Origin of the sequence: Sphingobacterium sp. UBA6320 (assembly GCF_002440335.1) — a bacterium.
GTDB lineage: Bacteria > Bacteroidota > Bacteroidia > Sphingobacteriales > Sphingobacteriaceae > Sphingobacterium.
In genome coordinates, this window is the sequence record NZ_DJTA01000023.1 from 1 (window position 1) to 57,671 (window position 57,671).

General features: G+C 35.6%; 51 protein-coding genes (1 of these 51 running past the window's edge). 33 read left to right on the forward strand and 18 right to left on the reverse strand.

Annotation, left to right across the window (positions count from 1 at the left end; genetic code table 11):
* Nucleotides 1-35: 35 nt before the first annotated feature.
* Nucleotides 36-2,066, reverse strand: coding sequence for a M3 family metallopeptidase (locus B3P23_RS15355; RefSeq protein WP_293927737.1), 2,031 nt, complete (start codon nt 2,064-2,066; stop codon nt 36-38).
* Between the two features lie 112 nt (nt 2,067-2,178).
* Nucleotides 2,179-3,072, reverse strand: coding sequence for a serine hydrolase (locus B3P23_RS15360; protein ID WP_045753886.1), 894 nt, complete (start codon nt 3,070-3,072; stop codon nt 2,179-2,181).
* A 62-nt stretch (nt 3,073-3,134) separates the two neighbouring features.
* Between B3P23_RS15360 and B3P23_RS15365 the strand changes: the two genes are divergently transcribed.
* From B3P23_RS15365 to B3P23_RS15385, 5 genes are all read left to right on the forward strand, one after another.
* Nucleotides 3,135-3,689 carry a DUF1543 domain-containing protein gene (locus B3P23_RS15365; protein ID WP_045753887.1) on the forward strand — a complete coding sequence of 185 codons (555 nt, stop codon included), beginning with the start codon at nt 3,135-3,137 and terminating at the stop codon, nt 3,687-3,689.
* 75 nt (nt 3,690-3,764) lie between these two features.
* Complete coding sequence (locus B3P23_RS15370; RefSeq protein WP_293927742.1) at nt 3,765-5,096, forward strand: amidohydrolase; 1,332 nt, start codon at nt 3,765-3,767, stop codon at nt 5,094-5,096.
* Nucleotides 5,097-5,214: 118 nt separating this feature from the next.
* On the forward strand, nt 5,215-6,066 hold the full coding sequence (locus B3P23_RS15375) for a helix-turn-helix domain-containing protein (RefSeq protein ID WP_293927745.1): 852 nt from the start codon (nt 5,215-5,217) through the stop codon (nt 6,064-6,066).
* Nucleotides 6,067-6,136: 70 nt separating this feature from the next.
* A complete protein-coding gene (locus B3P23_RS15380) occupies nt 6,137-7,384 on the forward strand; it encodes an amidohydrolase (protein ID WP_293927748.1) in 1,248 nt (415 codons plus the stop codon).
* Between the two features lie 187 nt (nt 7,385-7,571).
* Complete coding sequence (locus B3P23_RS15385) at nt 7,572-8,015, forward strand: KTSC domain-containing protein (RefSeq protein WP_045753889.1); 444 nt, start codon at nt 7,572-7,574, stop codon at nt 8,013-8,015.
* Between the two features lie 70 nt (nt 8,016-8,085).
* On the opposite strand, the gene B3P23_RS15390 is transcribed toward B3P23_RS15385, so the two are convergent.
* The 5 genes from B3P23_RS15390 to B3P23_RS15410 form a co-directional block, all read right to left on the reverse strand.
* The gene (locus tag B3P23_RS15390) at nt 8,086-9,450 is read right to left on the reverse strand and encodes a pyridoxal-phosphate dependent enzyme (protein ID WP_293927751.1); all 1,365 of its coding nucleotides are present in this window, start codon (nt 9,448-9,450) and stop codon (nt 8,086-8,088) included.
* A 46-nt stretch (nt 9,451-9,496) separates the two neighbouring features.
* The gene (locus tag B3P23_RS15395; RefSeq protein WP_045753891.1) at nt 9,497-10,315 is read right to left on the reverse strand and encodes an AMP nucleosidase; all 819 of its coding nucleotides are present in this window, start codon (nt 10,313-10,315) and stop codon (nt 9,497-9,499) included.
* A 98-nt stretch (nt 10,316-10,413) separates the two neighbouring features.
* Nucleotides 10,414-11,664, reverse strand: coding sequence for an ATP-dependent Clp protease ATP-binding subunit ClpX (gene clpX, locus B3P23_RS15400; RefSeq protein ID WP_045753892.1), 1,251 nt, complete (start codon nt 11,662-11,664; stop codon nt 10,414-10,416).
* A gap of 2 nt (nt 11,665-11,666) precedes the next feature.
* A complete protein-coding gene (locus B3P23_RS15405; RefSeq protein ID WP_045753893.1) occupies nt 11,667-12,368 on the reverse strand; it encodes an ATP-dependent Clp protease proteolytic subunit in 702 nt (233 codons plus the stop codon).
* Between the two features lie 85 nt (nt 12,369-12,453).
* Complete coding sequence (locus B3P23_RS15410; protein ID WP_293927757.1) at nt 12,454-12,924, reverse strand: type I restriction enzyme HsdR N-terminal domain-containing protein; 471 nt, start codon at nt 12,922-12,924, stop codon at nt 12,454-12,456.
* Nucleotides 12,925-13,027: 103 nt separating this feature from the next.
* Here B3P23_RS15410 and holA point away from each other — a divergent pair, with 103 nt between their 5' ends.
* The 6 genes from holA (at nt 13,028) to B3P23_RS15440 (ending at nt 19,588) form a co-directional block, all read left to right on the forward strand.
* Nucleotides 13,028-14,029, forward strand: coding sequence for a DNA polymerase III subunit delta (gene holA, locus B3P23_RS15415; protein WP_045753895.1), 1,002 nt, complete (start codon nt 13,028-13,030; stop codon nt 14,027-14,029).
* A 230-nt stretch (nt 14,030-14,259) separates the two neighbouring features.
* A complete protein-coding gene (locus B3P23_RS15420; protein ID WP_045753896.1) occupies nt 14,260-14,877 on the forward strand; it encodes a TetR family transcriptional regulator in 618 nt (205 codons plus the stop codon).
* Complete coding sequence (locus tag B3P23_RS15425; RefSeq protein WP_293927761.1) at nt 14,867-16,171, forward strand: TolC family protein; 1,305 nt, start codon at nt 14,867-14,869, stop codon at nt 16,169-16,171. The genes B3P23_RS15420 and B3P23_RS15425 overlap by 11 nt, the downstream gene beginning before the upstream one ends.
* Before the next feature lie 12 nt (nt 16,172-16,183).
* Complete coding sequence (locus tag B3P23_RS15430; protein ID WP_293927763.1) at nt 16,184-17,275, forward strand: HlyD family secretion protein; 1,092 nt, start codon at nt 16,184-16,186, stop codon at nt 17,273-17,275.
* A 4-nt stretch (nt 17,276-17,279) separates the two neighbouring features.
* Nucleotides 17,280-18,863: a DHA2 family efflux MFS transporter permease subunit gene (locus tag B3P23_RS15435; RefSeq protein WP_293927765.1), complete on the forward strand. Its 1,584-nt coding sequence runs from the start codon at nt 17,280-17,282 to the stop codon at nt 18,861-18,863.
* 266 nt (nt 18,864-19,129) lie between these two features.
* Nucleotides 19,130-19,588 (forward strand): DoxX family protein, encoded by a 459-nt coding sequence (locus B3P23_RS15440; RefSeq protein ID WP_045753900.1) that lies wholly within the window; start codon nt 19,130-19,132, stop codon nt 19,586-19,588.
* 76 nt (nt 19,589-19,664) lie between these two features.
* Here B3P23_RS15440 and B3P23_RS15445 read toward each other — a convergent pair whose 3' ends face one another.
* Nucleotides 19,665-22,553: a TonB-dependent receptor gene (locus B3P23_RS15445; RefSeq protein ID WP_293927771.1), complete on the reverse strand. Its 2,889-nt coding sequence runs from the start codon at nt 22,551-22,553 to the stop codon at nt 19,665-19,667.
* A gap of 621 nt (nt 22,554-23,174) precedes the next feature.
* On the opposite strand from B3P23_RS15445, the gene B3P23_RS15450 reads away from it, so the two are divergent.
* Nucleotides 23,175-24,770 (forward strand): discoidin domain-containing protein, encoded by a 1,596-nt coding sequence (locus B3P23_RS15450; RefSeq protein WP_293927774.1) that lies wholly within the window; start codon nt 23,175-23,177, stop codon nt 24,768-24,770.
* Nucleotides 24,771-24,844: 74 nt separating this feature from the next.
* Here B3P23_RS15450 and B3P23_RS15455 read toward each other — a convergent pair whose 3' ends face one another.
* Complete coding sequence (locus B3P23_RS15455; RefSeq protein WP_045753903.1) at nt 24,845-26,470, reverse strand: ABC-F family ATP-binding cassette domain-containing protein; 1,626 nt, start codon at nt 26,468-26,470, stop codon at nt 24,845-24,847.
* 385 nt (nt 26,471-26,855) lie between these two features.
* On the opposite strand from B3P23_RS15455, the gene B3P23_RS15460 reads away from it, so the two are divergent.
* The 5 genes from B3P23_RS15460 to B3P23_RS15480 all read left to right on the forward strand — a co-directional run bounded on the left by B3P23_RS15460 (nt 26,856) and on the right by B3P23_RS15480 (nt 32,207).
* Complete coding sequence (locus tag B3P23_RS15460) at nt 26,856-27,221, forward strand: PEGA domain-containing protein (protein WP_045752340.1); 366 nt, start codon at nt 26,856-26,858, stop codon at nt 27,219-27,221.
* A 312-nt stretch (nt 27,222-27,533) separates the two neighbouring features.
* Nucleotides 27,534-27,845: a zf-TFIIB domain-containing protein gene (locus tag B3P23_RS15465; RefSeq protein ID WP_248754267.1), complete on the forward strand. Its 312-nt coding sequence runs from the start codon at nt 27,534-27,536 to the stop codon at nt 27,843-27,845.
* 424 nt (nt 27,846-28,269) lie between these two features.
* Complete coding sequence (locus tag B3P23_RS15470; RefSeq protein ID WP_248754266.1) at nt 28,270-29,568, forward strand: TolC family protein; 1,299 nt, start codon at nt 28,270-28,272, stop codon at nt 29,566-29,568.
* A complete protein-coding gene (locus B3P23_RS15475; protein WP_248754265.1) occupies nt 29,569-30,630 on the forward strand; it encodes an HlyD family secretion protein in 1,062 nt (353 codons plus the stop codon). It abuts the gene before it with no gap.
* The gene (locus tag B3P23_RS15480) at nt 30,630-32,207 is read left to right on the forward strand and encodes a hypothetical protein (protein WP_293927783.1); all 1,578 of its coding nucleotides are present in this window, start codon (nt 30,630-30,632) and stop codon (nt 32,205-32,207) included. Before B3P23_RS15475 ends, B3P23_RS15480 begins: the two co-directional genes overlap by 1 nt.
* Nucleotides 32,208-32,255: 48 nt before the next feature.
* On the opposite strand, the gene B3P23_RS15485 is transcribed toward B3P23_RS15480, so the two are convergent.
* Nucleotides 32,256-32,714, reverse strand: a complete 459-nt coding sequence (locus tag B3P23_RS15485) for a MaoC family dehydratase (RefSeq protein WP_045752336.1) — start codon at nt 32,712-32,714, stop codon at nt 32,256-32,258.
* Between the two features lie 237 nt (nt 32,715-32,951).
* On the opposite strand from B3P23_RS15485, the gene B3P23_RS15490 reads away from it, so the two are divergent.
* Entirely contained in the window at nt 32,952-33,476 is a 525-nt protein-coding gene (locus tag B3P23_RS15490; protein ID WP_293927786.1) for a TlpA family protein disulfide reductase, read from the forward strand.
* Nucleotides 33,477-33,655: 179 nt separating this feature from the next.
* Here the strand turns inward: B3P23_RS15490 and B3P23_RS15495 are convergent, their stop codons facing one another.
* Nucleotides 33,656-34,405, reverse strand: a complete 750-nt coding sequence (locus B3P23_RS15495) for an isocitrate lyase/PEP mutase family protein (protein ID WP_293927789.1) — start codon at nt 34,403-34,405, stop codon at nt 33,656-33,658.
* A 71-nt stretch (nt 34,406-34,476) separates the two neighbouring features.
* Nucleotides 34,477-35,391 carry a DUF4377 domain-containing protein gene (locus B3P23_RS15500; RefSeq protein ID WP_045752344.1) on the reverse strand — a complete coding sequence of 305 codons (915 nt, stop codon included), beginning with the start codon at nt 35,389-35,391 and terminating at the stop codon, nt 34,477-34,479.
* A gap of 58 nt (nt 35,392-35,449) precedes the next feature.
* Between B3P23_RS15500 and B3P23_RS15505 the strand changes: the two genes are divergently transcribed.
* From B3P23_RS15505 to B3P23_RS15520, 4 genes are all read left to right on the forward strand, one after another.
* On the forward strand, nt 35,450-36,331 hold the full coding sequence (locus tag B3P23_RS15505; protein ID WP_052627450.1) for a hypothetical protein: 882 nt from the start codon (nt 35,450-35,452) through the stop codon (nt 36,329-36,331).
* Nucleotides 36,332-36,335: 4 nt separating this feature from the next.
* Nucleotides 36,336-37,178, forward strand: a complete 843-nt coding sequence (locus B3P23_RS15510; protein WP_293927793.1) for an alpha/beta hydrolase — start codon at nt 36,336-36,338, stop codon at nt 37,176-37,178.
* Between the two features lie 141 nt (nt 37,179-37,319).
* Nucleotides 37,320-39,656: a TonB-dependent receptor gene (locus B3P23_RS15515; protein ID WP_293927796.1), complete on the forward strand. Its 2,337-nt coding sequence runs from the start codon at nt 37,320-37,322 to the stop codon at nt 39,654-39,656.
* A gap of 100 nt (nt 39,657-39,756) precedes the next feature.
* Nucleotides 39,757-40,557 (forward strand): DUF4249 domain-containing protein, encoded by an 801-nt coding sequence (locus tag B3P23_RS15520; RefSeq protein WP_293927799.1) that lies wholly within the window; start codon nt 39,757-39,759, stop codon nt 40,555-40,557.
* Here the strand turns inward: B3P23_RS15520 and B3P23_RS15525 are convergent.
* On the reverse strand, nt 40,552-41,160 hold the full coding sequence (locus B3P23_RS15525) for a polysaccharide deacetylase family protein (RefSeq protein WP_045753138.1): 609 nt from the start codon (nt 41,158-41,160) through the stop codon (nt 40,552-40,554). The two genes, B3P23_RS15520 and B3P23_RS15525, sit on opposite strands and share 6 nt — an antisense overlap.
* Before the next feature lie 45 nt (nt 41,161-41,205).
* On the opposite strand from B3P23_RS15525, the gene B3P23_RS15530 reads away from it, so the two are divergent.
* The 5 genes from B3P23_RS15530 (at nt 41,206) to B3P23_RS15550 (ending at nt 46,247) form a co-directional block, all read left to right on the forward strand.
* The gene (locus tag B3P23_RS15530; protein WP_293927803.1) at nt 41,206-42,576 is read left to right on the forward strand and encodes a TolC family protein; all 1,371 of its coding nucleotides are present in this window, start codon (nt 41,206-41,208) and stop codon (nt 42,574-42,576) included.
* A gap of 20 nt (nt 42,577-42,596) precedes the next feature.
* The gene (locus B3P23_RS15535) at nt 42,597-43,898 is read left to right on the forward strand and encodes an efflux RND transporter periplasmic adaptor subunit (RefSeq protein WP_293927806.1); all 1,302 of its coding nucleotides are present in this window, start codon (nt 42,597-42,599) and stop codon (nt 43,896-43,898) included.
* An 85-nt stretch (nt 43,899-43,983) separates the two neighbouring features.
* A complete protein-coding gene (locus tag B3P23_RS15540) occupies nt 43,984-44,919 on the forward strand; it encodes a ComEA family DNA-binding protein (protein WP_293927809.1) in 936 nt (311 codons plus the stop codon).
* Nucleotides 44,920-44,921: 2 nt separating this feature from the next.
* Nucleotides 44,922-45,452 carry an adenine phosphoribosyltransferase gene (locus B3P23_RS15545; RefSeq protein WP_293927893.1) on the forward strand — a complete coding sequence of 177 codons (531 nt, stop codon included), beginning with the start codon at nt 44,922-44,924 and terminating at the stop codon, nt 45,450-45,452.
* Between the two features lie 30 nt (nt 45,453-45,482).
* On the forward strand, nt 45,483-46,247 hold the full coding sequence (locus B3P23_RS15550; RefSeq protein WP_045753134.1) for a TerC family protein: 765 nt from the start codon (nt 45,483-45,485) through the stop codon (nt 46,245-46,247).
* Between the two features lie 63 nt (nt 46,248-46,310).
* Here B3P23_RS15550 and B3P23_RS15555 read toward each other — a convergent pair whose 3' ends face one another.
* A complete protein-coding gene (locus B3P23_RS15555) occupies nt 46,311-47,723 on the reverse strand; it encodes an alkaline phosphatase (protein ID WP_293927812.1) in 1,413 nt (470 codons plus the stop codon).
* 296 nt (nt 47,724-48,019) lie between these two features.
* On the opposite strand from B3P23_RS15555, the gene B3P23_RS15560 reads away from it, so the two are divergent.
* Together B3P23_RS15560 and B3P23_RS15565 are read left to right on the forward strand one after the other, a co-directional pair.
* Nucleotides 48,020-49,558 (forward strand): OmpA family protein, encoded by a 1,539-nt coding sequence (locus B3P23_RS15560; RefSeq protein ID WP_293927815.1) that lies wholly within the window; start codon nt 48,020-48,022, stop codon nt 49,556-49,558.
* 84 nt (nt 49,559-49,642) lie between these two features.
* A complete protein-coding gene (locus B3P23_RS15565) occupies nt 49,643-49,948 on the forward strand; it encodes a hypothetical protein (protein ID WP_248754253.1) in 306 nt (101 codons plus the stop codon).
* Here B3P23_RS15565 and B3P23_RS15570 read toward each other — a convergent pair.
* Complete coding sequence (locus B3P23_RS15570) at nt 49,945-50,478, reverse strand: lipocalin family protein (RefSeq protein WP_293927818.1); 534 nt, start codon at nt 50,476-50,478, stop codon at nt 49,945-49,947. The two genes, B3P23_RS15565 and B3P23_RS15570, sit on opposite strands and share 4 nt — an antisense overlap.
* Nucleotides 50,479-50,610: 132 nt before the next feature.
* Here B3P23_RS15570 and B3P23_RS15575 point away from each other — a divergent pair, with 132 nt between their 5' ends.
* From B3P23_RS15575 to B3P23_RS15585, 3 genes are all read left to right on the forward strand, one after another.
* On the forward strand, nt 50,611-51,075 hold the full coding sequence (locus B3P23_RS15575) for a DUF4268 domain-containing protein (protein ID WP_045753127.1): 465 nt from the start codon (nt 50,611-50,613) through the stop codon (nt 51,073-51,075).
* A 67-nt stretch (nt 51,076-51,142) separates the two neighbouring features.
* Complete coding sequence (locus tag B3P23_RS15580) at nt 51,143-51,937, forward strand: S1/P1 nuclease (RefSeq protein WP_045753126.1); 795 nt, start codon at nt 51,143-51,145, stop codon at nt 51,935-51,937.
* 143 nt (nt 51,938-52,080) lie between these two features.
* Nucleotides 52,081-53,862: an ABC transporter ATP-binding protein gene (locus B3P23_RS15585; protein ID WP_045753125.1), complete on the forward strand. Its 1,782-nt coding sequence runs from the start codon at nt 52,081-52,083 to the stop codon at nt 53,860-53,862.
* Here B3P23_RS15585 and B3P23_RS15590 read toward each other — a convergent pair.
* On the reverse strand, nt 53,859-54,782 hold the full coding sequence (locus B3P23_RS15590; protein ID WP_293927822.1) for a multidrug resistance efflux transporter family protein: 924 nt from the start codon (nt 54,780-54,782) through the stop codon (nt 53,859-53,861). The genes B3P23_RS15585 and B3P23_RS15590 overlap by 4 nt on opposite strands.
* 171 nt (nt 54,783-54,953) lie before the next feature.
* On the opposite strand from B3P23_RS15590, the gene fabV reads away from it, so the two are divergent.
* Nucleotides 54,954-56,150: an enoyl-ACP reductase FabV gene (gene fabV, locus B3P23_RS15595; protein ID WP_293927825.1), complete on the forward strand. Its 1,197-nt coding sequence runs from the start codon at nt 54,954-54,956 to the stop codon at nt 56,148-56,150.
* Between the two features lie 46 nt (nt 56,151-56,196).
* On the opposite strand, the gene B3P23_RS15600 is transcribed toward fabV, so the two are convergent.
* Together B3P23_RS15600 and purH are read right to left on the reverse strand one after the other, a co-directional pair.
* Entirely contained in the window at nt 56,197-56,742 is a 546-nt protein-coding gene (locus B3P23_RS15600; protein ID WP_094773606.1) for a DUF1697 domain-containing protein, read from the reverse strand.
* A gap of 179 nt (nt 56,743-56,921) precedes the next feature.
* Nucleotides 56,922-57,671: the 3' portion of a bifunctional phosphoribosylaminoimidazolecarboxamide formyltransferase/IMP cyclohydrolase gene (purH, locus tag B3P23_RS15605; RefSeq protein WP_293927833.1), read on the reverse strand. Its footprint extends 777 nt past the window's final position; 750 of the gene's 1,527 nt are visible here — the last part of the coding sequence; the start codon falls outside the window, past its right edge — the gene reads right to left on this strand; it ends in the stop codon at nt 56,922-56,924.

Here is a 57,671-nt window from a genome sequence, read left to right on the forward strand (position 1 = left end):
AAAACATTCCTTTTTTTTATTGGGGAAATTCCAAATTATTTAAGCAATCCCGCCCGTTTCAGTAAGGCTTCTACAGTTGGTTCTTGACCTCTAAATTGTTTATATAAGTTCATGGGATGAACTGTCCCACCTTTGGATAAAACGGTATCTTTAAATTTTGCTGCTATCTCTTTGTTAAAAATTCCATTTTGTTTAAAGTAGTCAAATGCATCAGCATCCAGTACTTCTGCCCATTTATAACTATAATATCCCGATGAATAACCGCCATCAAAAATATGTGAAAAGGAAGTGCTCATTGCATTTTCAGCAACATCAGGATAAAGCTGTGTTGATTTAAATTGCTCTTTTTCAAATTGCTTTACATCATCTATCGCTGTAGGATCTTGACCATGCCACCCCATATCTAGCATTCCAAAGCTAAGTTGACGAAGTGTAGCCATGCCTTCTAGAAAAGAGGCACTTTCGCGTATTTTTTCCACCATTGACATAGGAATTGGCACTCCAGTGTTGTAATGTTTAGCAAATAGCGTCAATGCTTCTTGCTCGTAACACCAGTTTTCCATGATCTGACTTGGCAATTCGACAAAATCCCAGAATACAGAAGTTCCAGAAAGAGTGGGATATACGGTGTCGGCTAGCATGCCATGTAAAGCGTGACCAAATTCATGAAATAGGGTAGTAACTTCATTAAAGCTCAGTAGCGAAGGCTTGGTTGCTGTAGCTGGTGTAAAATTGCACACAATGGAAACATGCGGGCGTTCGTTTTGTCCTTCTTTTTTATATTGGGGTTTAAAAGAGGTCATCCAGGCTCCATTGCGCTTGCCTTTTCTGGGAAAAAAGTCGGCATAAAAAATAGCAATAAAGTCTCCATCCTTATTCGTTACTTCAAAGGTTTGTACCGAAGGGTGATATTTATCTATGTGTTGCACTTCACTGAAATGCAATCCAAATAGTTTTTCTGCGATTTCGAATCCACCCTGTAGTACGTTTTCAAATTTGAAATAGGGTTTTAATTGCTCATCATCAAGTTGAAATTTCTTTTGTTTTAGTTTCTCAGCATAATAAGCTCCGTCCCATTTCTCCAGTTTGTCAATACTGTCCGTTTCTTTTGCAAAAGCAGCTAATTCATCAAATTCATTTTTTGCCGCTGGTTTTGCTTTAGTCAGTAAATCAGTTAAAAATTCTCTTACTTTAGCTGGATTTTGGGCCATGCGTTCTTCTAATACAAAATGAGCATGTGTTTCATATCCTAAAAGCTGTGCACGCTGGAAGCGTAGCTTACTGATTTTTAAAACAATTTCTTCATTGTTATTCTCATTATTTTGAAAACCCTTTTTTCCTGCTGCAATACTGATCGTTTGACGTAATTCACGGTTATCGGCATAAGTGACAAATGGAATGTAACTCGGATAGTCCAAAGTAAAGATCCAGCCAGATTGGTCTTTAGATTTTGCTAATCCTGCTGCTGCTTCTTTCACTCCATCGGGCAAGCCTGCTAAATCGGCTTCGTCTGTAAGATGTAATTCATAAGCATTTGTATCGGCTAGTATATGTTCGCCATATTTTAATTTGAGTAGCGATAGTTCGCTGTCAATAGCGCGTAACTGATCTTTTTTATTGTCGGCTAGTAGCGCTCCATTTCGAACAAAATCTTTATAATTTTTTTCTAAAAGCGTCATCTGTTCTGCCGTGAGGTCTAATTCTTCTTTTTGATCATAGACTTGTTTAATTCTTTTGAAAAGGTCAAAGTTAAGCGTTATATCATTACCTAACTCCGAAAGCTTAGGCGCAATATCTTGGGCTATTTGTTCCAATTGCTCATTGGTTTCTGCAGAATGCAAATTGAAAAAAATACTGGATAGACGATCCAGTGCCATTCCTGAAAATGCAAATGCTTCAATGGTGTTTTCGAAAGTAGCAGGGTCAGTTGCTTGCGCTATAGCATCGATTTCTGCCCTGGTATTGGTTATGGCGAGATCAAATGCAGGTATAAAGTCTTCGTTTTTTATTTTAGAAAATGGTGCGGTATTGTGAACCGTCTCAAAATGTTGTGTTAAGATACTCATAAAGTAAATTTAACAGAATATTTTTAACATGCGCAGAAAAATGAAAATAACGACAGCAAGATGATATAATAGTTATTTTGTTCAGTTTGACCAAAGGTGATTGGGTATTCTTTTATGGTGTATATGGTCGTTTTGGTTCAAAGTAATTCCATAATAAATGAGATATTTTTCTAGTCAATTCTTCTGCTTCATTATGTTTGGTCCAACTTTGATCCTTAATATTATTGGTCAGTACACAGAAAACATAATCACCGCTAGGTGCATTTACCAGGACAACTTCGCCTCGAGCTTCATCGACAGATCCTGTTTTTGAGGCAGTTTTAACATATGGCGGTATTTGTGATAGCGAGCGTTCGTTGTAAAAAATATTGCCCAAATAGCGATACATCTGATCTGAAGATTTTGAGCTGATAACCTTGCCTTGATAGATCATCTCCACTAAGGTTGCCATTTCTCTTGGAGTGGTTTGTCCCCAACCGTATTTTTTCCAAATGTCGTCACGTCCAACTGTACGGGAATTAACTTTAGTATTGACTAACCCTAATTTATCCATCAGTTCATTGATGACTAAACCTCCGCCTGCAAGTTGTTGATTCCAGATAGAGGTAACATTGTCACTATAACTTATCATCAATCCAACTAGGGTAGATAGATCTGTTTCGGTGCTATCTTTGAAGAATTGCATTAAGCCAGAACCGCCATATTGCTGAGATGAACGATAAGTGAATTTTTGATCGAGATTTAATTCTCCCTTTTCTATTTTGTCAAAAACCCCAACAAGTATCGGAACTTTGACAATACTGGCTGTTGGAAAGATAGAATCTGCTTGTATCAAAACTGATTTTTGCGTTTTTAGGTTTTTTACATAGATACCAATATCTCCTTGAAAGTTTTGCGTGAGTACCCTTAATTTCCGTTCTAGTTTTATGTCAATTTTTTGAGCAAATAGCGTATATGGAACTAAGCATATCGTTGATAATAGGATTAATAAAAATTTTGTTCTCATTAGATTTAAGTTGTATCTTATAAAAGTAATGATAATTAAACTATAATTAATCGAGAAAAAATATGAATCTTTTTATGTTACTACTGGGATGTAAACCATCAGACAGACATATTGAACAGCATGATATTTACTTTGGTATCGCAAAACAATTGGGTGAATTAGTTCCATCGATTGAAAATTATTGGCCAGAGGCTAAAGATGATATTCATGTTGATTCTTGGCGGAGAGTGACGAAAGTTGGGAACTATCAAATTTCCATCTCGACTGAACCTGTAGATAATAAAGAGTTGAAATTATATTTTGTCAATCTAGGGGGGTACAAGCCCAATGATATGGAAGAGTACCATTATAAAGAGCTCGTCGTCGCTCGAGCGTTAGAGGAAGCTAAAGATTTGGCGAAAAAGACGGTTTTTTTTAAGCATCATCTATCTCCACATATTGATGATAAATATGGGATCGATGTCGATGATGTCTATGAAATCGAGGAGCTGCTGCCGTCCTTCTTTAAGGAGCAATACTATGTCAGGATTGAGCAATGTCCTGCCGCTATTTCATATGAAGATGAGATAACCAATGGTTACTTCACGATGGAGATCTTGCGAGATCAATTGGAATAAATCGCACAAGCATTGTTATAAAATGTACCCTTATTTTGATCAAGTTTACTTGTAATTTTATAACAAAAAAAGAACGTGAATAATTTGAGCAATTTATCCCGTAAAAAATTCATTCAAAGTGCTGCTATAGCTGTTGCTGGCGCATCTTTACCGATGGGCACTTTAATCGCTGATCCTATGTATGCTAATCAACCGAATAACGTAAGTTCAAAACTACAATTCAAAAATATTCGTTTGGAGACAGGTTTTAAATTTGATGAGGCTGATGTGATTGCTACGACGACAGATTTATTTTATGTTGAAGTTGAACATGGGAAAATTGTAAAAATAAGTGCTAACCAACCTCATGCAGATGCTATCGATGCTCAGGGATTGTTGATGTTGCCCTCTTTTAAAGATATGCATATTCACTTAGACAAAACTTTTTATGGAGATAAGTGGCAAGCGATCAGACGTGGGGCAGGTGGAGTGAAAGGAATGATTGCTTTGGAACAAAAGATGCTCCCAGACTTATTGAAAAATTCAACATTTAAAGCAGAAAAACTGATTGAACTTTTGCAGTCAAAAGGTACGGCATTTGCACGTAGTCATGTCAATATCGAGCCGACATCTAAATTGCAATCACTTAAAAATCTGCAGATCGCTCTTGAAAATAAGCGTAAAGGCTTTGGAGCAGAATTGGTTGCTTTTCCACAACATGGCGTATACTATACAAATAGTGTTCCTTACTTAAAGGAAGCGGCTCAAATGGATATCGACTTTATAGGTGGTGTGGATCCGTTTTCCATTGATGGGCAGATTGAAAAAACAATGGATTTTACTGTTCAACTTGCCCTGGATCATCATAAAGGAATAGATATTCACTTACATGAGTCCGGAGAGTCGGGATTGAAAACGGTGGAATACTTAATCGATAAGGTCAATGAAAATCCGGTTTTAAAAGGTAAAACATTTTTAAGCCATTGTTTTGTACTGGGAAAGATCGATAAAATAAAGCAAGAAGAAGTTGCGGAAAAATTAGGGGCTGCACAAATCGGTATCGTGTCAACAATCCCATTTGGAGGTTTAATTATGCCGATTCCGACTTTATACAAGTATAACGTGACCGTTATGACTGGTAATGACAGTATTGTGGATCACTGGAATACTTTTGGAACAGGAAGTGTTTTACAGAAAGCGAATTTGATGGCTCAGCTTTATGGTTATTCTTCTGAGTTTTTGTTATCAAGAAGTTTAAAATTGGCTACTGCAGGGCTACTTCCTTTAGATGATAAAGGAATACAGCAATGGCCTAAAATAGGGGATAAAGCTGACTTTGTACTGGTTAACGCAAGTTGTTCTGCTGAAGCCGTTTCGCGTATTTCAGATATCCGCTCTCTTGTTCATAATGGAGAATTGGTTTACTAAGCGTAACAAATTAGGTTATATTGCTATTTTCATATTTTAATTTTTCCAATAAAAATACAATGAACTTTAATTCATTCTCCACCATATTTAGTAAATTGAATTGCTAAATTTGAGGAGAATGGATAACCAACGCGATTATTTTCCTGTTTTGAATATTCAAGAGTTTACTGAAGCACCTTCGGAGCTTAGTAATTTACTATTTCATGAGCTACGTGGCTCACGTCAGATCTTAGAACCTCATAAACATGATTTCTTCATTATTTTGTTATTTGAGCAAGGGAGTGGATCGCATACCATTGACTTTAAAAGTTATACAGTTGAACAGCAACAGGTACATTTACTTTTTCCTGGTCAAGTGCATCAATGGCAATTTCAAGAGGGGACTGTTTGCTATCAATTGATGATCAATCGCGAATGGTTCGAGCTCTTTTTGCCAGATCTTCGTTTTTCTTCTTTATATTATCAACAACATCCTGTTTTTCAGATTTCAGATTCATTGTACAAGGCATTACGATATGAATTTCTTGCGATTGCACAGGAATTGAAAGATAACACTGTTCTTTGGGAAATTATTCAGACACGGAGTAAATTAATAGGCCTATTGCTGCGTAAAACTTTTGAGCTCACGTTCAATGATTTTGAAAAATACCATTCAAATCCTATTATTTCAAAATTTGTACAGCTTATCGACCTGCACTTTAAATCAGATCGGTCTGTTTCTTTTTATGCTGAAAAGCTTCATATCTCGGCTAATTATCTCAACATAGTCTGTAAAAAAGGATTTAATATAGCAGCTTCAACGTTGATACATGATCGTATCTTGTTGGAGGCAAAGCGCTTACTTAAGATTTCTGATCGAAGTGTGAAAGATATTGTTTACGAATTAGGTTTTTATGATCACGCTAGTTTTTCTAAGTTTTTTAAAAATCAGACCGGTATGACTCCTTCTCAATTTAAAGAACAAGGATAATTTGAACAACAGGTAGCATGATCTGTACATAGGTGGTCCAATCCATGATTTTTATATTTGTTATATAATCATGGATCATATGCTATCATCTCATCAATTACTTGCCAAAGGGCATTATACACTCAAAAATGTTCGTTTAGAGACTGGATTCGAATATGAAAATGAAGAAGTTATGGGTACCCTTACTGATTTATTTTGTATTGAAATTGCTAATGGAAAAATAAACGCGATTAGAGCCCACGATCCGAATGAGGACGCTATTGATATGGATGGAAAGCTGATGTTGCCAGCGTTCAAAGATATGCATGTTCATATCGACAAAACCTTATTTGGCCTACCTTGGCAAGCCCTATCTCCGAAAAGAAAAACGGTTGCTGATATGATTGCGTATGAGCAGCAGATCATCCCCGAATTATTGAAAACTTCGACACTACGTGCAGAGCAACTGATTGGTTTGCTGCAAGGCTATGGAACAACCTATGCGAGGACTCATTTCAATGTAGATCCTACATCTGGACTTCAGTCTTTTGAACATCTTTTGAGGGCATTGGAACATAAACAAGAATCATTTGAAGCAGAGCTTGTTGCTTTTCCGCAGCATGGTTTGTATTATACAGATTCGGTTCCTTTGATGAAAGAAGTGGCAAAGTATGATCAGGTTGATTTTATTGGAGGATTGGATCCCTACAGTATTGATGGAAGTGTCGAAAAACCATTAGAATTTACGGTCCAATTGGCTTTAGATCATAATAAAGGAATTGATATCCATTTGCACGAAGCAGGTCCCTCAGGAATACAAGCGATACAATACCTTATTGATAAAGCTATTGAAAATCCACAATTGCAAGGAAAAACATTTATTAGCCATGCTTTCGCATTAGCTCATCTGGATGCAAATGAAGTAGAAGAGATCGCAGAAAAATTGGCTTTTGCGCAAGTTGGTATTGCTTCTTCTGTACCTTTTAAAGGAAGGCCCATGCCTATTCCTGCATTAAGAAAATGTGGTGTTGATGTGTTAATCGGAAATGACAATGTACAAGATTACTGGAGTACATTTGGTACTGGAAATATGTTACAGAAAGCAAATCTTATAGCCCAATTGTATGGCTATGTGACAGAATTTCAGCTTTCTAGGACGTTGCAGTTTGCTACCCAGCAGATATTACCGTTGGATGATGAAGGAAAACAACAATGGCCACGTATCCATGATGATGCCCAGCTTGTCTTTGTAAATGCGACCTGCTCTGCTGAAGCAGTGTCTAGGATGTCTGCTGTACACGCATTTATGCACAATGGAAATCTTTTTGTGACACATTAAAGCTTGTCAAGGTACTATAGGAGCGGGGATGATCTTTATTTATAGGCAGTACTGATCAATTAAATTGATGTAATAGATGAAATTACAAAAAATTAACATGCAATTGTTCATTCTAAAATATAATTGACGTATTTTTGCAAATCCTAAAATCAATATGGTTTGGTTGGAATAGGGAAAAATAAATATTATGAAAAGAATAGGTGAATCCAAAAAGATTTTTGGTATTACAAAAAATGAAGATTTAGCAACGTTAAAAAAGATATATCGTGACTTAATCAAAGCTTGGCATCCGGATAAATTTCAAGATGAAGTGCAAAAAGAGGAGGCTGAGTTAAAGAGTACAGAAATTATTGAGGCTTACCACTTCTTAGTTAGTATTGCTCCTGAAACACACGAAGCCAATTTAGAAGAGTATAACAATACGATCAATAACTTTTTTATTGAGGATTTTGAATTTAAAGGTCAGACCTTAAGAGTTACATTTCAGGATAAAAGTACATATGAGTATTTTGGTGTTCCAAAAACTGTGTACACAAAGTTTCTTAATGCTGAGTCTCGTCCAAGATTTGGTAGAAGACAAATTTTCAACTCATACACATTCCGCAAAAGTGCGAATGCAATGGGAGCATAATTTAATTGCTTATCATAAAAATAGCCTTATTGATAAAACAATAAGGCTATTTTTATGCAGTTTTATTTAATTACGCTTCCGATATTGCATTGATAATATCATATTGCGTGATGATATTGATTTTGCCAAACTCATCCTCTACTAATACAGCTTGTGTATCCTTATTGATCAGTGCTGATATTTTATCAATCGATGTTTTTAAGTCAACAAATGGAAACGGTTTTGTCATAACATCTTGCACGGAAGATGATTTGAGAGCAGGATTTTCCAATAATGCACTTAAAATATCCGACTCTGTTATTTTACCAACAACCATACCTTGTTGCGTGACAGGGATCTGAGAAATATTGAGCGTTTTCATGAAATTGAATGCTTCGAATACGGTTTGTTGAACATCTGCAGTAACAATGGCCTGTTCGCTTCTTCTTTTTAAAATACTTTTTGCATTTAGTTTCTCGTCTTCTAAGAATCCACGTTCTCTCAACCAATCTTCATTATACATTTTGCCCATATATCGAGATCCGTGATCGTGAAAGATGACGACAACGAGATCGTCTTCTTTTAAACTGTCTTTTAGTTGAATAAGTCCTGCTAATGCTGATCCTGCAGAATTACCGGCAAAGATACCTTCCTTACGCGCTAATTCTCTTGTCATCAATGCCGCGTCTTTATCGGTAACTTTTTCAAAAAGATCTATTACACTAAAATCAACATTTTCTGGGAGAAAATCTTCACCTATACCTTCCGTTATATAGGGGTATATTTCATTTTTATCGAAAATACCGGTTTCTTTATATTTTTTGAATACAGAACCATAGGTGTCAATGCCCCATATTTTAATATTTGGGTTTTGTTCTTTTAGGTATCGAGCTGCACCTGAAATAGTGCCGCCAGTACCGACACCAACAACCAAATGAGTGATTTTTCCTTCTGTCTGTTCCCATATTTCGGGACCAGTTTGTTCGTAATGTGCTTGTGCATTAGAAGGATTATCGTATTGATTAGCTTTCCAGCTATTAGGGACTTCGCGTTCTAAGCGGCTTGATACCGAATAATAGGACCGTGGGTCTTCGGGATCGACATTTGTAGGACATACGATCACTTCGGCACCAAAAGCGCGTAAAGCATCGACCTTCTCTTTAGATTGTTTATCTGTAGTGGTAAAAATACATTTATAGCCTTTGACAACTGCTGCCATGGCCAATCCCATACCCGTGTTTCCTGAAGTTCCTTCAATGATTGTTCCTCCTGGTTTCAATAAACCCGCCTGCTCTGCATCTTCAATCATTTTGAGTGCCATCCTATCTTTGATCGAGTTGCCTGGGTTGGTGGTCTCGATCTTGGCTAGAATAGTTCCTTTGAGATCTTTGGTTATTTTGTTTAGTTTAACAAGAGGGGTGTTGCCTATTGTTTCTAAAATGTTATTATACCACATAAATTTACTGTTTGTTTGTACAAAAATACCAAAAATAGTCTGTTTCTTAGAATTTCAAATGTTTCACAGTCAACCCATTATTTTTAAGTTGTTTAAGTGCGTCTATTCCAATACTGATATGCGCATCCACATACTTAGCTGTGACACTCACATCACTATTAGCTGTTTTTACACCTTCAGGAATCATCGGTTGATCGGAAACTAGTAATAATGCACCTGTGGGAATCTTGTTAGCAAATCCGACACTGAAAATAGTTGCCGTTTCCATATCCACAGCCATAGCACGTATTGCCTTTAGATATTTTTTAAAGTCTTTATCGTGTTCCCATACTCTTCTATTGGTCGTGTATACTGTACCTGTCCAATAATCACGGGAATGATCACGAATAGTCGTTGAGATTGCTTTTTGTAAAGCAAAGGATGGCAATGACGGTACTTCTGCGGGGAAATAATCGTTTGATGTACCTTCACCTCTGATGGCTGCAATCGGCAAGATGAGTTCTCCAACACCGATTTTCTTTTTCAATCCGCCAGTTTTTCCTAAAAATAGGACTGCCTTTGGTGAGATCGCTGATAATAGATCCATTACAGTTGCCGCCATGGGGCTTCCCATACCAAAATTTATAATTGTAATACCACCTGCTGTCACACTCTGCATTGGTTTATCTTCTCCATAGATTGGCGCATCGTCATGCATCTCTGAAAAAATAGTGACATATTTTGAAAAATTGGTTAATAAGATATAATCTCCAAATTCTTCCAGTGGTCTTCCAGTGTAGCGTGGCAACCAGTTGTGAACGATTTCTTCTTTAGATTTTAAACCAGGTGTGATAGGGGTATCAACATTTTTTTTACTTTTTGCCATAATTCATCTATTTAATAATTTAACCTCAATTGAAGGAAGAGCGGTCTGAATAATTCATATGGTTAAAAAAAATCCCTCGCGATTAGCGAGGGATTTTTTTAAGCGACTTGCAATTTTTTGATGTCCGACTTTTCAAATTTTTTCATGGCATATTCTAAGGTGATATGCAATTCTTTTTGATTGGTCTTTTCCTTTGAAGTAGGAATTTCAAACATTGCGTCGAGCATAATAGCCTCGCATATACTTCTTAAACCACGAGCTCCAAGTTTAAACTCATCTGCTTTATCTACAATAAAGTTGTAAACTTCAGCATCAAATATTAATTCAATTCCTTCGTATTCAAATAATTTTCTGTACTGTTTGATTAACGCATTTTTAGGTACAGTCAAGATACTCAATAGTGTCTCTTTGTCCAATGGATTTAAATACGTTAATACAGGTAATCTTCCAATTAATTCTGGAATTAATCCAAAACTTTTCAAATCCTGAGGGGTGATGTATTTATATAGATTTTTTAAATCAATCTCTGCATCATCCTCATTCATGCGATAACCCACTGTCTGTGTTCGTAGGCGATTGGCGATTTTCTTTTGAATACCGTCAAATGCACCACCACAAATAAATAAAATATTGCTCGTGTTGACAGCAATCATTTTTTGATCAGGGTGTTTACGTCCACCTTGAGGCGGAACATTAACAACTGTTCCTTCTAAGATTTTCAATAACGCTTGTTGTACACCTTCTCCAGAAACATCTCTAGTGATCGACGGATTATCACTTTTGCGTGCAACTTTATCGATCTCATCAATATAAATGATTCCACGTTCAGCAGCAGCAACATCATAATCAGCAGCTTGGAGTAAACGGGTCAAAATACTTTCCACATCCTCACCTACATAACCAGCTTCTGTCAAAACTGTCGCATCCACGATGCTGAAAGGCACATTTAAAATTTTAGCGACCGTTTTAGCCAATAAAGTTTTACCCGTTCCCGTTTCACCTACAACAATCAAATTTGATTTTTCAATTTCGATTTCATCTTTATCAACTTTTTGATTTAACCGTTTGTAGTGATTGTACACCGCAACAGAGATCACTTTTTTAGCGTCGTCCTGTCCGATCACATACTGATCTAAGTGTTCTTTTATTTCTAACGGACGAATTAACTTTAACGCAGTTTGTAATGTTTTACTCTTGCGCTGTTTCAATTCTTCTGCTAGAATTTCGCCAGCTTGGTTGATACAACGATCACAGATGTGAGCGCCATCTCCGGCGATAAGCATTTGGGCATCATTTTTACTCATCCCGCAGAATGAACAATGAACACCACTGTTATTATTTTTAGCCATTACTATTTAATAATCTCCTTTTTAGGAAGTAAAATCTCATCAATCATTCCAAAGTCTTTTGCTTCAGAAGCTTTCATCCAATAATCGCGGTCAGAAGATCTTTCTACCCATTCATAAGTCTGTCCAGAGTGATCAGCAATGATGGTGTAAAGCTCTTCTTTTAATTTCATCATTTCACGTAGATTGATTTCCATATCTGAAGCAACACCCTGAGCTCCGCCTGAAGGTTGGTGGATCATGACACGTGAGTGTCTCAATGCAGCGCGCTTTCCTTTTGCACCAGCAACTAATAATACAGCACCCATAGAAGCAGCAATTCCTGTACAGATTGTCGCTACATCTGGTGCAATATATTGCATCGTATCATAAATCCCTAAACCAGCGTATACACTACCACCTGGTGAATTGATGTAGATCTGAATATCACGTTGTGCATCTGTTGATTGTAAAAACAACAATTGTGCCTGAATGATATTTGCTACTTGATCGTTAATACCATCACCTAAGAAAATAATACGATCCATCATCAAACGTGAGAACACATCCATTTGAGCTACATTTAATTGACGCTCTTCTACAATGTATGGAGTCAAATTTGTAGGTGTATTTACTTGTGCGCGTGCTATAAAACCATCAACATGTTGACTTCCAATTCTATGATGCTTAATGGCATATTTTCTGAATTCGTTTTTATCTATATTCATATTCTTTGTGATTCAAATTTATAAGACTAATATAAAACTATATTTTAAATAATAAATACTCTGCACGATTTGTTTTACATCTGAGTTACAATTCTATTAAAAGTTGATCGTAACTAGGGAGCTCTTGTATAAATAGGAATGAGCTATTTTGAAAATCAATCTTACAATAGTAATGCTCTAATCCATTGCTTACTAATAGTAACGGAATTTTATGGATAGAATTGTAATTGGCGATCTGTTCGAAGGTCGCTTGTGTAATTTTAATGTGTGGAGCTTTAAATTCCGCTAAAACTATTTTTTCACCTCGATTATTGTAGATCAATAGATCACTCCGTTTTTGAAGATCATTTAATTTTAAACCACCTTCAATTTTCATCAAGGATTTAGGATACTTTTTATTAAGGTGAAGATAATGAATCCAATGTTGACGCACCCATTCCTCAGGTGTTAAAACAAGTTTCTTTTTCCGCAGGTCATCAAAAATGAAAATCGTTTCATTTTCTTTAGTCAACTTCGCTGGATATGGCGGTAAATTTAACGGAATGGGGTTAAACATATGGCAAATATACTAATTTTTGTTTTACACCTAATAACGTTAAAAGCGGATTCCACATGACAAATTTTACTGTTCATCAATTTAGTTGTAATTTAGGGGCATCATGAATATCAGCCCTATTTTAACAGACATTAAAAAACGTAAATTTCAACCTGTGTACCTACTACACGGTGAGGAAAGTTATTTTATTGATGTCATCAGTGATGCTTTGGAGCATACTGTTCTTAATGATGCTCAAAAAGGTTTTGATCAAACCGTATTATATGGAAAAGATACTGATTTTTCAACTATTGTTAGTGCAGCTAAGCGCTATCCCATGATGAGTGACCATCAACTGATCATTATTAAAGAGGCGCAGGATCTGAAATGGAAAGATGACGAACTTTTGCTGAAGTATGTAGAACAGTGTACAGCATCTACTGTATTGGTATTTGATTATAAATATGGGAAGTTTGATAAACGTAAAAAACTGTATAAGGCCATTGAAAAAAAAGGTCTTGTTGTTGAATCTAATAAACTTTATGATGATAAGGTAGCCAGTTGGGTTATTTCCTTTATCAAAGAACAGGGATGGAATATCCACCCCCAAGCTGCCGCATTGCTTTCGGAATATTTAGGTACAGAACTTTCTAAAATTGTCAATGAGTTAAATAAACTGATGCTCAATGTCCCGAAAGAAAGGGAGATCGTTGTTTCTGATATTGAACAAAATATTGGTATTTCTAAAGATTTTAATGTCTTTGAACTGAATACTGCCTTAGCCAAAAGAAACGCATTCAAGGCTTATCAAATTGTTGATTATTTCGCAGCAAACCCTAAAAGCAATCCATTGGTTTTAGTCCTGGGTACTATTGCAGGGTATTTTACTAAGATATTAAAGTATCATTATATTGTTGACAAAAGTACAGCAGCAAAGGAGCTTGGGGTGCATCCATTTTTTCTGAAAGAATATGAACTTGCTGCCCGCAACTATAATCGTAGGAAAACATTTGCCATTATTGCAGCTTTGAAAGATGCTGATCTAAAATCTAAGGGAATGAATATCGGAAGTAATACGAATACTAAGGATATACTGACGGAATTGATATTTACAATACTTAACTAACATAATCACTTCTTTCGAAAGAGAGAAAAATATAAAGATTAACTGTAAAAAAGCCTATCTCAATTATTTTGAGATAGGTTTTTTTTGTTATTATGGCAGTGTTAAGTGTGTTTAGTGTCCTTGTTTTCAGTTATTTGCATCTAATGTTATCTTTTTGTAATATTTAAATTAAACGCTTGTTTAAATTAAACACTTGTTTAAATTTGCACACGGTTTAAAAAAAAGAAAAAATGGATTTTAGTGAGAAACAGTTAGAGATATTGCATGTAGCAGAAAAGCTTTTTTCAATAAATGGTTTTGATGGTACCTCTGTCCGTGATATTGCACATGAAGCTCAGGTTAATGTTGCTATGATCAATTATTACTTTGGATCTAAAGACAAATTGCTAGATGATCTTTTTGATTACCGGGTTGAAAAATTCAAAATGGATGAAAGTATTTTGCAGTTGACGATTCCTGTCATGGAGATATTGGATGAAATGGTGAGCTCATATATTAAATATATGAATTCCAGTTTAGCGATTTATCAGATCATTGCGATAGAAGCGGGCGTAAAGAAAAGACTGATGCTTTCTGATTCTTACAAGAATTTGAAGGTTCATAATTTACATGTTATCTCGAGTATTATTCAAAAAGGCGTGGATACAGGTGAGTTTCGTTCAGGTAATGATCCTATCCTGATACATGCAACGATGATGGGTACTTTTATGAATTTCCAGATGAATCGATCATTTTTAAAATCAGAATTAAATATTACTACAGATGAGGAGTATAGTGAATATATGGAATCTACTTTAGTAACGCATTTACAAAGAACGATTAAAGCTTTATTAACATATGAATACTAAAATAGGAAAGTTTACACTTTTACTTTTCTGTCTACAAGGCGTAGCATTTGCACAGCAAAGTACTCCCCTTACTTTGCAAGAGGTTATTCATCTTGCGCAGACACAAAGTTTAGAAGCAAAAGCTTCAGAAACAAAAATCACAGGTAAAAAATTGGAATTTGAGGCTTCAAAGAATACCTTACTTCCAGACGCTAAGTTAAGTGGACAATACTTAGCGATGACTTCTCCGGATGTCAAATTCCAGATTCCGATGTCGTCGTCTTCAGATCCCATGAGTATTAAGGCAAATCAACTGTTACTTGGTCAAGCTTCGGTCAGTATGCCGATCTATACAGGGGGTAAGATCAAAAATAGTATTGCAGCGGCTAGCAATGCTGTCAAAGCCGAGGAGTTTTCTGCACTAGCCTTGAAGGATCAATTGGCTGAGCAGGGCATCAATTTGTATATCAACTTATATAAGGCGCAGCAAACAGCACTTTTGATGGAAGAAAATATCAAAAGATCTGAACAGCGTGTTGCCGATTTTAAGGCAATGGAAGCAAATGGTATTATTCCGCGCAATGATCTTTTAAAAGCGGAATTGCAATTGTCGAATTACAAAGTTGCTTTGCAGGAAGCGCAAAAGAACGCTACTGTTTTAAATTATCAGTTGGTTAATTTCTTGAAATTGGATGAAGCAACCAAAGTCCCTGCTATCAATTTGGATGAAGCACCAATAATAGCAGATATTTCAGACGCCACTACCGCATTAACCAATAGAAATGAATTGAAAGCGCTTCAAGCACAACATGATATTGCTTTGAATAGAGTAAATATTGAAAAATCGAATGCTTTACCAAAAATTGCTTTGACAGGCGGGTATGCTGCATTGGATGTGCATAATTTGATTACTGTTAAAAATGCTGTGAATGTTGGGGTTGGAATATCTTATGATATCGGATCACTTTATAAAAATAAGAAAAATGTCAACATTGCGCGCAATCAAGTAAATCAAGTGGATGAAAATGTTGTGATGATGAACGATAAAATTAGAGTCCAAGTACAGCAAGCAAATGAAAATTATCACTTAACAATCTCTCAAAATCAGTTATATACAGAAGCCGTCAATCAAGCAAATGAAAACTATCGGATCGTAAAAGATAAATACGATAATGGGGTCGCGGATACCGATGATCTGCTTGAAGCCGATGTACAGCAATTACAATCAAAAATCAATTTAGCCATTTCAAAGGCTAATACGGTTGAAAAGTATTATGATTTGCTTTTAGTAAATGGTCAATTAACAACAAAATAATTATAAATATCAATGGAAAATCAAGAAGAAAAGAAACCATCAAATAAGAAATTTGTCTTCATTCTTATTGCTCTTATCTTAGTTGGAGGAGGGTATGGAGGTTATAAATACATACATAGTCAATCGCATGAGACTACTGATGATGCACAGGTGGATAAGAATATGAATCCGATTATCCCAAAAGTAGGGGGATATATTGCTCAGGTCTATGTGAAAGATAATGATATTGTGAAAAAAGGTGATACTTTATTTACAATAGATACCCAAGATTATTTAATTAAAGTAAAGGAGGCCGAAGCAGCTTTGTTAGGTGCAGAAGGTTCGCTTGAGGTATCAAAAGCAGATGTAAACGCTACTTCTGCAAATGTTGCAATCTCTGATGCCACAGTTCGCTCTAATATGGGTAGTATTGATGTTGCTCAAATTCGTGCAGAACAAGCTCGAAATGATTTCAACCGATATTCAAACTTGTACAACAATCACTCGATCACAAAACAGCAATATGAACAAGCGCTAACAACTAAGTTGGAAGCGGAGAAGCAGGTGGAGATTTTGAAGCAGCAACGTAATGCTTCTAATTCGCAGCGTGAAGCGGTACTTAGTAAAACAAATGTCGCAAGTAAACAAACTGCCGTAGCACAAGCAAATATAGATCGTGCGAGGGCTGCTGTTGATGCCGCTAAGTTGAATCTTTCTTATACGGTCGTAACAGCTTCTGCAGATGGTCAGATTTCCAATGTTAAAATTAGACCAGGACAAATGGTTAATCCGGGTGCTGCTTTATTTTACATCGTCGATAATCATGAAACTTGGGTCGTTGCTAATTTTAAGGAAACACAAATGAATGATATTCGAATTGGGCAAAAAGTATCAGTCATCGTTGATGCCTATCCCAATATTGAATTTGAGGGTGAAGTCAATTCATTTTCACCAGCAACAGGTTCTCGGTTTTCGTTGTTACCTCCAGATAATGCAACGGGCAATTTCGTAAAAACAGTACAACGTTTACCTGTGAAAATATTACTTACAAAAGCTAACACCGCAGATCATATTGCTTTATTGCGTCCAGGGATGAATGCAGATGTTGACGTTCATTTAAAATAAAATTATGACAGCTACACTTGATCAAGATAGCCTCATTGAATATGGGTATCGACGTGTAATCATTACCATTATAGCCGTTTTATGTGCTTTATTGGAGATTGTAGATACTACGATTGTCAATGTTGCTCTCAATGATATGAAAGGAACATTAGGAGCCACATTGACGGATATCGCTTGGGTGATAACGGCATATGCGATCGCAAATGTTATCGTGATTCCCATGACAAGTTGGCTATCGCAACAGTTTGGTCGCAAAAATTATTTTGCTGCTTCCATTATTATTTTTACGGTTGCTTCTTTTTTATGTGGTAACTCGACTAATATTTGGGAACTTGTATTTTTTAGATTTATACAAGGTATGGGTGGAGGAGCTTTGTTAGTCACCGCTCAGACTATTATTACAGAAAGTTATCCGCCGGCTAAAAGGAGTATGGCACAAGCTATTTACGGGATGGGAGTTATCGTGGGACCCACTTTAGGTCCACCGCTAGGTGGTTACATCGTAGATCATTTTTCTTGGCCTTATATTTTCTACATCAATGTACCTTTAGGTATTATTGCTGTTCTTTTAACGCTTTCATTTGTTAAGAGTCCAAAATATGGAGAAAAACAGGCAGCTAAAGATGTTGATTGGTGGGGTATGATTTTCCTTATCATGTTTATCGGTTCGCTACAATATGTGCTTGAACATGGACAGCAGGATGATTGGTTTTCTAATAGGACTATCGTTGTCTTATCCATTACTTCTGTTTTGGGATTGCTCTTTTTCGTGTGGCGGGAGTTGACTTATGACAGGCCTATTGTTAATCTCCAGGTTTTAAAGGATAAAAACTTGCAAGTGGGTGTCGTAATGAGTTTCATTTTGGGCTTTGGCTTATTTGGATCGACGTTTGTGATTCCCATTTACACCCAATCGATTTTAGGTTGGACGGCTACGGATGCAGGATTACTCCTGATCCCAAGCTCCCTCATGACGGGGTTTATGATGCCTTTCATAGGGAAGATGATTCAAAATGGTGTTCCCCAGAAATACATGGTGGCCCTAGGACTTTGTGTTTTCTTTGGTTTTTCATTCGTAATGTACAGTCGCTTGACCAATGATACAGGTGCTGAACATATGTTTTGGCCTTTGATCTTTAGAGGAGTGGGGCTCGGTTTATTATTCGTGCCCGTGATGACTTTATCACTATCGACCCTATCAGGGAAAAGTATTGGTGAAGGTGCTGCTTTTACAGGTATGATGCGCCAGTTGGGTGGTTCATTTGGTATTGCATTGATTACTACTTTTATCTCCAGGTTTACACAAAGTCACCGCGTCAATCTAATTGCACATCTTGATCCAACTAATTTTGAAGTGCAACAAAGAATCAATCAGCTACAGGCCAGTTTTGTGGCAAAAGGATTCACTCCTAATGAAGCTTTGGCAAAGGCATACCAATTACTAGAGGGGTCGGTGATGAAACAAGCAACAGTCTTATCTTATATGGATGTATTTTTGTATATCGGATTATTATTTATAGTCTGTGTGCCCTTTGTATTGATGATCAAACAAGGTAAAAATAAGGTCGATACTTCAAGTTTACACTAAAGTCATTGCAAACTTTTCATATAAGCAGCAGTAATGTAGATTACTGCTGCTTTTTTATGCTTGTTAATGCAGATTAATGGTGATCGCTTACAGAGCGAAATACGAATAAACGTCATCGGAAAACCTTGTTTCGAAAATATTTCACAGTTGTATTTAAAAAAACGGATGTAACAATTCCTGATGTTATTTGTTGTTATTGTAAAACTTGTTATCAACTTTGCCAGGTTTATCAGCAGTTGCTATCAGGACAAACTAATGGAAGATTTATGAAATTATTACTTATTCTTTTTACCGCTTTTTTCACTGCTCTACTAGGCACAAAATTAGTATATGGTGTTTGGGATTTTTTGTTTGCCGGAAACCTGGGTATGGCTGTTTTCATCATTTTTACAGGTCTTTCACATTTCAGATTCCAAAAGGGTATGGTGATGATGATCCCTGAATTTATTCCAGCAAAACTTTTTTTTGTATATCTAACTGGTGTACTCGAAATTGCTGCAGGTGTAGGTTTGATGATACCGTCATTAAGAGCTACAACAGCCATATTGTTAATCATCTTTTTTATTGTAGTTTTTATAGCTAATGTGAACTCTTCAAAAAAAATGATCAATATTTTTAAAGCCGACTACACAGGGCCAGGTATGAATTACCTGTATGCTCAAAGGCTTCCGATGCAACTTATTTTAATTGCATGGACTTGGTATTTCGGACTTTATTTAAAATAATCATCCGACAATAAAAATCCTCCTTCATCGAGAGATGAGGAGGATTAAACCAAATATAATAGAAGGGGAGGGAATATTATTTTGTTAAGATATTATCAAAAGTGATAGCCATGTAGTATAAAGCTCCAAGTGTTGGACCACCTGCATATTGAATGTAATGATTATTCAGTATATTACTTCCGCCAAGTTTTATTGTTGATTTTGACATTTTGTAACTCACCTGAGCATCAATATTATGATATGCAGACACACGTGCATTGACAAGTGGACTTTCCCAATTAAACGCATCTTGCCATTTCCAGACGACATTAAATCCAAAGTTTGGCAGTATCTGTCTATTTCCAAACGAAAGGTTTGTCGCCCACTTTGGCGTATTAAATCCGGTAACAAAAAGATCAGAATCTTTATTTTTTGTGATGTCACTATAGTTGATATTCCCAGCTACTGTATAATTTCCGCTGAAATTGTACGTAATCCCTAAAGAACTACCGTAATTGTTATAACTATTTTTTGCATTCGTATAGACGCGGTAACGCGTTTGTTTGGATCTATTGCTAGCTAGCATATCCAATACAGATGCATCTGTGTTTATTTTATCGGTAGCAGGAACAGCAACTTCTACTTGTCCCAAAAATCCATTGTACACATTGCTATAGAGATCCCAATCTATTGCTAATTTATTTTGAAGAAGGACTGCTTTATAACCAATTTCAAAAGATTTAATACTTTCTGGCTCTGTCGCTTTCAGGTTTGTGACCGTCAGTAGGCCTCGGTTCTTGAGCGCTGCATCATTGGATGTTAATCCAGTTGCAACATCTTTATTGACTGCTGCATTAAATGCGTTGACAGACTGTAATGTGTACGAATTGTCTAAATATCCAAGACCCTCATTAATATAGGAAAGTCCTCCTACGCGACGTACATTCCCATTATTGACAAATGATAATGCTTCGAAGAGTGCGGGGAAGCGATATCCATTTTGGAATGATGCTCGAAGATTATGTTTTTCTTTTAGGGTATATACTGCTGCGATCCTAGGATTTATTTTAGCTGTGAATTCGGGATTATAATCGACGCGAAGTGATCCAAAAAGTTTTAATTTTTCATCTAATAATGATTTGGTGATCTGACCAAAGCCGCCAAATTTTTTATAATAAACCTGATCACCGAAAGAGCCATTCGCTAACGGTTGGCTACGTTCGGCAATTGGTCTTTTAAAGTCAACAAAGTTATTTCCATCTGGAATGACTTCGTAAATAGTTGCATCTCCACCGACAAGCAAATTGAAGATATTGATGTGCTTGCTTAAATCCCACTGAGCATTAGCATGATAAGTTCTACTCATTTGCTTCAGTTGAGCGCCACCAGTTGCCGTTCCAGTGGCAACTCCAGCGTTTAGATGATCCCAATTGTTGATTTGTGTAATGGTATTTTTTAAATCCGCAAAATCTTTTGTTCCTGGTTCTACACGGCCGTTGTCAGCAATTTTTCTCGCATTTTGTAGTGCCTCGGTCAGTGAAGTACCCGAATTTAATTGTGTCTGTAATGAGTTTTTAAACAAGTCACGCCATGCATTGTTCGAAAGATGTGTTAGATCGAGATTATCAGCCAATGGTTTGATGTTATAGGAGTCACCTGTATTTTCTGTAGAAATATAAGTTTTGATGGAGTAGTCATTTCCTTTCAATTCTAATTTATGATTTTGGACCTTCACATTGTCGAGTTGAATTTTGTTTCCCCGTTGAAATACACCATCCATTTGACCAAATCGATAACTGTATGATAATTCGGCATTTTCGTTTAAACGGTAATGTAGTGCAGCGTCAAATTTTAAATTTTCAACTGTAGGCTTTGAAAGATCTTCCTCTTTATAACCTGTACGTCTTACAATCAGAGATTGGTTTGCTTTACCATTAATGTTCAAACCAGAAAGGGTGACAGCATTATTATTTTCATCACCATAAATATTCCAGCCATCGTAGGCGGGATTATTACTTCCTGAAAGTTCTGGGAAGCTAGGATTTGCTGTGTTTAGTGTGTTTGGATTTTGATCCTGATAAGAATTAGAAAGCCAGTCAGTTCCTCTTAAGTAGCTAAGATTGACCTTAAATGCAAATTTATTATTGAAAGATTTAGCAAAACGGACGGCATTTTCGGTTAGATTACTCAATTCGCGGCCAGTACCACCGGTATGATTTAGTCCATTTTTCGAGTATACACTTAATCCTTCGTACAAAAACGGATTTTTTGTCAATAGATTAGCCATTCCATTAATGGCATTCATACCATATAGAGCAGAAGAAGCACCAGGAGTTATTTCAATACTCGCAATATCCAATTCAGTTGGGCCAATAGCATTTCCAAGAGGCACGCCTAGGGTAGCGGCTTGCATATCCACACCATCGGCGAGCTGCACAAACCTAAAGTTGTTGGGAATATTGAAACCTCTGGTATTAGGGATTTTGAAGGTAATACTTGATGTGGTCATTTGAACCCCTTTAACATTTTCAAGGGCATCGTAAAAACTAGGAGCTGGTGATTCTCGGATAGCTCTAATATCCAGTTTTTCAATCGATACAGGAGACTTTAAGATACTTTCCTGAGTTCTTGAAGCAGTAACAACTACTTCCTTGCCTAATATAGTTTGAGTAAGTAAGGACAGATTGAGATTTGATTGTGGTCCAGTGACTTCATAGGTTTTTGTTTCAAAACCAACACCTGATACTTTTAAAGTAAAAGGATATTTTGCTTTTGTATTCAATTTGAAATCACCCTGATTATTTGTAGAAGTACCATTAACGGTTCCTTGAATCGTAACGGTAATGCCGGGTAACGGTTCCTTCGTATTTTGATCAATGATATGCCCTGTCAATTCAATGATGTTAGAACCCTGAGCAAATGATTGGGTTGTTTTCGTAAGTCCAATTATGGCTACAACTGTAAAGGTTAGTAATGTTCTTTTCATATTTAATATTAAATCTATCGATTTGGTAGACAAATATATTTTTTTGTTTTCATATTATAGAATTTATTTTCAAATAATAGTCCTTTTATTTTTTTAATGAGCTGAAATAGAGGGTTTGTAATTTTGTTTTATTGTACTTCTATGACTTTTAAAGCAAGATTTTTGATCTGTTCATATAATAAATAATTTATCTTTTAGAACTGAAATTTTTGATTTCAACTGGACTAAAATAGAAGATAGTAGAACGGATAGGAGTATATTATTGTTATTATTTTATAAAAGTAAAATTCTGTTGTAAAAGATTGTTACTACCGAAATTTTACTTCTCATCGACCAGAAATAAAAATGTAGAATTTAGATTTCTTAGATGAATCATTATTATACACACCGGGTGAAGTAAAATTTTGTAATCTTTTTGTTTATCAACACTACTGCAATTTTTGTTTAGTACTAATTAATTTTTTGATTCTGAATCATTGTTACAATAATATTGTTACATAAGACTTAATTTAAGATGAAAAACAATCGTTTGCGTTAAGTAAAATATTATATTTTTTAAATTATTTTTTATAAAATGATTTGTCTTTTCTAAATTAGGTTTATACCATTTAAACATTAAATATGAAGAATAAATCATTTTACCTTTTATGTAGTTTGATACTACTAACCGTTTTTTCCTGTAAGGATATTACACAAGATTTAGCTAATAATGATGAATCCCTTTCTGTTGTAAACAAAAGCCAAACACTTGGTTTGACCAATGAGTGGCGCAATAATCCTTACAAATTAAATGTCATTTACTTTGTACCAAACGATGTGGATTCTATTCCAAATTTCAGAAAGCGTTTAAGTAAAATATTACTAGATGCCCAAAACATGTTTGCAGACAACATGGATCGTGAGGGATTTGGAAGAAAATCTTTTAGTTTAGACTTGATCAATGATTCTCTTATTCATGTTATTTACATTGCAGGTAACTCTGGTAAAGCTACTTATCCCTATGAAGGTGGATCTGGAGCTGTAAAGGCTGAAGTAGACGCATACTATGCCTTAAATCCTACGGCAAAAAAGAGTGAACATAACTTAATTATTATCCCAACTTATAATACAGATCCGGCAAATCCTGGGGGTCCTCCTTTTTACGGAACAGGAACCACCTGTTATGCTTTGGACTATGTCAATTTAGATGCGAAAAACTTAGGAATAGGGGGAGATATCGGATGGAAAGCAACAGTTTGGATAGGGGGAATGATTCATGAGTTGGGACATGGTTTAAATGCTAGTCATAATCGTATGAATAAAACGCTAGCACCTACATTGGGTACCGCTTTAATGGGAAGTGGTAACTCCACTTATGGACTTTCAACGACATCATTGACAAAAGCGACAGCTGCAACCTTTAACAATAGCCAAGTATTTAGTGCGGTGACACGTACAGATTGGTATCAATCCGCATCTGTCGATATTACTTCATTGTCATCATCTTACACCAACAATAGTATCGTTGTCTCAGGTAAATTTACAGCCACTAAACCTGTAAAAGATGTTGTTATCTGGCATGATAGAACTCCTTATGGGGGCAATCAAGACTACGATGCGGTACAATGGGCAGCAAAGGTTATTGGAGTTGATAGTTTTAGATTCGAATGTCCACTAGCTGATTTTTACGATTTAACTAACGAGTATCAATTGAGAATTGGCTTTATGCATGAAAATGGAAGCCGTTCGACTTACAGTTACCTATATAATTTTGTCAATAGTATACCTGATTTGTCCAAGGTTGTGGTTCACGATCTATTGCCTACTACAGGTTGGTCGATCATAGCTGCTGATAGTCAAGAAAATGGTGCTCCTGCAAGTAATGTTTTGGATAAAAATAGAAGTACGATATGGCATACTCCATGGTCTTCTGCACAAACGCCGCAGCCCCATTATTTTTCTGTTAATATGGGAGCAAATCGTTCTGTAAAAGGTCTTGCTTTTCGTAATCGTGATAATCTCAACGGCGCAATGAAAGATATCAATATCTATTCGAGTACGAATGGTACAACTTGGACATTAGTGAAAACGGCACAATTGATACAAGTATCGGGTAGCTGGATTAATGTTGATCTTCCTTCTGTATTGAGTACGCGCTATTTAAAGATTGAGTCAACGAGCTCTTGGGGAAATTTCTTTTACTCTCATTTAGCTGATTTCGGAGTTTATTCAAATTAGTATGAGCGACATAAAAAGGGAGAGGTTTTGATTATTTGATCAAGACCTCTCCCTTTTGTAATAATATGAAATGCTTATTTATACATTTCGGCACGTTGTGCTTGTACGACTTCACTATTGATATATTCATCATAGGTCATCAGTTTGTCGATGATACCTTTTGGAGTCAATTCAATGATACGATTAGCTACTGTTTCAGTTAATTCGTGGTCACGAGAAGTGAACAACATTGAACCTTTGAAATCTACCATACCGTTATTCAAAGCTGTGATGGACTCTAAATCCAAGTGATTGGTTGGCTCATCAAAGATTAAGAAATTTGCACCTTGTAGCATCATTCTTGAGAACATACAACGCATTTTCTCACCACCTGATAATACAGAACATTTTTTCAATACTTCTTCGCCCGAGAATAACATCTTACCTAGGAATCCACGTATGAATTGCTCATCGGCATCAGGATTTGTGGTATAATCTCTTAACCAATCGACAAGGTTTTCAGTCCTACCTTCAAAGAAAGGAGAATTATCCATTGGCATATCTGCCGGAGTAATGGTAATACCCCATTTAATATCTCCTTCGTAATCTTTATCGCGACCCGATATGATATCGTAAAAAGCTGAAGTAATTAATGAATTGGCTCCCAAAACCGCAATTTTATCACCTTTGTTGATCATGAAGGTAATATCTTTGAAGAAAACTTCACCATTTATGGTCTTACCCAATCCCTCTACTTGTAAGGTCTGATCTCCCGGCTCTCTGTTCATGGTATTGAACATGATAGCAGGATATTTACGATTAGAAGGTTTGATCTCGTCAATATTGATTTTATCTAAAGCTTTCTTACGAGAAGTCGCTTGTTTAGATTTAGATGCATTGGCTGAGAATCGACGGATAAATTCTTGTAATTCCTTTACTTTATCTTCAGTTTTCTTATTTTGATCAGTACGCTGTTTCAACGCTAACTGTGACGATTCGTACCAGAAAGAGTAGTTACCTGTATAGATCGTCATTTTACCAAAGTCAATATCCACTGTATGTGTACAGACTGCATCTAAGAAGTGACGATCGTGGGATACGACCAATACAATTGCTTCATAAGTAGCTAAGAAATCTTCCAGCCAAGCGATCGTGTTAATATCCAAGTCGTTGGTAGGCTCATCGAGAATCAAAATATCTGGTTTCCCAAATAAAGCTTGTGCTAATAAAACACGTACCTTTTGATTACCATCAATTTCTGAAACTAATTTATAGTGAAATTCTTCTTTAATACCTAAACTACTCAATAGTGTTGCCGCATTGGATTCCGCATTCCAGCCATCCATTTCTGCAAATAAACTTTCCAATTCACCTGCACGTTCGCCATCAGCATCCGAGAAATCTTCTTTCATATAGATAGCATCTTTCTCTTTCATGATTTTGTACAGTTCTTGGTTTCCCATCATAACCGTTTCCAATACCGTAAATTCGTCGAAAGCATAGTGATCTTGGCTTAAGACCGACATTCTATCGCCAGGTGTGAAAGCAACTGAACCCGTAGAAGGGTCAATATCACCAGAAACAATTTTTAAAAAAGTTGATTTTCCAGCTCCATTGGCACCGATAATACCGTAACAATTACCAGGTGTGAATTTTAAATTGACATCTTCGAATAGTATACGTTTACCATAACGAAGAGAAAGATTTGATACATTAATCATGCTGCAAAGATAAGGTTTATTTCTATAATTTTTATTACGTTTTTATGGGTATTACAAAGTAATGAGTTTGTCTATTATGTTATTATGAGGCTGATAACTGACTATTTTAAGTCATTATCCATGAGCTCATATTATTCTATTTTGTTCATATTGTATTTCGTTTTTGAGATGTGTAAAGGTCATCTGAATTTGAGATGAATGACATGATAAATAAGCCTGTAAATTTCAGGTAAAGATCTTCATCAGAACATGTTGTTGATTAGTCTTCACCTATCATGGATAACATAACTAAAATATTGTGATATTTATTTGAATGAATTATTAATTATTTTAACAATAATTAATTTCGTTTTATATCTTTGTGTTTTATTTTAAAAAGCATATTATGAAAAGAATTTTACTATTATCATTGTCAATTGTTACACTCACTTCTTGCGCGACTCTTTTTACAGGTACCAAACAGACAGTGACCATAAAAACATTTCCAGAGGGGGCTAAAGTCGAAGTTGATGGACTTGATAGAGGAATAACACCTGTAGCGGTTAGACTTAAGAAAGGTTTTAGTGGCCAAACAGTAACCTTAAAGAAAGAGGGATATGAATTTAAAATGTTTCAGCCAGAAACTACTTTTAATCCAGTTTCTGTTTTAAATTTTATTGGGATAATTGGTTGGGGTGTAGACGCTGCTACTGGTGCAATGATGAAATATGACCCTAAAGTTTACGAGATAACGTTGGATCCTCAAAAGTAAAGATCGTTGACACGATGACTACCCATATATACCCTGTTGTACGGATTTTATTTTTTATCCTTTGCGACAGGGTTATTTGTTTTAATATAGCTTTAAGCTAACATACTAACAGTTGTAAATCATTACTTGATACACTTTTTTTTAACTTTTATCCTACATGTACCATATTTTTGTAGGTTTTTGAATTGAATACAATCTGATCGCATCATGGTTCTTGTTAAATAATGTGAAAACTAGTTAGGAGTAGATAAGTAGACCATTAATTTGATTAAATTGCTCTTTAATTGATTGGAAAATTAGAAAAAGAAAAATATGAAATGTCCAAATTGTAACGAAACGCTATTGATGACAGAGCGTCATCAAGTTGAAATAGATTACTGCCCAATCTGTAGAGGCGTGTGGTTAGACAAGGGAGAGCTGGATAAGTTAATGTCATACGCTGCGGATCAAAATAAAGTTTCTGCCACTGGTTATGAAGATCGTCCTCTCCGCACACAGCAACATAGCGAAAGATCCGATTATAGAGAAAATTATCGTGGAGATCATCACGATACACAGCACAAACACCAACAATATCCTAAAAAGAAGAAATCCTTTCTTTCTGATTTCTTTGATTTTGATTAAGGTTTAAATGTTAAGCACGCTGCGGTACAACTGTTTCAGAGTCAAATATAAACACAATGTCGCAACGATGTCCAAAAAGTAGTATTGTTCAAATTGAACGATTTACACCTAATTAGTAATTATAAAATAAGGTTTGTTAAAATTCTATTGAATTTAACAAACCTTATTTTATTTATTATCGATTATAATGATCAACAAGTCACATATATAACTTTATTTATTTCTAATATTGAATTATATTTTCTTTAAAAGAATATATTACACATTCTCGTTTGTCTTAAATCGATCTAAAGCACTTGTATTTATTTAATTTTGTCTTTTATGCATAATATATTGGCAATTGTGAAGAAATTATTTATCGAAATAGTCTCTATGTTTGCAACGCAAAATTTTTATAGATACAAAAGTGATATTTATTACCAGAATGGTAAAGCGGATTTTAACAATTGGGTTGTTATCATTTGCTATCTCAGGTGCAAAGGCATCTGATACTTTAAGAACTTCTTTGGATGACATCATCAGTAAAGCATTACTGAATTCCAAGCAAATAGAGCAATCTCGTTTGCAAATTGAAGAACGCGATTTAGCTGTCAAACAGCAACGAATGGAGTTACTCCCTGAAATTTCATTACGAGGGTCTGCAAGTTATGCAACCAATATGCCGATATATGATCAAGGCATTTTTAATAAACCTAGTCAACACGATGTAATCCATTATTTATACGATACAGGAGTTGATTTTTATTTAAATCTATATAATGGACATAAAGATTTAATGAAAATTGAATCTCGAAGATTAGAAGAGCTGCTAGCTTCAATTGAATGGGCAAATGATAAAGCACGTATCAAATTAGATGTCTGTAACCTATTCTTAGCTCTGGAAAGATCTTATATGGATAAAAAACTTATTGAATCTGATATCGGGGATCAAAAGGCACAATTACAAGAAATTAATAATCTGTATCATTCAGGTGTGGTACTACATAGTGATGTATTGCGTATGGAGCTAGAACTTTCTAAGCGTGAACTCTTGCTCGTTCAAATTGCTCACGATATCCAAGCATTAAATCAGAAGTTAAAATTCATTATTGATGTTGACGCTGAGATTATTCCGATTCCTCACGATTTTAAGCTTACGGTCGAAAGTTACGATGATGCCTGGTCATTTGCTCAATACCACGCTTTTAGCCTTCAAAAGTCAGAACAAGAAATTAGGCTAAAACAACTTGCGATTAAACAGTCACAAGCAAATTACCTTCCTGAATTGTCCTTGATAGGAAATTTTACATTTGCGAACCCCCAGATCATGCTTTATCCCTACAATAATAGCTGGTACAATCTAGGAATTGTTGGGCTTAAATTAAAAATTCCAATTTCATCCATTTATCGCAATAAACATATCGTACAAGAGGCAAAGATTTCTTTGGAACGCGAGGAGGTAAGACATCACCTGGAACAGGAGCAGATCCAAAATCAATTACTGCAAGCACATTTAGATTACAAATTAGCTTGTGTGCAGCGTGATGTATGTATCAAAAATGTGGGTCTCGCTAAAGAGAATGCACGTATTATCAAAAATAGGTACTTCAAGTCATCTGCTTTGGTAACTGATTTGCTAGATGCAGATATGGAGTATCTCAAAACCCTGTTTGAACTAGAAACTGCTAAAATCGCCATACAAAAGCACTATTATTTTATTGAATTTTTAAAAGGTACTATTTAAATGAAACCTAAATCTCGTTGGTTATTGACCGATGCTAAGTTGACAACAGCTACCAATTGGATCGCTGTCTTTGTTTTGTGTGCGCTATTATTTTGGGGAGTACGTACTTTATGGATAAGACTCAATTATGCTTATACCAATGATGCTCAGGTAACACAATATATTAATCCCATTATTTCTAGAATAGGGGGCTATGTAGTCTCTGTACATTACCAAGACCATCAAATTGTAAAACGTGGCGATACTTTACTAATTATTGATAACCGCGAATATAAATATGAGGCAGATCAGGCGAATGCTTCGGTTTATAAGGAACATGCAGAAATGAATGTTTTGAGTAGTCAAAAACACATTTTGATGGAGGAGCATGAATCTTTGAAAAAATCTATTGCAGCCAACGAAGCCCGTGTCACTAAGCAGCAGTTGGAGTTTGATCGGTATGAATTTCTTTATGAAGAGAAATCTGCTACTGCACAGCAACTGGAGGCCGTAAAAGCGACTTTGGACGTTTATAAAAGTGAATTGGCAGCTTTGCAACATAAACTGCAAGCATCACAAGAGCGGGTGCATGATGTCGAAGTTCAGAAAACAGTAGTGAATGCCGAGAAAAATAGATTATCAGCTGCTGCTGGACGCAAACATTTGGATGTCGGATATACAATAGTCCGTGCTCCATATGACGGTATGATCGGTAAGCGAAGTATTGAAGAAGGACAAATGATTAGCTCAGGCGAAGTATTGGGTTTTATAGTAAACGCAGAAACACCGACATGGGTAACAGCAAATTTTAAGGAAACACAGTTGCGTTTTCTACATATTCATGATCAAGTAGAAGTCATCGCCGATGCTTACCCAGACCGAGTGTTTAAGGGTAAAATTATTTCAATATCTCCTGCAACTGGATCGTCATTCTCTTTACTACCACCAGATAATGCTACCGGCAATTTTGTAAAGATCGTACAGCGCATTCCTGTACGAATTGAATTAGATAAAAAACAAGGTGAACAAGTCTTACGATCGGGAATGAATGTCAATGTATCTATTGCTAAACATAAGAAATAGTGAAATCAATATTTAAGCAATGGGTTCCAGAATGGCTTATTAAATTAATTTTATTCAGCTGTTTAATGCCGAGTATGGTTTTATTCTTTTTACCAGGAGCCAATGTGGAGGTTACAGCGGGGTACTATGGTTCCCAACCCAGTGATGTACAATTTTTGATTATTCTGTTTTATGCCGGATTTGTTGGATTTTACATCTTAGAACGTCGGTTTTTTCTCTTTTTTCCTGTTAAGCAGTATTATATTATATTCAATCTATTGCAGATTTTGAATTGTTATTTGATGTATCGTATTACCGATATTACGTGGGTCTATGGCTTACGTTTTATCCAGGGCATGCTGTTTGCAAGTGCTGTTAATCTCTCCATATCGATGATATTTTCACGCTTAAACAGCGAGCGGGCTAAAGAAGTCAGTTATTCCATTTTTTTTGGAATGCTACTCTGTAGTTCCCCTTTTAACAGTTTTGTAACTGCAGAATTTATAGATTCATTTAATTTTGATGAATTATACCTCTATGCCGCTTTGGCTTTTTTACCAGGTCTGCTGTTGGTATTCATCTCAATGACCTCCATACGCCACGTAAAACCTTATCCTTTATTTTCATTGGATTGGCCAAGTTGTATCTTTTTCAGCGGTCTCATTATTGCTTTTGGTTACATGATGGTGTATGGTCAAGAAGTATATTGGTTCTGGGATGCGCACATGCAACTAGCACTAGGTATAGGAATCGCATTTTTAGTATGTTTTGTTCTGCGTCAAATGACATTAAAACGAGTCTATATCAAAATTTCTATTTTTTCGAATCGTCGATTTCTTCTAGGATTACTGATTCTCTATATGATGTACATAGAACGATTTTCCCTATCAGTATCCAATCAATATTTTCTACAGGTACTCAAGGTGGATCCGATCCATCTTTCGTATATGCAGTGGTTTAATATGTTGGGAATTATTATAGGAGTTTTATGTGCTATGTACTGGATCCTTGCACATCGATCTGTGAAATGGATCTGGATTCTTGGTTATTGCTTTTTGCTAACATTTCATCAGATCATGTTCTTTTCATTTGAAAGTAAAGGCAATGATTATTATTTCTGGATTCCCCTTTGTCTACATGGGATAGGCGTAGGACTAATCATGGTACCGACTATATTATTTACGATTGCAAGCGTTAAGCCTCATTTTGCCGTTTCGGCAGCAGCGATATGTCTGGCAGCGCGGTATTTCGGGTACACCTGTAGCATCGGCTTGCAAAATTTCTTCAAATTATTTGAAAGTAATCAGCATCAACAGATATTTCAAGACTATTTGCAACGAAACAATGTTATTTTACAATCATATTTTGATAAAGAAGCCACTAAACTACTGGAAAATGGTCTTCAATTTCGTGAACAGGCTACTGCGGTAAAGCTAGTAACGGAGCGTGTCAAGAATCAATCTTTCGTTCGTTATGCTATGGATTATTATGAATTGATGTCCTTCATAAGTATCTGTATATTAATTATCATTTTTTTATCTCCAACGTTAAAAAACATGTATAAAAAACTTAAACAAAATATAGTTTCACCAGCGTAATAAAAATGCATTCATACCTATGCTAAAGTATGAATGCGTTTTTAAATATTACATAAAATGATAAAGGAACACGACATCACCGACATAGGCAGGTTTCGCATGATCTTTGATCAATAATGTTGCTTCTATAATAACTTTGATGACACCTCTTAGGTTGTTAACCGATTTTACTTTTGCTTGTAACTGAACTTCACTATCAACTAATACGGCTTGACCAAATTTTAAATTTTCGATACCATAGTTAATTTCCATCTTCACATTTTTTACCTCGGCAATCTGTTTCCAGAGGTAAGGTATTAGTGAAAGTGTCAAATATCCATGAGCGATAGTCGATTTGAAAGGTCCTTCAGATTCTGCCCTTTCTTTATCGACATGGATCCATTGATGATCCAATGTTGCATCAGCAAAACTATTGATTTGTTTCTGATCGATCTTATGCCATTGCGATAATCCCAAGAGTTTACCCTCATAGGATTTATAGTCTTCGTAATTGTTTATTGTAACCATATAAATTTGATATGTTAGTTGAAAGTGACCACTCTTGCTACCTGAGACAGTTTTTTTATTTCAATATAGCGAATATATAATAAAATTAGATGATCCTTTAATGAAAAGGGTATAAAAATTAAATCTACTTTGTAACATGCTGCATTTGATCCTAGTGCGCAAGGACGATGGACGTCAGCTGATGCTGGTAATGCGATTAAAAATTCCTATTTTTAGTACGAGATTATCTAAAGTAATATGCGAGTATATAAGAAAAATTTAAGTTGGATTATCATGGCAGCTGGATTGTTTTTCTCATCGTTTATAGACTCAGATGGTATAGCAGATACATTGCCCACATCAAAAGGAATGTATGATGTACTATTTCAAAATCATGCAGGTATTGAGATCAATCTACAAGATTTAAAAGGAAAGGTAGTAGTGATCAATTATTGGGCGAGATGGTGTGCTCCATGCATAGCAGAAATGCAGGCACTTAATCAATTATATGTAGAGCTGAAAAGCAATAAAAATATTGTTTTCATGGCAGTAGACATGGACCGGAGTATGAATAAAGCGATACGTTTTATGGAGAAAAGAAAATATAGTATTCCAGTCTATCAAATTAATTCACCACTTCCCGAAGATCTAGCTACCCGTTCTATACCAACAACAATTATATTAGATAAAAAAGGATTTTTGGTGAATAAGCATGTAGGAGCCATGAATTTTAAATCGATCAAGTTTAAAGAAGCTTTACAGCAGTTAAGCGAAGAATTGTAAGATGTCATTTTCGTTGTAAGATACACCACGTGGTCAACTTACTTGCGGCTTTACAATTATTCAATATTATACTGCCTTCAGTAAGTTTATCTCTTTCTGAAGGAAGTATAATATTTAATAAATAAAAATTGTTGAATTAAGAACCTTGCTCCTTTAAGAACCTTCGGAGGTATCAAATATTATTTTGGAAGCTTTGGATTAATCAGAAAATCATGAAATAGTTTGGTGTTTTTAGCAACTAAATATTCATATATTTTCGCCCCGTGGCTCAATCTCTTCACACCAATTTCTCCCAAAATTGCGGCTTTTGGAAGCTTGTCCGTTAAAAATAAATTGAGCGGTAATGTTGTTGCAGTGACTATCTGTTCAATATCTTCCTTACTTTCTGCTAAGGGGACAAATAGACCATCTGCACCCGCTTGACTATATATTTGTGCTCTTTTTATAGTTTCTTCAAGTGCACTCTCGTGTTTGGTCGTGTAGGTATCTGTTCTAGCATTAATAAATACATTTTTAGTCATTGCTTTAATTGCCGCAATTTTATCGGCGAGCAGGTTTGATTTTCCCAGTTTACGTACCGATTTAACAACCTTTCCATCTTCAAGATTAATTCCCACAACACCCAGATCTGTTAATTGCTTGACATACTTAGCTACTTGATCAGGATCATCCGAATAACCGGATTCAAAATCTACAGAAACAGGTAATTTGACTGATTTCACAATTCTCTCGATCATAAATAGTAAGTCATCTACAGGGATCTGCTCTCCATCGGCATAACCAAGTGAGTTGGCTATCGCGTGACTAGAGCTTCCTAATGCTTGAAATCCCGACGACTCTGCAATTTTTGCGCTCTGTGCATCCCACACATTTCCTAATATAAGAATATCATTCTGTTGATGTAGTTTTGTAAATTTCGAATATGACATATCGTTTTATTTTTATTGTAAAACATATCATCCTATGAAATTGTTTGTCAAACAACAGTAAAAGCATTTGCTTACTTTTCAGAAAGTCCAAAAATAGCGACGTGCTTGTTTTTAATATAGAGATTAAAAGTTTGTTCAGCAATATCATAGTGCAGATCTTTGCTCTCAAGTACCTGATATAGGTCTGCTTCGATATTTTCTCCCATACAAGCACGCATGGTAGTGCCTAGATTGGGAAATGAAATTTTATTACTACTTATGACAAATGGCCCGAAGAAATTATTACAGCTGGAGTTACCTGAAATACGACCGTTATGTGCATCAAATAGGAGAAATGCATTGTGTTTGGATACTTCTTTTCCATTTAGACTAATTAATTTCCATTTAAATTTTGATAAAAATGCAGCTGCGGTGGGTAAAGATATTGTGTTGGTTATAGTTTTATTTACTAGTTTCACTAAATCATATTGATATGCCGAAGCGTCTTGTGGAGGGTTTTCTAGCTTTGTGCGGTTAACGATTATGTTGTAGGTATACCCTTCTTTATAGTCAAATCCATTGATATGATCGTAAAAATATTCCCATTTGTCATTTCGATTAAATTTTACCATTAAACATTTCATCTGTCCAGATCCTTGGCAATCTACGCGTTTGTCATTGATTTCCATCTCAAGCCGTTCAGCTTTTGTTAATGATTTATGTGTTATTTTTAACAGTGAATAACGATAGCTGGGTTTATTAAGTTCCGCATTTTTTAGCTTTATTCTTCTTACACGTAGTTCATAGTTATAATGCGGGTCATAAGTAAAAGACTCAATATGAGCATAAAATGGTTCCCAGTTTATACTGTTATAATATTTAACTTGTAATGCTTGCTCGTGTGGAACGCCACTTTTTATTTTAATTGTGAAATCATTGGTTTGAGCGGATGACGTAAAACCTATGGTGGTAAGGAACAAAAGTAATAGTGCCGAGAATTTGATCATATGCTTCATTTGTAAATAGAAAACGGTGTATCATTAAAAAATATTGTACTTTTAAGGTATGAATCACTTAAACAAAGTTATTGTTTTTTACTTTTTGTTCGTACAATTTCACATTGGGTATAGTCAACTAAATCCGCAAATCTTTAAACCGCAGGTCGCTTTGGGTGAAATTGTCGATAAACAGTTAAGTGAATTGTCAGGAATTATCAATGCAAAGCAATCTTCTTATTTTTGGGTACATAACGATAGCGGTGATGATGCGCGTGTTTATTTGATCAATAAGAAAGGCAAATTAGTTTGTACCTATGAATTGGAGTCTATTCAAGTAAAAGACTGTGAAGATATAGGGCGAGTCATGATCAAAGGAAAATCATTTTTAATCTTAGCAGATATAGGTGATAATCGAGCTCGCCGTAAAAATATTAAATTGCATATATTTCCCGAACCTGTTTATAAGGATGGGGATCAATTGGTCTCCATTCCAAAGGATGATATTCGTACCGTTACGTTACGATATAAAGATGGGCCAAGAGATGCAGAAGCCTTATTTGTTGACCCAATCGATCATCAGCTTTATATCGTTTCAAAAAGAGACTTTCAATCTACCGTATATACAGCAACTGTATTTAGCAACAGTAAAAAGAACTTTAGCATGCTGACACCCGTGCAGAAATTACCCTTTACTTTTGTAACTTCTTCAGATATTAGTCCATCGGGAGACGCTATTTTGATTAAAAATCTCACGCAAATTTTTTATTGGAAAAGAAGAAGGGGTGGGTCAATTGAGCAGACTTTATCTCAAAAACCTGTCTCAATTCCTTATGAAATTGAGTCGCAAGGGGAGGCTATTGCCTTTGGTCTGGAAGGTGAGGGATTTTACACCGTAAGTGAACGTCCATTTGGATTAAAATCATATCTTTATTTTTTTGAAAAACGATAATATAATGAACAAAAGTATCAAGTATTGGCTGATCAGCCTTATTTTCGTCCTTATCTGCAGTGGTATCCAAGCTGCAACAGTCGATACGTTAAGTATCGAAAGTAAAAGTATGTCAAAAGGAATCAAAACAGTTATTGTGCTTCCTGATAAGTATGATAAAGCAGCACAATATCCAGTATTATATCTGCTACATGGTTATAGTGGCCGATATGATAACTGGGTCAATAATGCTCCAGAAATCAAGAAACTTGTCGACATCTATAATTATATTGTCGTATGTCCTGATGGAGGCTTTGACAGTTGGTATTGGGATATAGCAGGTGATAAAAACTACCAGTACGATACATTTGTGAGTCAAGAATTGGTCAATTATATAGATACACACTATGCAACAAAGAAAGATCGCTCGGCACGTGCGATAACTGGTTTAAGTATGGGAGGACATGGAGCGATGACCTTAGCTATCAACCATCAAGCGACATATGGTGCTGCAGGAAGTACCTCTGGAGGTTTAGATATTCGCCCTTTTCCTATGAATTGGAATATTAGAAATAGGATTGACACATACTCCAGTCAACCGATGGAATGGGAAGCAAAATCAGTTATTAATTTGATCCATTTACTTGAACCAAATCGCTTAGAATTAATCATAGATTGCGGTAAAGAAGATTTCTTTTATAAAGTGAATCTGGCCATACACGATAAATTGGATTATCACAATATTGCTCATACATTTATGACACGTGCAGGAGCACATAACTGGGATTACTGGTCAAAATCAATCGTTTATCAAATGGCATTTTTCAATGAATTTTTTACTAAAAAAGTAGAGTTCAAAAAAAAATAAATAAATAATTGGCTATTTTGAATAAATGATATAAATTTGTAATACTGAAATCTTTATTAATTTATTATAAACTTAATGACATAAAGCCTTGCTAACCACAAGGCTTTTTTTATCTTTGGTAAAAATCACTAATTTCATATAATGTCACGATTACTAAGACCTATCCTTTTTATTTTTTTCTGTTTCTTCTTTAATTTTTCTTTCACTTTTGCACAAAGTAAATTTCAGTATTCGGGATATATTAAGAATGCTGCAAATGGAGAGACACTTATAGGTGCGGTCGTGCGAGATCTTAATTCCAGTCAGATCGCAAGAACCAATAATTATGGTTTTTATTCAATTCAGTTGCCGTCAGGTAGCCAGTCTATTGCCATATCTTATGTTGGTTTTGATGAACGTATATTCACTTTGGATATCGATCGTGATAGTGTATTAAACGTAGATATTACACCTGCTGGACGAAAGTTGGAAGAGGTTGTCGTATCTGGTCGAAGAAAGATTGGAAATGTTTCGGGTGTGCAGACCGGATTGGTAAAGTTGGAAATTAAAGATATTAAAAATATTCCTGTTGTTTTTGGTGAGCAAGATGTGTTAAAAACCATTCAACTATTACCAGGTGTTACCAGTGGAGGCGAAGGAAGTAGTTCTTTTTATGTCCGTGGTGGTGGTGGCGATCAAAATCTAATTTTATTGGATGAAGCAGCCGTGTATAATGCATCACACCTTTTTGGTTTTTTCTCTACATTTAATTCGGATGCAATCAAAGATGTTAATTTTTATAAAGGAGGTATGCCGGCCCATTTTGGGGGCAAGGTGTCTTCCGTTATGGATATTAATATGATTGATGGTAATAACAAAAAATTCGGTGTAGAAGGAGGTATTGGATTGATCGCTTCAAGGTTAAAAGTAGAAGGCCCTATAGTTAAAGATAAGGGATCTTTTATGATCAGTGGACGTAGAACATATGCTGACTTATTTTTAAAACTATCAAAGGATGAAGATATCAATAAAAGCAAATTATTTTTCTATGACCTCAACGCTAAGGTAAACTACCGTTTTGATAATAAGAACTCCGTGTTTTTATCTGGTTACTTTGGCAAAGATGCCATGGCTTATAGTGATTTATTTGATTTCAATTGGGGGAATGCCACTGGAACAGTACGGTGGAATCATGTTTGGAACAATAAGTTGTTTAGCAACACCACATTTATTTATAGCGACTTTAACTATAATGTGAATGTTGAAGACAATTCAAATTTTAAGATCACATCTAAAATTGAAAATTTAAACTTAAAGCAAGACTTTCAATACTATCCCAATAACGATCATCAGATTAGATTTGGATTACAAGCATCTGCTCAGACCATACGTCCTGCTAGTCTGTATGGAGGAGAGGGGTCTGCCGTTAATACCATTGAAATTGAACCCCGAAAAGGATTAGAGACCGCAGTTTACATATCTGATGAGTGGACGCTTTCAGATAGATTCAAAGCACTTTATGGCTTAAGAATAAACAATTACAGTATGTTGGGCCCGGGCACCATCTATAGTTTCGATGCAGATGGAAATCAAACGGCAAAAACCCTATATGATAAAAATGATGTAATTCAAAATTACCTTACTTTGGAACCTCGACTATCATTAAATTATATGTTTAATGAAAATCAAAGTATTAAAGCATCTTTAAATCGAAATTCTCAAAATTTGCACCAGTTAACCAATACAACATCAAGTCTTCCAACAGATCAATTTGTACTGAGTTCCAATAATATAAAACCACAACTGGCCAATCAAGTTTCATTGGGATATTTCCAAAACTTCGACAACGCCAAGTATGAAGCCTCGGTAGAAGCCTATTATAAAGATCTGAAAAATCAGATCGATTTTAAAAATGGCGCAGATTTACAAGCAAATGAAATGCTGGATGGAGAACTTCTATTTGGTAAAGGTAGAGCTTATGGTATAGAATGGTTTTTGAAGAAAAACAAAGGGAAGTTAACCGGATGGTTGAGTTATACCTTATCAAAAAGTGAGCGTCAATTTGATCAGATTAATGGTGGAAAGTGGTTCAATGCACGACAAGATAAAACCCACAATGTAGCATTAGTTGCAATGTATAAGTTAACGGAGAAATGGACTTTAGGATCAACCTTTGTGTACTACACCGGTGATGCAGTTACATTTCCTTCTGGAAAGTATCAAGTCGATGGCAAAACATTATTTTATTATACGGATCGTAACAGTTACCGGATGCCCAACTATCATCGATTAGATATATCTGCAACCTACGATCCAGGTGCTAAGTTAAATAAACGATATTCGTCTTCTTGGTCATTTGCGCTTTACAATGCATATAATAGAAAAAATGCATATCTCATTGATTTCAGAGAAAATGAAGATAATCCAAATATTACAGAAGCTTATCGGATTGCACTTTTTGGAGTAATTCCTTCTGTAACCTGGAATTTTAAATTTTAATGATCCAATGATCATGGATCACTAGAACTCATGACAATGAGTATAGTTAGTTATTCATGAATGTTAAATCCCTTTTTTAAAAAAAAATATTTTGATAAAAATGAAAGTTATTTTTAATTGTATCGCGGTATTCATAATTGTCTTTTTGAATTCCTGTGAAGATAAAATTGATTTGAAATTGGATTCTGTAGCGGATAAGTATGTAATCGTAGCAGATTTGCATAATGCCAATACCGCACAGATGATCGTGATTAACCGTGCTGTTGATTTTTCTAATAACTCAGCGAGTAATCCTGTGATAGGTGCCAATGTTGTCGTGAAAAATATAACAAGTGGTCGGTCGTATCAGTTTGTTGATCAGAGCAATGGTGAATACATAATGGACCGTATGACTTTGAGAGAAGGCAACAGCTATGCCTTATCGGTTCAAATGCCAGACGGAAGCTTGTATGAATCAACCTGTACGATGCCAGCATACGTTGCTGTCGATTCTATCGGCCTAGTTCGTAAAAAAACATTCGATGAAGAATATATATATGCTTCGTTGAGCTTTTTAGATCCACCTGCAAAGGAAAATTATTATAAATATAAAATAAAATTGAATAATGAAGATTTCAAATTCAGTGATATATTTAGTGATAAGTTTAATGATGGTCTTTTTGTTGAGCATGAAATTGCCAATGAAGATAATGACATAAAAGTAGGTGATGAGATTAAAATTTTGAGACAATGTATCGCTAAAGATGTTTACACTTATTGGTCAAATATTAAAGGTCAAAATCCAGGATCTGCTGCCCCTTCAAATCCAATTTCCAATATTTCAAATGGTGCATTAGGTTATTTCAGTGTAAGTAGTGCCCAATATTATGATTTGAAAGTGTTGCAAACCAAAAAATTATAACAATTCAAAATGATAATTTTTTGATAGTAAATAAGCTATCGTTTTTGGGAGCGCATATTCAACTCTTGGAATCGCCTTTATATTATCATGGAAAACGATGATAGAACCATTTTCAGTATGTTTAATAGCATTTTTATAACACTTTTCCGGAGATAGCGATAGATCAAAATCGCCAGTGAGTACATCCCACATGATGATTTGATAGTCAGGGTATAGTTTTGCTAACTGTGATTTTGTGGCTCGGCCGTAGGGTGGACGAAAGAGATTACTTTGAGTTAATTCTTGACATTTTTGAACATTTTCAAGATAATGATCATCTGTAGTTTGCCAACCTTTTAGATGATTATAAGTATGATTGCCGACTTGATGACCCTCAATCAAAATTCTTTCGAATAAATGTGGATTTTTTTTAATATTTTCACCTACGCAAAAAAATGTCGCTTTGATGTTATATTGTTTTAATGTATCTAAAACAAAAGGAGTTAATTCTGGAATAGGCCCATCATCAAATGTGAGGTAAATTTTGTTTTCTTTCCTTGATTTATTCCAAATTGATTTTGAATAAAATAATTTAAGAAAGAAGGGTGCTTTTACAAGATACATACTTTTATATTTTAGCAAAAATATTAAAACTATTAAGTTCTTACTATGGACGATAGAAAAAATTATAAAAAAATAGCTTTTATGACCATCATGTTATCCATGATGGGACATACAAGTTTTGGACAAAGCCAAGTAACTGTTGAAGATGCGATTCGGATCACGTTGGAAAAAAATCTGCAAATTAAGCAAGCTTCTTTAAACAAGGATCTAGCGGCTCAAGATGTATTTCAGGCCAAGTCAAACTTGTATCCAGATTTGAAAATAGGGTCTAATTTTAAGAAGATTAATGGTTTTGCTTTTGATCAGGTCTCTACAACATTTGTTACTGGAAATCAATGGACTACTGGAGCTGATGCTCAGGTGTCATCGTCGGTAACCATATTTCAAGGGTTTCAAAAAATCAATCAGATCAAAGCCAATAAGTTGTTGCTGGAATCAGCTGCCACCCAAATCGAAAAGATTAAATATGATCTCATGTTATCCGTGTTGGTTAACTATTTGGAAGCAATCACTAACAGTGAGATGATGATTGCAAGCGCTCAACAAATTCTATTATCCAGAGAGCAAGTAAAAACCGATTCCATTCAATTCCAAGTTGGTAATAAAACATTGGCAGATCTTTCGCAGTCTAAAAATCAAGTTGCAACAGATGAATTGAATCTTGTCAATGCGAGAAATGCGTACGAATCGTCATTACTTGCGCTAAAGCAACTGATGGAATTGCCGCCACAAACAGACCTTCAATTGGTCAAGCCTAAGGTAGAAGCCATCAATCATGTACTAGGCCAGTACGCAGCCATAGACGTCTTTGAAAAAGCGAAAAGTTTTAATCCCGAACTGAAAAAGGCACAATTGGATAAGCAAGCAGCAATAAAAAATATCGATATTGCAAAAGGGGGCTATTTACCTTCACTTTCGATGGGTGTTAGTTATGGATCTAATTATTATTCCGAAGCCAGACATTATTTGACAAGAGAATTGATGCCATTTGGTGATCAAGTAAATCAAAATAAGTCATTTGGTGCTGGACTGACATTATCGATTCCAATTTTTGATAATAATAGAAATAGAGTAAATGTTTCAAAGGCAAGGATTAATCTACAATTGGCCGAAACCAATGTTCAACTTTTGGAAACAACTTTGAATAAAACAGTTAATCAAGCTGTTTTGGATCTTTCTGCTGCGGCCCAGAGATACCAATCAAGTATGTCCGCATTCAATAGTGCTACAGATGCTTTTCAGGTCATCAAAGAGCGTTATGATATTGGGATGGCCAATGGTATTGAATTATTTACTGCGCAGACAAACAGAAATAAAGCTGAGTTTGATTTGATTCAAGCCAAATATAATATGATCTTTAAAGATAAAATAATTGATTATTATGTTGGAAATCCTATTAAATTCGATGTCAATTAACCTTATAATGAAAATCTGAAATGGCTAAAAAGAAAAGTAAATTACCAAAAATCATACTCATCAGTGCAGTCGTTATCCTCGTATTGGTTTTGGTGGGGAGCAAATTGGGATGGTTCGGAAAAGGGGATGTGGTCAAGGTTGCAGTAGACGTAGCCAAAGAGATGAATATCAATGAACTGGTGTCGGCAAGTGGAAAAATACAACCTGAATTTGAAGTCAAATTAAGTTCTGAGGTATCAGGAGAGGTTGTAGAGTTGAACATCAAAGAAGGCGATATTGTTAAGAAAGGTCAAGTGTTATGTCGTATCAAACCAGATATTTTGCAGTCTGGATATGAGCGATCGATTGCGACCCTAAATTCACAAAAGGCAAATCTAGCTGCTGCTCAACAACAGTTGAAACAGCAACAAGCTAATTTTAGGAATGTGGAAGCTACTTATAAACGAAATTTGGAATTGTTTAATAAAAGAGTAATTTCTGCTGCAGAGATGGATAAAAGTTCATCCGAATATTATTCCGCTTTGGCAGCTATCGAAGCGCAAAAACAAAATGTACTTTCCACTAAATTTGGCATTGATCAATCACAGGCAACTGTAAAAGAGGCAAAGGATAATTTGGATCGTACCACGATCTATTCACCGAGTGATGGTGTTGTATCGTTATTGTCAATCGAATTGGGAGAGCGTGTGGTGGGGACAGCACAGATGGCTGGAACCGAAATCATGCGTATCGCTAATATGGACGCCATGGAAGTGAATGTAGATGTTAATGAAAATGATATCAACCGTGTACGTGTAGGAAATGAAGCCGAAATTGAAGTAGATGCATATCAAGATCGTAAATTTAAAGGTATCGTCACTGAAATCGCTTCTTCATCTAAAAATATTGCAACTGTTAGCGCAGGTTCTTCAACAGAACAGGTTACCAATTTTAACGTAAAAGTGAGAATCCAGTTAAGTTCTTATGAAGATCTGTTAAAAGAAAATCATGTATCTCCTTTTAAACCAGGTTTATCTGCTACGGTACAAATCTTCACAAAACAACAGAAAGGTTTAGCAATTCCAATCCAATCAGTGACCATAAGAAATGGTACTGGAGTAGATAGTTTAAGTACAGATAGCCTCAAAGAATATGTGTTTGTTTTTAACAATGGTTTGGTAAAACAGACAGTTGTCAAAACAGGGATTCAAGATGATAAAAATATCATTATTTTATCGGGACTTAAAAAAGGTGATGAAGTGGTTTCTAGACCATTTGACGCTATTTCTAAAACATTGAAGAACGATAGCAAAGTAGAAAAAGTAGATAAGAATAGCTTGTAGTGATTGTTTTTGAAGTATTTGTTTGATTTACAGTTTTTTTTGATTTATATAAAAATTTCTGTATTTTAAATAAAACTAATTCAGCGTGTTACAGCAGTTTTTTAAATATTTTAAGTTATCCAGAACTGAACAGAATGGTTTCTTTGTACTCTGTACATTGATATTATTGCTGTTCAGTTTTCCTTATATGGCCAATTTTTTTAATAAAACTGATTATGACTCGTATACTATTCAAGCATTTTCACTGTCTGAAAAAGCGGCAATCGCTAGTTCTGATCATCAAAGAGCTGAATCTTCAATGAGAATGAATACCCCCACTAAAGATGTGCATACAGAAAAAAGCTTGTTTCAGTTTGATCCCAATACTTTAGATCAGAAGGGATGGATGAAATTGGGTTTTACGGAAAAGCAGGTCAAGGTTCTACTTAATTTTAGAGATAAAGGAGGAAAGTTTTACAAAAAGGAAGATCTTGCCAAAATCTATTCCATTTCGCTAGCTGAATATAAACGATTAGAAAATTTTATTGCAATTTCACCAAAGTTTACTCAAAAACAAACTCAGGATAGGTTAGAAAATCGCGCTAGTATAAGTAATAATGATTCGGGCAAGAAAAACTTATTCATCACAATCGATATCAATACTGGCGATACTACAGCTTTCATGATCTTAAAAGGAATCGGGTCCACATTGTCAAAACGAATTGTAAAATATCGAGAATCCCTAGGTGGTTTTGTTTCTATAGAACAAATTAAAGAAGTGTATGGATTACCCTCCGAAACATTTGAGGCCATACTTCCAAATTTAAAAATTAGTCCTCAGGCTTCTGTTGCCAAACTTGATATTAATCAGTTGGATGTAAAATCTTTATCTCAGCACCCTTACATCAGTTTTAAGCAGGCAACAGCAATTGTCAATTACCGTAATCAGCATGGTGGTTTTCAAAATTTAGGTGATTTAAGAAAAGTGATTCTATTAGATGATGATTTTTTGCGTAAACTTGCTCCATATTTAACATTTTAATGATGCTTGAAGAAAAATTAAAACATATCATTCGTGATATATATGATTTTCCAAAACCTGGAATCGTTTTTAAAGATATCACACCATTATTGCAAGATGCGCAGTTATGTACAGAGATGGTAGACGTATTTGTAGATAAACTCAAAGATTGTCAACTAGATGCTGTAGCGGGTATCGAAAGCAGAGGCTTTTTATTTGGATTGATGTTGGCCAATCGTTTACAGGTACCTTTTATTCCTATTCGTAAACAGGGTAAATTACCTTTTCATACGATTTCAGAATCCTATGCTCTTGAATATGGACAGGCTACTATCGAAATGCATGAAGACGCTTTTCCTAAAGGAAGTAAAGTGTTGATTCATGATGATTTATTGGCTACAGGAGGTACAGTTGTGGCTGCGAGTAAATTGATCGAAAAATTAGGTGGTGAAGTTGCTGGGTACTGTTTTGTTATAAGTTTAGATTTTTTAAATAGTCAGGGAAGATTAACCAGATTTAGTCCCCATATTTTTTCGTTAGCACATTATAAATAATTTAATTTATAAAAACCCCCAATATATTTTATGGAATGGATCTCGGACCCACAAATTTGGATTTCACTGCTTACATTGACTGTACTAGAAGTGGTACTTGGTATCGATAATATTGTTTTTATATCGATTCTCAGTGGTAAACTTCCTGCCGAGCAGCAGAAGAAAGCGCGTCAGTTAGGCTTGATATTAGCATTGGTAACGCGCGTATTATTGTTATTCTCTATCAAATGGATTATGTCATTGACAGAACCATTCATCAATCTAGCGACCACGTTTGGTATTGATAATCCCGATTGGTCCCGTTATTTGGAATTATCAGGAAGAGATTTGATTTTATTTATTGGAGGCCTATTTTTAATTTATAAAAGTACAACGGAGATACATCATAAAATGGATGGTCCACACGATGAGCAAAAAGTCAGTAAAAAAAGCGCAACTTTTATGAGTACGATCTTACAGATATTAGTTTTAGATATTGTTTTTTCACTAGATTCAGTGATTACAGCTGTTGGTATGGTAGATCAGATCGGAGTGATGGTTGCTGCCGTTATTATTGCTGTATTGATCATGTTGCTATCTGCAGAACAAATCAGTAAGTTTGTCAATGATTATCCATCGGTCAAGATGTTGGCGCTATCGTTCCTTCTTCTAATCGGAGTATCACTGACAGCAGAAGCATTTGATCAGCATATTCCTAAAGGATATATTTATTTTGCGATGGCTTTTTCTGTTCTAGTAGAATTCTTAAATATAAAAAGTGAGAAAAAACATTTGCAAAAGCAAAGCGATAAGTAAGTAAATAATTAAGCAAAACGGGATATCACATGTGATATCCCGTTTTGCTTAATTTAAAGATTATTATAAGCTCAAGTCTGCAGCTTGTGCTATTTTTTTAGGAATATCGATATTTTCCATCTTATGTGTAAACAGTTCTGATCCAGCTCCTATAGCATAAATAGGAACATAACCTGCAGAGTGATTACCAGATCCCCAAGAAATATTAGCAACTTCATTTAAAGTTTTAACAGCTATCGAAACCAGCTTGTCGTTATTCGCATAGAGGCTTTTTTCAGTTGCATTAACATGTTTGATAAAACTATTTTCATAAGCATCAAAGATTGCTTTCTCTTGATTTGCATTGACTTTAACTTGAGTCCATAATCCCAGATGATCTGACAATACAGTTTTGATTTGTTCCCAAGTAGCATTCGGTTGATTTATTCGTAATTTAGAAATTATCTTAGAGAGTTCTCCTTGTGAAACTTTTTGATTAGCAAGAGCTTTAAAGTTTAGATTACTACTTCCCGTACCCAATGTCATGCCACCAGTTTCATGGTCAGCAGTAATGATGATAAGTGTTTCTTCTGGGTATTTTAAGTAGAAATCATAAGCTACCTGAACGGCATTATTGAAATCGATCACCTCGTGCAGTGTGGTAGCAGCGTCATTGCTATGGCTTGACCAATCAATCTTGCCACCCTCGACCATCAAGAAAAAGCCTTTGTCATTATTTTTAGTAAGCGATTCAATTGCTACTTCCGTTATATCTTTAAGATTTAGATCACCATCTTTTTGGTCAATCGCAAATTTTAAAGATTCTGGATCAGTATCTTTATTATTCATCAAGATCATCTTGTTCGCTTTTGTTTTTAAACGATTATAATCTGATTTTCCGAATGCTAATGTATATCCCGATTTCTCAAATAGGTTAAAGATAGGAGTAACAGATTCTTTAGCAGCATTGGTATTATGCTTTAAAAATCCAGATCCAGCAAAAAAGTCAAAATTTGATTTTGTGATATCTGTTGCAATTTCATAATACTTGTTTCTGTTGGTTTGGTGTGCATAAAATGAAGCGGGAGTAGCATGATCAATACTTACACTTGTTGTAATGCCTACTTTTAGTCCTTTCTCTTTAGCTGCATATGCGATGCTTTTTAGTGGTTTCGTTTGTGTAGAATCCATTCCAATCACACCATTTTTTGTTTTAGAGCCGACTGCAAGGGCTGTACCACCTGCTGCGGAATCTGTAATACCATTAGAAAGAGAATATGTAGATGCAAAAGTAGCGATCGGGAATTGTGAAAAAATTAGTGGTTTCACACCGATCCGATTTTCAAGATCTGCCAGATATACTTCTGTTGAATTTACCTGATTCAATCCCATACCGTCGCCGATCATGTAGAATATATATTTCGGTTTATTTTGAGCAAATAAAATGGATAGTGATGCTAAGTAGAAAAATGCGGTTGCGAATGTACGTTTAATCATGTCTAAAGTTAAAATGAATGTTGGTTATTAAAATGAATATGTTGTGTTCATTAGGTGGCGAATATAACAAACCTATATTTGCTTAATATTAAATTTAGATTATGGGTCGAAACGAACATTATTGCTAGAATCAAGTTCGTTATATTAATCAACTAAAATTCAATTAAGCTACCACATTAAAATGCACTGGCAAAACAATTCTTGCAAGATAATTGTTACAATAGGGTGAAATTGTATAATATCACTTGATATAGCAATATCACTTACTATAAAAGATAAACTAAAATTTGAACATTATGGAAATGAATCTTTTAAATTCTGCTAAAGAATTTTTTAACGATGATATCTTGTCTAAGCTCGGTAATTCCGTAGGAGAAGATAAAGAAAATGTAAGGACTGCAATGGATGCAATTGTGCCTACTGTTTTTATTGGTTTACAAAAGGAATCAGGGATAGGTTTAAGTTCTGTTGTTGAAAAAGCAAAACAATATTATGGAGATTTTAATTTTAGTGACTTCTTAAAGACAAATTCAGAAACAGGTCGCATCAACGGGTTGGTAGATGCAGTGCCTTTGGAGCCACATCATAATGACCTGCTAAGTTCTATTTTTGGAGATAAACTGAATACGATTATTTCGTCGATAGCAAGTTTTGTTGGTAGCAACGGATCGACTGTTGAAAAATTATTGAATCTATCCCTACCTGCTGTATTTTCAAGTTTGACACAAAATGGAACCAATTGGAGCGTAAGTTCCATAGGTAGATTGCTGGATGAAAATAAGCATCATTTTACAGCGGCTTTACCATCAGGTCTAGGTCTTGCAGCATTTGGAACTTCGTTTGCTCATGATGATCAGATAACATCATCGACAACTGACCGAGTAGCGGATGAAAGTTCAATACCTGATAACCCTGTATCTGATAAACCAGTAGAAGCTATCCTCGTATCAGTTCCTCTTGATAAAAAGGACGAACCAACGATTAGTCATCCAACCGACGTCACAGATGAGGCCGTTGCCAAGGATGAAGAATTGACTGTGGTGACCCCACCAGTTGTTCCTCCTGCGGAAGCAACCCATGATGACCCGTTAACTGTTGTACCACCTGTAGTGCCTCCAATTGATCATGTGCCTATTATACCGCCTCGTCCAGCTGGGCCAACTGTTGATCCTTTGCATACCGAAACCCCACCATCAGGTGGTGGTGGAATCTGGAAGATCTTGATACCAATTGTTATCATTGCGGTTCTATGGTTCCTATTTGGAAAAGGCTGCAAGGGAGATAAGGATCAAGTTGCAGCCACTGATAGTGTTGAAAGAACGGTTGTAGATACGGGTACCACTGTTGTTGCAGTTGTTCCTGTAGTAAGAGAAAGTTTAGAAGTTATTTTACCTGATGGGGTTAAATTAAAAGCTTATAAGGGCGGAATTGAAGATCAACTGGTTCAGTTTCTAAAAACGGATTATAAATCTATGAGCGAAGATCAATTAAAAGATAAATGGTTTAATTTTGATAATTTGAATTTTGAAACAGGCACGGCTAAAGTATTGCCAGAAAGTCAAGTGCAATTAGAAAATTTAGCAGCCATTTTGAAAGCATTTCCAGAGGCGACCATTAAAATTGGAGGATATACAGATAAAACTGGAAATGAAGATTTTAATAAAAAATTATCTACCGACCGTGCTCAAGTAGTTCAAGTATATTTGGTAGGCAAAGGACCGAGTAGTCAAGTGATTGGAGCAGAAGGGTATGGCTCTGAGTTTGCAAAAGCCGCGGCTGATGCACCTGAATCTGAGCGCATATTGGATCGTATTGTTGCCGTAAGTGTACGATAAATTTCAATTTTCGAATTAAAAAAAGGAGGCGAAGCATATTCGCCTCCTTTTTTTAATTCATAATAAAATTGCATTTTTGTGAGTATGGAACAAAAGTTAAAAGAAATTTTAAAATCTGACTTTGAAAAATACATGCGTTTTGCAGTACAATCAACTACTGGATTTGGATTTGATGTTTTTGGTGAATATGCCGTATCTGTATTAAATTTTTATGTTGGAAGTGCAATTTTAAACTATCAAAACAAACTTGAAGGTTCTTTATATTTGCTTGAATTATATAATATAGGTGTTGGCGGGGTGATCACAAAAGAAGATAGAGAAGAGCTGGCTCAAGTTTTTGCACAAGATCCAACTCTTGATTATAGTGTTTTAAAACCAATTTTTGGTTAATCTTGTTGAGTCCAAACCAAGTTCTCAATAGCAAAACCAGATTTTCGAGCATACTCCAGATAAGCTAATTTCACTTCATCTGGTATATTTTTTTCTCGCGACAGTATCCACATATAGTCCAAATTATCACCAAAAACCAGTGCATATTGATAATTATGATCAAGTTTTACGACATGATAACCACTATAAAAAGGACCAAAAAAAGATACTTTTAAAGCCCCTTTTTTTGGCGAATCCTTAAATTTCGCTTTACCAATGGACTGTTTCCATTTATTTTTGTGATCAAGAAAGCCTTGGTTATTGACAGCAATACTTCCATCATCGTTCTTGTTATAAGTCGCAGTTACCTGAGATAAACCTTTTTCCCATTTAAAATCTAATCGTGCGATTTCATACCATTTACCTAAATAACGATCGATATCAAAAGGCTCGACAACTTTCACCTTCGATTTGACAGGCTTCAATGCATTGTAAGCTAATGTTACTGCGGCAGTAGTGGCAAGTAAGAGTAGTGATTTTTTCTTATCCATCGTTTTATGATTTATTCTAAAATTATGAAGTGTTTCGAATATGATATGCAATAAAAACGCCAAAGTGGATCTGAATGTTTGGTGCTTTATGAAAATAAAAGTAGTAATTTCGTTATTTCAAAATTTAACGCGGTGTATTCAAGAGAAGAAGTAAAACAATTAAAGGAAACTTTTTGGACCCGATTTGGGCAGTATATGGCATTACACACTTCTGCAGATGGTGAGAAGATCAATTGGGTAAACTATAGGACGGGAATTAAACATCTTCGCTTCAAAATGGAAGCAGATAAACGTGTAGCTTTAATTGCCATCGAGTGGACCCATCAAGATATATCTATGCGAACGTTATTGTGGGAGCAATTTGAAGAGTACCGTACTATGTTGACCGGCATACTGGGAGAGGAGTGGATTTGGGATTTAGAAGTAATGGATGAGCAGGGCAAATTGGTGAGCATGATTTACACGACTATGGAGGGAAAGAGTATTTTTAAACAAGAAGATTGGCCAGATCTTATCTCTTTCTTCAAGCCGCGATTAATGGCATTGGATGAATTCTGGTGCGATGCACAGTACGGATTTGAAATTTTTAAAAGTTAAATTGTTACGCGAATAGGGTTTTATTTGAGGATGTAATTTTTACCTTTGCGCTAAAATTGTATTGTTTATGAAAAATATACTAAAAAGTCTGATTGTACTCGCCATGACTTTGCAGATTTCTTCCGTATTCGCTTGGGGGTCTACTGGACATCGCGTGGTTGCCGAGGTTGCAGAACGTCATTTGACAAAAAAAGCAAAGAAAAATATTCAAAAAATAATTGGCAATCAAAAACTGGCTTATTGGGCAAATTGGGGTGATTTTATTAAGTCGGATCCACACGATGAATTTAAAAAATTAGGAAATTCACACTTTATAAATACTAATCCACATTTACCGTGGGCGGATTTTCAATTGGCAATGGAAAATTCAAGCGATGAAAATTTATATAAATCTGTATTGAGATTAGAGCAGTCATTTGCAGATAAAGATTTGCCACTGGAGAAAAAGAAACAAAATTTATACATGTTGATTCATTTAATTGGTGACGCACATCAACCAATGCACGTCAGTAGAGCTGAGGATCAGGGTGGTAATAAAATTGAAGTCAGCTGGTTTGGTAAAAAATCCAATATCCACCGCGTTTGGGATTCTGATTTAATCGATGGTGAAAAATACAGCTATACCGAGTATGCAACGGTATTGGATATCTTAAATAAAAATGAAGTGAAACAATTGCAAGGAGGGACGTTGGCCAGTTGGTTATATGAATCAAATCAACTATCGGATAAAATATATGCTGATGTTGAGCTTAATGCAAATTTGTCTTACAACTATATTTATAATAACATTTATACGGTAGAAAACTGCATGTTAAAAGGTGGTCTACGCTTAGCAAAAGTATTGAATAATGTTTTTGGCTAATCATTAGTATTTAAGAATACCTAAAAAGGGAAATGAAATGATTCATTTCCCTTTTTTTATATCTTTTTTTGGTTTCGGTATTATTGTTGTTATCAGTTAAATACAACGAATTTCATGTCGTTTCCATTTTTTTTCCTTCATATATGACGATATCACTACTGTTTAAAAAAATAACACCTTTTGCCAAACCTTATAAAAATCTTATTTTTTATACTTTAATTTTGACCTTAATTGGCTCTTTTGCTGCACAGATCAATGCCTTTATTTTGAAGTATACGGTTGATTCGATTAGTGATTTGATGGTGGCAAAAGAACCTTTATCTAAGGGAATGCATTTGATAGGAGTTATTTCGGGAGTACTTTTGGTCAAAGAGATTGTCTATTCTTTTATCCAATTTGGTCAAAAGTTTTATGGTGAGAAACTACGTATATTTATTGCCCGTGATTTTTCACAGCGCATTGTCGAAAAAATCTTGACATATAAGATGGCCTTTTACACGTCAGAAGAAAATGAAAGTGGCAAATTGCAAACACGGATCGACTCGGGTATCAGCTCACTGACGCGATTAGTCCAAAATTTCTTTATCGATATCTTGCCACTGTTTGCCAATGCGATTGTAGCCCTAGTCTGTATGTTTATGGCAAACCTATATGTGGGACTAGTAGGCTTGGCAGTCATCCCCATTTATTTTTATATCAGTCAGACACAAGCTGGAAAATTAAGTGGATTTAGACGTCAAATGCGGAAGTATAGAGAATCGAAAAATAATAGGATCATCAATTTGATTGACTCCATATTGGTCATTAAATCTTTTGTTCGCGAGCCTGAAGAGGCCGATCGCCATGAAAAGATCCAGTATGAGATGACCGAAAATCAGATGCAAACAAGGAAAACGAGTTTCATTTTTGATAGCTTAAAGAACTTTATTGAACAAATAGCGGTCGTTGCCATCATTGTGTTAACCGCTTTTTTGGTCTTGGACAACCAGATTACCATCGGTGCAATCATGTTTCATATTATGCTATTTTCCAATGTCTCGGCACCAATCCGCCAATTGCATCGCATCTATGATGAGGTCAACGATGCTTTAATCTATTCAGAATCTTTTTTCGAAATACTGGAATCTGACGACCTGATCGAAGGGAGTGGAACTTTCAGACCTGATCAAATTAAAGGTCACATAGTGATTGAAGATGTATCATTTGAGTACCCCAATGGCACTCATGCACTCCGAGATATCTCCTTTGAAATAAAACCCAATCAGATCACAGCACTAGTGGGACTGAGCGGCGCCGGAAAAAGCACAGTGATCAATCTGCTCGACAAATTTTATGAACCTACAGCAGGGAGGATACTATTGGATGGCGTGGATCTTAAAAACTATGATACCAATTTTTTGCGAAAAAATATTGGTATGGTATTGCAGCGCAACCATATTTTTAAAGGATCGATTTTCGAAAATATCGAATATGGAAAAATAGGGAGTACAAGGGAAGAAATCATACAGGCGGCCAAGGACGCTTATATCCATGAACAGATTATGGAATTACCACAAGGATATGACTCCGGTGCTCATCTCTTATCTGGCGGTCAACAACAACGTATTGCCATTGCCCGACTATTTTTAAAAAATCCGCCAATTATTTTCTTGGATGAGCCAACGGCTAATTTAGATGCAATCGCTACTGAGCAAATAAAAAATAGCTTAGATGCAATCAAGAAAGACCGTACGGTTATTATTGTCTCGCATAGTATCTCCCAGATTATTGATTCCAATGAAATTGTGGTTATGGAAAAAGGCCGGGTAGTAGAAAAAGGTATCCACGAAGATCTTTACGATCAACGAGGCACTTATTACAAAATATTTTCGGCTATGGCCAATAGCCTCAATTTAGATAAAATAAGTAAGACCCTCAATCATTAATTGTTTTTACTATGCAGATACATACCTACTACCACTAAGAAAATACCCAAAGTAGCTAGGTTGTTAGGGAAAGGACTGCTTAAAATCATGATTTCACCAACTAGTGTAAAAATCACTTCCATGGCTTGGGTAGCCTCTACAGCAGCAAGTCCTTTATGATCATGTTGTACCAGTTCTGTCCCTTTAAAGAAGAGCAATGTGGCGATAACGCCCGAAAATACAGCCACGAGCAGAGTTTGGAAGAGCTGGTCTTGATCTGGAAGTCCATGTTCTTGATAGCCATATACAATCAGGATGATCCAGAAAGGCATGCTCGCAAGGGTCATGCCCAGAGTACGTTGATAAGTATCCAAACGCCCTTTTGTGACGCCCATCATTTTTCGGTTACCGAGTGGATAGGCAATCGCAGCGATTAAAACAGGGATAGCACCTCCTAATAGAGTTGGCCAAGAAGTAGATTTTGCTTCAGAAATTTGCATGATTATTATACCCAAGAAAATAATGCAAGAAAAAAATAAAGTAGCTTTTGAAAAGGGCTGTCGCTGACCTCTTTTTTCGATTAGAGGACCAATAAACATACCTGCAATGATGGTAAACTCAAATGTACCTGCAACTAACCACGAAGGCCCATAACTGGCACCAAATGTCAATAGAGCATAAAAGAGTCCAAATCCAATTGTACTCCAAAGCACCCATTGTCCTAGATTAGTTTTCATCTCTAACAGTAATTGCTTAAAATTTCCCCGTATCATAACGATGAGTAATAATAGAGGCAGCATCCATACAAAGCGTAATGCGGCTGACCACTGCCATCCGCCCCCAGAAACAGCCATGATGCGGTTAAGGACAAATGTGCTTGCAAAAAATAAGGAAGCTAATATACCGAGTGAAAGTGCTTTTGATTTATTTGTAAGGAGCATATTTTGTAAGCATGAAGATTAATCTCTTCTAAAGTAATTAATGGATATGACAATAACAAGAGATCATGTATCCCATATCTTGAAAAGATATTCTTGATTTATGCATCAATTGTTACTAAAATTTGTTTATTTTGCATCCTTAATAAAACATGAGTAAGAAAATTAATCATTATGATTATACAACCAAGAACTAGAGGTTTTATTTGTTTAACCTCGCATCCAGAAGGAACTGCGCAAAACATTAAAAACCAGATTGAATACGTAAAATCCAAAGGCGAAATTGCCAATGGCCCTAAGAAAGTATTGGTCATTGGTGCATCTACGGGATTTGGTATTGCATCTCGTATTTCGGCAGCATTTGGTTCTGGAGCAGCAACGATTGGCGTATTTTTTGAAAAACCAGCAGCAGAAGGTAAACCTGGTACAGCTGGTTGGTACAATACCGCTGCTTTTGAAAAAGAAGCACAAGAGGCTGGTCTTTATGCAAAAAGTATCAATGGCGATGCTTTTTCTGACGAAATCAAAAAACAAACGATCGAATTAATTAAACAAGACTTAGGTCAAGTTGATTTAGTGATTTACAGTTTAGCTTCTCCACGAAGAACACATCCCAAAACCGGCGTAGCACATGCTTCCGTTTTGAAACCAATTGATGTTCCTTTTACAAATAAAACAGTCGATTTTCACACTGGTGTAGTTTCAGATATTACGATCAATCCAATTGATAATCAAGAAGACATTGCAAATACGGTAGCAGTGATGGGTGGTGAAGATTGGAAATTCTGGATGGAAGATTTAAAAGAAGCTGGCGTTTTAGCAGAAGGTGCTAAGACTGTTGCTTATTCTTATATCGGCCCTGAGCTTACATTTCCCATTTATCGTAATGGTACAATAGGGCGTGCTAAAGACGATCTAGAAGGAACTGTCCCAGCGATCAATGCATTATTGAAAGATATCAACGGAGTCTCTTATGTATCTGTTAATAAAGCTTTGGTGACACAATCGAGTTCAGCGATCCCTGTTGTTCCTTTATATATTTCATTGTTATATAAAGTGATGAAAGAAAAAGGTATTCACGAAGGAACAATCGAGCAGATGCAACGTTTATTTGCCGAACGTCTTTATACGGCTGATGGTCAAGTTCAATTGGACGAAAAAGGCCGCATCCGTGTTGACGATTTAGAAATGAGAGCAGATGTACAAGCTGAGGTAGCTGCACTTTGGGAACAAGCATGTACAGAAAATTTATCTGAAATTTCAGACATACAAGGTTACCGTGACGAATTCTTTAACCTATTCGGTTTTAATTTTGATGGTATCGATTATAATGCTGACACCAATGAACTGGTGAATATTCCAAGTATCTAAAAATTATTATGATAATAATAAAGGCGACCATCGGTCGCCTTTATTATTAAAGAACTGTTTGTGATGCTATTTTAAGTAGTTCATGGAGTGTTCTCCAATTTCTTGTCGTAGCAGATACTTTTAGTTTTGATTCGATTAGGTTGTTCGTTAATTTGGTCTTCCCGTACCCATATGGGCAGTATAGATAAACCGCTCTATCAACCAAAAAGATCTCTTCATCAAGTTGTTTCTTTTCCCTTAGACTAGTCATATCATTTGATTTTGGTTTTTCAGCTAGTAAGGTTACATGAAAAAAAGCCACATCTTTATCGATCTGGGCAGTGAGCGGATTTTGGTCGATAATCTGCTCTAATTGATCTGCGTGAACAACTATACACGGAATATCATAACCGAAATCCTGTAAGATCATATTTCTGATTATATTTTCCAAAGTAGTTTCATCTGTGATATCAGAGTGAAATATCACATTTCCACTTTGGATATAGGTAGAGATTTGTTTAAAACCTAATGATTCAAAAGCATGTCGCAAAGCCTCCATTTTGATGAGATTTCGGCCACTTACATTGATCCCTCTTAAAATTGCAATGTACATACGCTAGATGTTTAAACTATTTTTATGAAAATGAACAACCTCAAATTATAATGATATCAAAGATAAGCATTAACCTCTTTCTAATTATTGTAAATTGCAGTGATGTGAATTGATCTATCAAAAAAGGCTCATAATAAAAATTTATGAGCCTTTTTTTAAATATTGTTTATTATGGATGATTAGTGTTTGAAATGGCGCACACCTGTGGTGACCATCGCTAACCCTTTTTCATTGCACATATCAATAGATAACTGATCTTTGATCGATCCTCCTGGTTGAAGCACTGCTGCGATACCCGCCTCAGCTGCAATTTCAACACAGTCAGGGAAAGGGAAGAACGCATCAGAAGCCATTGAACAACCTTTCAAGTCAAACCCAAAAGCATTTGCTTTTTCAATAGCTTGTTTCAAAGAGTCTACTCTTGATGTCTGGCCTACACCAGAAGTAATTAATGTGCCATTTTTAGCAAATACAATTGTATTTGATTTCGTATGTTTTACAATTTTGTTTGCGAAAAATAAGTCTTCTAATTGAGCTGCTGTTGGTACTACGCGAGTAACTGCAGTCATTTCCTCAGGTCCTTCAACCGTATTGTCCTTATCCTGTTGGATAACCCCGTTCAACAATGTTTTGAATTGTTGTGTAGGTAATTCCACTTCTTTGCGTACTAAAATAATGCGATTTTTCTTTGCTGTAAGAATTGCAATTGCTTCTTCAGAGTAAGCAGGAGCGATGAGCACTTCAAAAAACAAATTATTGATTTCAGTAGCAGTTTCAGCATCGACCTCACCATTTGTAATCAGTACACCACCAAATGCAGAAACTGGATCACACGCTAAAGCATCAACCCATGCTTGTTTGATTGTTGGACGTGAAGCTACTCCACATGCATTTGTATGTTTTAAAATTGCAAATGTTGGTTCTGTAAA

Bases quoted from the DNA above. Each gene is read 5' to 3' on its own strand.
- B3P23_RS15355 (WP_293927737.1), bottom strand. From the start codon at position 2,066: ATGAGTATCTTAACACAACATTTTGAGACGGTTCACAATACCGCACCA.
- B3P23_RS15360 (WP_045753886.1), bottom strand. From the start codon at position 3,072: ATGAGAACAAAATTTTTATTAATCCTATTATCAACGATATGCTTAGTT.
- B3P23_RS15365 (WP_045753887.1), top strand. From the start codon at position 3,135: ATGAATCTTTTTATGTTACTACTGGGATGTAAACCATCAGACAGACAT.
- B3P23_RS15375 (WP_293927745.1), top strand. From the start codon at position 5,215: ATGGATAACCAACGCGATTATTTTCCTGTTTTGAATATTCAAGAGTTT.
- B3P23_RS15380 (WP_293927748.1), top strand. From the start codon at position 6,137: ATGGATCATATGCTATCATCTCATCAATTACTTGCCAAAGGGCATTAT.
- B3P23_RS15385 (WP_045753889.1), top strand. From the start codon at position 7,572: ATGAAAAGAATAGGTGAATCCAAAAAGATTTTTGGTATTACAAAAAAT.
- B3P23_RS15390 (WP_293927751.1), bottom strand. From the start codon at position 9,450: ATGTGGTATAATAACATTTTAGAAACAATAGGCAACACCCCTCTTGTT.
- B3P23_RS15395 (WP_045753891.1), bottom strand. From the start codon at position 10,315: ATGGCAAAAAGTAAAAAAAATGTTGATACCCCTATCACACCTGGTTTA.
- clpX (WP_045753892.1), bottom strand. From the start codon at position 11,664: ATGGCTAAAAATAATAACAGTGGTGTTCATTGTTCATTCTGCGGGATG.
- B3P23_RS15405 (WP_045753893.1), bottom strand. From the start codon at position 12,368: ATGAATATAGATAAAAACGAATTCAGAAAATATGCCATTAAGCATCAT.
- B3P23_RS15410 (WP_293927757.1), bottom strand. From the start codon at position 12,924: ATGTTTAACCCCATTCCGTTAAATTTACCGCCATATCCAGCGAAGTTG.
- holA (WP_045753895.1), top strand. From the start codon at position 13,028: ATGAATATCAGCCCTATTTTAACAGACATTAAAAAACGTAAATTTCAA.
- B3P23_RS15420 (WP_045753896.1), top strand. From the start codon at position 14,260: ATGGATTTTAGTGAGAAACAGTTAGAGATATTGCATGTAGCAGAAAAG.
- B3P23_RS15425 (WP_293927761.1), top strand. From the start codon at position 14,867: ATGAATACTAAAATAGGAAAGTTTACACTTTTACTTTTCTGTCTACAA.
- B3P23_RS15430 (WP_293927763.1), top strand. From the start codon at position 16,184: ATGGAAAATCAAGAAGAAAAGAAACCATCAAATAAGAAATTTGTCTTC.
- B3P23_RS15435 (WP_293927765.1), top strand. From the start codon at position 17,280: ATGACAGCTACACTTGATCAAGATAGCCTCATTGAATATGGGTATCGA.
- B3P23_RS15440 (WP_045753900.1), top strand. From the start codon at position 19,130: ATGAAATTATTACTTATTCTTTTTACCGCTTTTTTCACTGCTCTACTA.
- B3P23_RS15445 (WP_293927771.1), bottom strand. From the start codon at position 22,553: ATGAAAAGAACATTACTAACCTTTACAGTTGTAGCCATAATTGGACTT.
- B3P23_RS15450 (WP_293927774.1), top strand. From the start codon at position 23,175: ATGAAGAATAAATCATTTTACCTTTTATGTAGTTTGATACTACTAACC.
- B3P23_RS15455 (WP_045753903.1), bottom strand. From the start codon at position 26,470: ATGATTAATGTATCAAATCTTTCTCTTCGTTATGGTAAACGTATACTA.
- B3P23_RS15460 (WP_045752340.1), top strand. From the start codon at position 26,856: ATGAAAAGAATTTTACTATTATCATTGTCAATTGTTACACTCACTTCT.
- B3P23_RS15465 (WP_248754267.1), top strand. From the start codon at position 27,534: ATGAAATGTCCAAATTGTAACGAAACGCTATTGATGACAGAGCGTCAT.
- B3P23_RS15470 (WP_248754266.1), top strand. From the start codon at position 28,270: ATGGTAAAGCGGATTTTAACAATTGGGTTGTTATCATTTGCTATCTCA.
- B3P23_RS15475 (WP_248754265.1), top strand. From the start codon at position 29,569: ATGAAACCTAAATCTCGTTGGTTATTGACCGATGCTAAGTTGACAACA.
- B3P23_RS15485 (WP_045752336.1), bottom strand. From the start codon at position 32,714: ATGGTTACAATAAACAATTACGAAGACTATAAATCCTATGAGGGTAAA.
- B3P23_RS15490 (WP_293927786.1), top strand. From the start codon at position 32,952: ATGCGAGTATATAAGAAAAATTTAAGTTGGATTATCATGGCAGCTGGA.
- B3P23_RS15495 (WP_293927789.1), bottom strand. From the start codon at position 34,405: ATGTCATATTCGAAATTTACAAAACTACATCAACAGAATGATATTCTT.
- B3P23_RS15500 (WP_045752344.1), bottom strand. From the start codon at position 35,391: ATGATCAAATTCTCGGCACTATTACTTTTGTTCCTTACCACCATAGGT.
- B3P23_RS15505 (WP_052627450.1), top strand. From the start codon at position 35,450: ATGAATCACTTAAACAAAGTTATTGTTTTTTACTTTTTGTTCGTACAA.
- B3P23_RS15510 (WP_293927793.1), top strand. From the start codon at position 36,336: ATGAACAAAAGTATCAAGTATTGGCTGATCAGCCTTATTTTCGTCCTT.
- B3P23_RS15515 (WP_293927796.1), top strand. From the start codon at position 37,320: ATGTCACGATTACTAAGACCTATCCTTTTTATTTTTTTCTGTTTCTTC.
- B3P23_RS15520 (WP_293927799.1), top strand. From the start codon at position 39,757: ATGAAAGTTATTTTTAATTGTATCGCGGTATTCATAATTGTCTTTTTG.
- B3P23_RS15525 (WP_045753138.1), bottom strand. From the start codon at position 41,160: ATGTATCTTGTAAAAGCACCCTTCTTTCTTAAATTATTTTATTCAAAA.
- B3P23_RS15530 (WP_293927803.1), top strand. From the start codon at position 41,206: ATGGACGATAGAAAAAATTATAAAAAAATAGCTTTTATGACCATCATG.
- B3P23_RS15535 (WP_293927806.1), top strand. From the start codon at position 42,597: ATGGCTAAAAAGAAAAGTAAATTACCAAAAATCATACTCATCAGTGCA.
- B3P23_RS15545 (WP_293927893.1), top strand. From the start codon at position 44,922: ATGCTTGAAGAAAAATTAAAACATATCATTCGTGATATATATGATTTT.
- B3P23_RS15550 (WP_045753134.1), top strand. From the start codon at position 45,483: ATGGAATGGATCTCGGACCCACAAATTTGGATTTCACTGCTTACATTG.
- B3P23_RS15555 (WP_293927812.1), bottom strand. From the start codon at position 47,723: ATGATTAAACGTACATTCGCAACCGCATTTTTCTACTTAGCATCACTA.
- B3P23_RS15560 (WP_293927815.1), top strand. From the start codon at position 48,020: ATGGAAATGAATCTTTTAAATTCTGCTAAAGAATTTTTTAACGATGAT.
- B3P23_RS15565 (WP_248754253.1), top strand. From the start codon at position 49,643: ATGGAACAAAAGTTAAAAGAAATTTTAAAATCTGACTTTGAAAAATAC.
- B3P23_RS15570 (WP_293927818.1), bottom strand. From the start codon at position 50,478: ATGGATAAGAAAAAATCACTACTCTTACTTGCCACTACTGCCGCAGTA.
- B3P23_RS15580 (WP_045753126.1), top strand. From the start codon at position 51,143: ATGAAAAATATACTAAAAAGTCTGATTGTACTCGCCATGACTTTGCAG.
- B3P23_RS15585 (WP_045753125.1), top strand. From the start codon at position 52,081: ATGACGATATCACTACTGTTTAAAAAAATAACACCTTTTGCCAAACCT.
- B3P23_RS15590 (WP_293927822.1), bottom strand. From the start codon at position 54,782: ATGCTCCTTACAAATAAATCAAAAGCACTTTCACTCGGTATATTAGCT.
- fabV (WP_293927825.1), top strand. From the start codon at position 54,954: ATGATTATACAACCAAGAACTAGAGGTTTTATTTGTTTAACCTCGCAT.
- B3P23_RS15600 (WP_094773606.1), bottom strand. From the start codon at position 56,742: ATGTACATTGCAATTTTAAGAGGGATCAATGTAAGTGGCCGAAATCTC.